The 57,671-nt window shown below is 62.8% G+C and carries 44 protein-coding genes, 1 tRNA gene and 1 rRNA gene (2 of these 46 only partly in view); 38 read left to right on the top strand and 8 right to left on the bottom strand.

What is annotated here, in order from left to right; translation table 11 throughout:
* Together HMPREF0762_RS02780 and HMPREF0762_RS02775 are read left to right on the top strand one after the other, a co-directional pair.
* Positions 1–1,015, top strand: the 3' portion of a protein-coding gene (locus HMPREF0762_RS02780) for a DUF438 domain-containing protein (RefSeq protein ID WP_006361879.1). 242 nt of this gene lie to the left of the window's left edge; the window shows 1,015 of its 1,257 coding nt (coding positions 243–1,257); its start codon lies beyond the left edge, outside the window; the stop codon is at positions 1,013–1,015.
* A gap of 98 nt (positions 1,016–1,113) precedes the next feature.
* Positions 1,114–2,325 carry an iron-containing alcohol dehydrogenase gene (locus tag HMPREF0762_RS02775; RefSeq protein WP_040618859.1) on the top strand — a complete coding sequence of 404 codons (1,212 nt, stop codon included), beginning with the start codon at positions 1,114–1,116 and terminating at the stop codon, positions 2,323–2,325.
* 177 nt (positions 2,326–2,502) lie between these two features.
* Here the strand turns inward: HMPREF0762_RS02775 and HMPREF0762_RS02770 are convergent, their stop codons facing one another.
* Positions 2,503–3,357: an FAD-binding protein gene (locus HMPREF0762_RS02770; RefSeq protein ID WP_006361877.1), complete on the bottom strand. Its 855-nt coding sequence runs from the start codon at positions 3,355–3,357 to the stop codon at positions 2,503–2,505.
* A 26-nt stretch (positions 3,358–3,383) separates the two neighbouring features.
* Between HMPREF0762_RS02770 and HMPREF0762_RS02765 the strand changes: the two genes are divergently transcribed.
* From HMPREF0762_RS02765 to HMPREF0762_RS02750, 4 genes are all read left to right on the top strand, one after another.
* Positions 3,384–3,911, top strand: a complete 528-nt coding sequence (locus HMPREF0762_RS02765) for a LysR family substrate-binding domain-containing protein (protein ID WP_084779345.1) — start codon at positions 3,384–3,386, stop codon at positions 3,909–3,911.
* Between the two features lie 547 nt (positions 3,912–4,458).
* On the top strand, positions 4,459–5,712 hold the full coding sequence (gene arcA, locus HMPREF0762_RS02760) for an arginine deiminase (protein ID WP_006361874.1): 1,254 nt from the start codon (positions 4,459–4,461) through the stop codon (positions 5,710–5,712).
* A gap of 168 nt (positions 5,713–5,880) precedes the next feature.
* Positions 5,881–7,362, top strand: coding sequence for an amino acid permease (locus HMPREF0762_RS02755; protein WP_040618856.1), 1,482 nt, complete (start codon positions 5,881–5,883; stop codon positions 7,360–7,362).
* A gap of 137 nt (positions 7,363–7,499) precedes the next feature.
* On the top strand, positions 7,500–8,624 hold the full coding sequence (locus HMPREF0762_RS02750) for an aminotransferase (RefSeq protein ID WP_006361871.1): 1,125 nt from the start codon (positions 7,500–7,502) through the stop codon (positions 8,622–8,624).
* 3 nt (positions 8,625–8,627) lie between these two features.
* Here HMPREF0762_RS02750 and HMPREF0762_RS02745 read toward each other — a convergent pair whose 3' ends face one another.
* A complete protein-coding gene (locus HMPREF0762_RS02745) occupies positions 8,628–10,109 on the bottom strand; it encodes a LuxR C-terminal-related transcriptional regulator (RefSeq protein WP_040618855.1) in 1,482 nt (493 codons plus the stop codon).
* A 256-nt stretch (positions 10,110–10,365) separates the two neighbouring features.
* Here HMPREF0762_RS02745 and HMPREF0762_RS02740 point away from each other — a divergent pair, with 256 nt between their 5' ends.
* The 7 genes from HMPREF0762_RS02740 (at position 10,366) to HMPREF0762_RS02710 (ending at position 21,213) form a co-directional block, all read left to right on the top strand.
* Complete coding sequence (locus tag HMPREF0762_RS02740; protein WP_006361868.1) at positions 10,366–12,291, top strand: FAD-binding protein; 1,926 nt, start codon at positions 10,366–10,368, stop codon at positions 12,289–12,291.
* A 116-nt stretch (positions 12,292–12,407) separates the two neighbouring features.
* Positions 12,408–13,547, top strand: coding sequence for a hypothetical protein (locus tag HMPREF0762_RS02735; protein WP_006361867.1), 1,140 nt, complete (start codon positions 12,408–12,410; stop codon positions 13,545–13,547).
* A 174-nt stretch (positions 13,548–13,721) separates the two neighbouring features.
* Complete coding sequence (locus HMPREF0762_RS02730; RefSeq protein ID WP_006361866.1) at positions 13,722–16,055, top strand: ABC transporter ATP-binding protein; 2,334 nt, start codon at positions 13,722–13,724, stop codon at positions 16,053–16,055.
* On the top strand, positions 16,055–17,932 hold the full coding sequence (locus tag HMPREF0762_RS02725; protein WP_006361865.1) for an ABC transporter ATP-binding protein: 1,878 nt from the start codon (positions 16,055–16,057) through the stop codon (positions 17,930–17,932). The genes HMPREF0762_RS02730 and HMPREF0762_RS02725 overlap by 1 nt, the downstream gene beginning before the upstream one ends.
* A 97-nt stretch (positions 17,933–18,029) precedes the next feature.
* Positions 18,030–18,839 carry an AIM24 family protein gene (locus HMPREF0762_RS02720; protein ID WP_006361864.1) on the top strand — a complete coding sequence of 270 codons (810 nt, stop codon included), beginning with the start codon at positions 18,030–18,032 and terminating at the stop codon, positions 18,837–18,839.
* Positions 18,840–19,038: 199 nt separating this feature from the next.
* A complete protein-coding gene (locus tag HMPREF0762_RS02715) occupies positions 19,039–20,457 on the top strand; it encodes an alanine/glycine:cation symporter family protein (RefSeq protein ID WP_006361863.1) in 1,419 nt (472 codons plus the stop codon).
* A 3-nt stretch (positions 20,458–20,460) separates the two neighbouring features.
* Positions 20,461–21,213: an HAD family hydrolase gene (locus HMPREF0762_RS02710; protein WP_006361862.1), complete on the top strand. Its 753-nt coding sequence runs from the start codon at positions 20,461–20,463 to the stop codon at positions 21,211–21,213.
* A gap of 19 nt (positions 21,214–21,232) precedes the next feature.
* On the opposite strand, the gene HMPREF0762_RS02705 is transcribed toward HMPREF0762_RS02710, so the two are convergent.
* Positions 21,233–21,838 carry a hypothetical protein gene (locus HMPREF0762_RS02705; protein WP_006361861.1) on the bottom strand — a complete coding sequence of 202 codons (606 nt, stop codon included), beginning with the start codon at positions 21,836–21,838 and terminating at the stop codon, positions 21,233–21,235.
* Positions 21,839–22,094: 256 nt separating this feature from the next.
* On the opposite strand from HMPREF0762_RS02705, the gene HMPREF0762_RS02700 reads away from it, so the two are divergent.
* From HMPREF0762_RS02700 to rplT, 22 genes are all read left to right on the top strand, one after another.
* Positions 22,095–23,831, top strand: coding sequence for a hypothetical protein (locus tag HMPREF0762_RS02700; RefSeq protein WP_009077705.1), 1,737 nt, complete (start codon positions 22,095–22,097; stop codon positions 23,829–23,831).
* Positions 23,832–23,955: 124 nt separating this feature from the next.
* A complete protein-coding gene (locus HMPREF0762_RS02695) occupies positions 23,956–24,372 on the top strand; it encodes an RrF2 family transcriptional regulator (protein ID WP_006361859.1) in 417 nt (138 codons plus the stop codon).
* Positions 24,369–25,250 carry an HhH-GPD family protein gene (locus HMPREF0762_RS02690; RefSeq protein WP_006361858.1) on the top strand — a complete coding sequence of 294 codons (882 nt, stop codon included), beginning with the start codon at positions 24,369–24,371 and terminating at the stop codon, positions 25,248–25,250. Before HMPREF0762_RS02695 ends, HMPREF0762_RS02690 begins: the two co-directional genes overlap by 4 nt.
* A 301-nt stretch (positions 25,251–25,551) precedes the next feature.
* Positions 25,552–26,781: a hydrogenase small subunit gene (locus HMPREF0762_RS02685; RefSeq protein WP_006361857.1), complete on the top strand. Its 1,230-nt coding sequence runs from the start codon at positions 25,552–25,554 to the stop codon at positions 26,779–26,781.
* 3 nt (positions 26,782–26,784) lie between these two features.
* On the top strand, positions 26,785–28,458 hold the full coding sequence (locus HMPREF0762_RS02680; RefSeq protein ID WP_006361856.1) for a nickel-dependent hydrogenase large subunit: 1,674 nt from the start codon (positions 26,785–26,787) through the stop codon (positions 28,456–28,458).
* Entirely contained in the window at positions 28,459–29,133 is a 675-nt protein-coding gene (locus HMPREF0762_RS02675; protein WP_006361855.1) for a cytochrome b/b6 domain-containing protein, read from the top strand.
* 182 nt (positions 29,134–29,315) lie between these two features.
* Positions 29,316–30,221 (top strand): GTPase Era, encoded by a 906-nt coding sequence (gene era, locus HMPREF0762_RS02670; protein ID WP_040619227.1) that lies wholly within the window; start codon positions 29,316–29,318, stop codon positions 30,219–30,221.
* Between the two features lie 51 nt (positions 30,222–30,272).
* On the top strand, positions 30,273–31,193 hold the full coding sequence (locus tag HMPREF0762_RS02665) for a zinc ribbon domain-containing protein (protein ID WP_115314198.1): 921 nt from the start codon (positions 30,273–30,275) through the stop codon (positions 31,191–31,193).
* A gap of 144 nt (positions 31,194–31,337) precedes the next feature.
* Complete coding sequence (gene polA / locus HMPREF0762_RS02660) at positions 31,338–34,055, top strand: DNA polymerase I (protein WP_006361852.1); 2,718 nt, start codon at positions 31,338–31,340, stop codon at positions 34,053–34,055.
* 295 nt (positions 34,056–34,350) lie between these two features.
* Positions 34,351–34,710, top strand: coding sequence for a 50S ribosomal protein L21 (gene rplU / locus HMPREF0762_RS02655; protein ID WP_009077716.1), 360 nt, complete (start codon positions 34,351–34,353; stop codon positions 34,708–34,710).
* Between the two features lie 18 nt (positions 34,711–34,728).
* The gene (gene rpmA, locus HMPREF0762_RS02650; protein ID WP_006361849.1) at positions 34,729–35,013 is read left to right on the top strand and encodes a 50S ribosomal protein L27; all 285 of its coding nucleotides are present in this window, start codon (positions 34,729–34,731) and stop codon (positions 35,011–35,013) included.
* Positions 35,014–35,121: 108 nt separating this feature from the next.
* Positions 35,122–36,516: a GTPase ObgE gene (gene obgE / locus HMPREF0762_RS02645; protein ID WP_006361847.1), complete on the top strand. Its 1,395-nt coding sequence runs from the start codon at positions 35,122–35,124 to the stop codon at positions 36,514–36,516.
* Positions 36,516–37,616 (top strand): glutamate 5-kinase, encoded by a 1,101-nt coding sequence (gene proB, locus HMPREF0762_RS02640; RefSeq protein WP_006361846.1) that lies wholly within the window; start codon positions 36,516–36,518, stop codon positions 37,614–37,616. The genes obgE and proB overlap by 1 nt, the downstream gene beginning before the upstream one ends.
* Positions 37,613–38,914: a glutamate-5-semialdehyde dehydrogenase gene (locus tag HMPREF0762_RS02635; RefSeq protein WP_006361845.1), complete on the top strand. Its 1,302-nt coding sequence runs from the start codon at positions 37,613–37,615 to the stop codon at positions 38,912–38,914. The genes proB and HMPREF0762_RS02635 overlap by 4 nt, the downstream gene beginning before the upstream one ends.
* 6 nt (positions 38,915–38,920) lie before the next feature.
* Positions 38,921–39,634 (top strand): nicotinate-nucleotide adenylyltransferase, encoded by a 714-nt coding sequence (nadD, locus tag HMPREF0762_RS02630; RefSeq protein WP_006361844.1) that lies wholly within the window; start codon positions 38,921–38,923, stop codon positions 39,632–39,634.
* An 18-nt stretch (positions 39,635–39,652) separates the two neighbouring features.
* Positions 39,653–40,249 carry a bis(5'-nucleosyl)-tetraphosphatase (symmetrical) YqeK gene (gene yqeK, locus HMPREF0762_RS02625; protein WP_006361843.1) on the top strand — a complete coding sequence of 199 codons (597 nt, stop codon included), beginning with the start codon at positions 39,653–39,655 and terminating at the stop codon, positions 40,247–40,249.
* Between the two features lie 204 nt (positions 40,250–40,453).
* The gene (gene rsfS, locus HMPREF0762_RS02620; RefSeq protein ID WP_040618850.1) at positions 40,454–40,873 is read left to right on the top strand and encodes a ribosome silencing factor; all 420 of its coding nucleotides are present in this window, start codon (positions 40,454–40,456) and stop codon (positions 40,871–40,873) included.
* A gap of 2 nt (positions 40,874–40,875) precedes the next feature.
* Positions 40,876–41,577 carry a 5'-methylthioadenosine/S-adenosylhomocysteine nucleosidase gene (mtnN, locus tag HMPREF0762_RS02615; protein ID WP_006361841.1) on the top strand — a complete coding sequence of 234 codons (702 nt, stop codon included), beginning with the start codon at positions 40,876–40,878 and terminating at the stop codon, positions 41,575–41,577.
* A 168-nt stretch (positions 41,578–41,745) separates the two neighbouring features.
* The gene (hisD, locus tag HMPREF0762_RS02610) at positions 41,746–43,116 is read left to right on the top strand and encodes a histidinol dehydrogenase (RefSeq protein WP_245935480.1); all 1,371 of its coding nucleotides are present in this window, start codon (positions 41,746–41,748) and stop codon (positions 43,114–43,116) included.
* A gap of 363 nt (positions 43,117–43,479) precedes the next feature.
* Positions 43,480–44,058 carry a translation initiation factor IF-3 gene (gene infC / locus HMPREF0762_RS02600; RefSeq protein WP_006361838.1) on the top strand — a complete coding sequence of 193 codons (579 nt, stop codon included), beginning with the start codon at positions 43,480–43,482 and terminating at the stop codon, positions 44,056–44,058.
* Between the two features lie 34 nt (positions 44,059–44,092).
* Complete coding sequence (gene rpmI / locus HMPREF0762_RS02595) at positions 44,093–44,287, top strand: 50S ribosomal protein L35 (protein WP_009077672.1); 195 nt, start codon at positions 44,093–44,095, stop codon at positions 44,285–44,287.
* Positions 44,288–44,308: 21 nt separating this feature from the next.
* Complete coding sequence (rplT, locus tag HMPREF0762_RS02590) at positions 44,309–44,662, top strand: 50S ribosomal protein L20 (RefSeq protein WP_006361836.1); 354 nt, start codon at positions 44,309–44,311, stop codon at positions 44,660–44,662.
* Between the two features lie 23 nt (positions 44,663–44,685).
* On the opposite strand, the gene HMPREF0762_RS02585 is transcribed toward rplT, so the two are convergent.
* From HMPREF0762_RS02585 to HMPREF0762_RS02565, 5 genes are all read right to left on the bottom strand, one after another.
* A complete protein-coding gene (locus HMPREF0762_RS02585; RefSeq protein ID WP_006361835.1) occupies positions 44,686–45,591 on the bottom strand; it encodes a class B sortase in 906 nt (301 codons plus the stop codon).
* A 25-nt stretch (positions 45,592–45,616) separates the two neighbouring features.
* Positions 45,617–48,061, bottom strand: a complete 2,445-nt coding sequence (locus HMPREF0762_RS02580) for a SpaA isopeptide-forming pilin-related protein (RefSeq protein WP_006361834.1) — start codon at positions 48,059–48,061, stop codon at positions 45,617–45,619.
* A 328-nt stretch (positions 48,062–48,389) separates the two neighbouring features.
* A tRNA-Ala gene (locus HMPREF0762_RS02575) sits at positions 48,390–48,465 on the bottom strand.
* Positions 48,466–48,648: 183 nt separating this feature from the next.
* Positions 48,649–49,494, bottom strand: coding sequence for an Mrp/NBP35 family ATP-binding protein (locus tag HMPREF0762_RS02570; RefSeq protein WP_006361832.1), 846 nt, complete (start codon positions 49,492–49,494; stop codon positions 48,649–48,651).
* Positions 49,495–49,719: 225 nt separating this feature from the next.
* Positions 49,720–51,918, bottom strand: a complete 2,199-nt coding sequence (locus HMPREF0762_RS02565) for a transglycosylase domain-containing protein (RefSeq protein ID WP_006361830.1) — start codon at positions 51,916–51,918, stop codon at positions 49,720–49,722.
* Between the two features lie 66 nt (positions 51,919–51,984).
* Between HMPREF0762_RS02565 and HMPREF0762_RS02560 the strand changes: the two genes are divergently transcribed.
* From HMPREF0762_RS02560 to HMPREF0762_RS09090, 3 genes are all read left to right on the top strand, one after another.
* Positions 51,985–54,450: a U32 family peptidase gene (locus HMPREF0762_RS02560; protein WP_006361829.1), complete on the top strand. Its 2,466-nt coding sequence runs from the start codon at positions 51,985–51,987 to the stop codon at positions 54,448–54,450.
* A 75-nt stretch (positions 54,451–54,525) separates the two neighbouring features.
* The gene (tyrS, locus tag HMPREF0762_RS02555) at positions 54,526–55,743 is read left to right on the top strand and encodes a tyrosine--tRNA ligase (protein ID WP_006361828.1); all 1,218 of its coding nucleotides are present in this window, start codon (positions 54,526–54,528) and stop codon (positions 55,741–55,743) included.
* A 620-nt stretch (positions 55,744–56,363) separates the two neighbouring features.
* Positions 56,364–57,671 (top strand): 16S ribosomal RNA (locus HMPREF0762_RS09090); it runs 138 nt beyond the window's last position.

Below are 57,671 nucleotides of genomic sequence, written 5' to 3'. Positions count from 1 at the left end.
AATCCTCCAGACCGGCATGGAGGGGCTGCCCGCCGATCATCCGCTTTCGCGGTATATGCAGGAAAACGAGGCATGCAAGAAGATTCTGCTCGAGATCGAGGATCTGGTTCAATACCCGCTCATCAAGAACCAGTGGATAGAGCTGTACGATCGACTCATGCAGGTCAAACGCCACCTTTCCCGTAAACAGATGCAGCTGTATCCCGTGCTCGAGCAGAAAGGGTTCACGCGCCCCACGACGACGATGTGGACGCTCGACGATTACGTGCGCGACGAGATCCGCGACGCGCGCGCCCTGCTGGATGCCGATGATGACGACGCCTTCATCGCACGGCAGCAGACCATCGTCGCCGATCTGCGCGACCTTATGGCCAAGGAGGAATCCATCCTCTTCCCGACATCCCTCAAGATGATCACACCCGAGGAATTCGAAGCGATGAAGTCGGGAGATGCGGAGATCGGGTACGCATGGCTCGACCTCGATGTGGACCATCGCGCTCTGGAGCGCGAGCAGAAGGCCGCCTCTTCGCCGGACGCGACGTTCGTCGACGAGCTCGCGGCGTTGCTCGGCAAGCACGGCATCGCCGCCGGTCCCGACGCCGAGCTTGACATGAAGACGGGCAAGCTCACGCTTTCCCAGGTGAATCTCATGCTTCAGAACCTTCCGCTGGATATCTCGTTCGTCGACGAGCACGAGATCGTGAAGTTCTACTCCGATACCGACCATCGCATCTTTCCTCGCAGCAAGAACGTCATCGGGCGCGATGTGAAGAACTGCCACCCGCGCGCGAGCGTGCATATCGTGCAGGAGATCGTCGAGAAGTTCCGCGCCGGGGAAGAGGACGAGGTCGATTTCTGGATCAACAAGCCCGGCGCCTTCATCTATATCTATTACAAGGCCGTGCGCGACGAGGACGGCACCTTCTGCGGCGTTCTCGAAATGATGCAGGACTGCACGCGCATCCGCTCGCTTGAAGATTCACGTACGCTTTTGACCTGGGGAAGCGAAAAGTAACGCAATCCTTTGCCTTATCGAGCGGTCGCAGCGGAACGGAGTATACTGTGCCTTTCGGTCCGATGCGGGCATGGACGCTCGGGGAAAGGGGCATGTCGATGAGAACGGGCAGGCGCATTCGCTGCCGCCTTCAGCAGACGGTCTTTCGCGCGGCCATGCCGCTTCTTCCGTATCGCGAGCCGGAAATCATGCAGACGATGGAAGGCGTCGCCGCCGCATGCGTGAGCGAGCATGTCGCGCGCGTGCTTATCGTGACCGGGCCCCGCATCGCGGCATCGGGCATGCTCGACAATCTGACGCATGCCCTTGAAAAGGCGCACGTTTCGTATCGTGTGTTCGATCGAGTGGTTCCCAACCCGACCGTGGCGAACGTCGAAGACGCGCGCGAGGAATACCTCCATCACGACGCGCATGGCATTATCGCCGTCGGGGGAGGTTCGCCCATGGATTGCGCGAAGGCGGCCGCCCGTTTGATCGCCGACCCGGATTCAACCCTGTCAGATGCGCGCGGAATCTCGTTTTCCCGCCGTCCCGTCCCGCTGCTCGTCTGCGTTCCGACCACGGCCGGGTCGGGCAGCGAAACGACTGTCGCCGCCGTCGTGACCGATGAGGCGAAGCGTCTCAAATACGCCATCAACGATTTCAGGCTCATACCGAAGTATGCGGTGCTCGATGCGAGGCTGACGGCTTCCTTGCCGCCGTCCGTCACCGCTCAGACGGGCATGGACGCCCTGACGCATGCGGTCGAGGCGTATATAGGCCGCAGCACCACGCGCCGCACGCGTGCGATGTCCAAGAAGGCCGTTTCCCTTATCCACGGCAACCTCCTGCGAGCATACCGCCATGGCGGCGACCTTGAGGCGCGCGATGCCATGTTGAAGGCATCCTACTGCGCCGGCGTCGCGTTCACGCGCTCGTACGTGGGGTACGTGCACGCCATGGCCCATGCGCTCGGCGGGCGCTACGGCATTGCGCACGGGCTTGCGAACGCGATCATCCTCCCGCACATGCTGCGCGCGTACGGCCATGCGATCGATTCCAAGCTCGCGCGCCTCGCCAGGGTTGCGGGAATCGCCTCTCGCGACATGTCGGCCGCCGACGCCGCCGCGGCGTTCATCGCCTGGATCGACGAGGCCAACGCTTCTATGGGAATGCCCCGGTACGTCGAAGGCGTGCAGGAGATCGACATCCCCCAGATGGCGCTTAATGCCGATGCGGAGGCCAACCCCTTGTACCCGGTGCCCGTGCTCATGGACGAGAAAGAGCTTCGTCGGATGTTCTACGTCATCGCCGGATCGCGGGTCGAGTAAGGGCGTATTCCGGATCGAGCAGGGCGCACTCATTCCGATAGCGCAGATGCTCCATGCGAAAACCCCCAAGCCGGAGGGATGGCATGGGGGTTTTCGTCTGCAGGCGGCCATCACGTGGGCCCCGTGCGGGAAGGGCTCCATGCGGTGGACCGGCTTGCCGCCGCGTCTCTCGTCGCGTCAGCTTCGGGCGGCGAACTTGCCGGCGACGCGTCCGCTCGTCATCGCGTTGCCCATGTTGTTTCCGGCGGAAGGGCAGTTGTACGCGTTGCCGTACCGCTCGCCCATGCAATTCCCGACAGCGAACAATCCGGGGATGACGGCGTTCTTCGACGCGGTGAGCACTTGGTAGTTGCCGTTGACGCACAGCCCGGCAAGGGTGTTGAGGCCTGGGCCGTACAGGTTCTGGGTGCCCTGCGTGGCGATGTAGAAGGGCGCTTCGTCGATGGGAATGAGCAGATCGGCCTTCTTGCCGAAATCGGCATCCACGCCGTCGGCGCACATCTGGTTGTAGCGTTCGACGCTGGCCTTGGCCGCTTCGAGGGCATCGCCCGTGAGGCCGGCGTTGGTCAGAACCTCTTCGACCGTCGAGCCGACGAAGATGTCGTTCATGAAGGGCATCGATCGGTTCGCGATCTCAAGGCCGCGGACCTTGACGGTGCCGGCTGCGGGATCGGCGGATTCCATCTCCTGCTGGAATTCTTCGATGCCTTCGGGGAAGCCCCAGTTCGGAGCTCCATGGTCGAGACCTGCCTTCTGGATGTACTGCATGTACTTCTTATCCATGATGGCGAAGTTGCCGACCATGCCTGCGTCCTTGTTAATGGGCTGGCGAAGCGACTGCGCGAGCACGAGGCCTGCGTAGGATTCATTCATGAATCGCGCGCCGTTGCAATTGAGGAACAGGCAGGGGGTGGAGCCCCAGGGGCCGAATGAGATCGAAGGGGCGTCGCCTGCGACGGGGCGCGGATGGCTTTCGATCGCGCCGCCGGCCCAGCAGCCGAGCTTGTGGCCCGAACCGTCGCAATCCGTCATGCCCTTGAGGCCATTCGGCTTCGAGCATACGTCTGACCATTGATACGTGGACGAATTTGCTTGGACAGGTCCGCACCGGAGATCTCGATATCGCATTCATGGAAATGTCGGAGGTGGAAGGCGATGACAGTCTCGGCAGGCTGGATTTGCTCACCGAAGGCATATCGGTGGTGATGCCGTCGGATCATCGGCTGGCCTGCCACGAACGGCTGAGCGTGGGCGATGTGCGTGGCGAACGGCTGTTCATGCCTGATCCCGAAATCTCTCCCCGATTCTTCGGCCGACTGCAAGGGATGCTTGAGCGTGCCGGCGTTAGAATAGAACGCGCCTGCGTGGGCAACCATTATGAGGCGACCGTGGCATTGGTGGCCGCCGGAAACGGCATGACCTGCATGCCGCCCAGCATGTGCCGTAATTTCGATTCCGTCGCGCAGGTGCCGTTGTCCGATTTGGGAACGCATATGCGTTATGGCATCGTCTGGAACCGCGCGACCATCGGCACCATTGCCTCGGAATTCGTCGCCGCCGCATCCGCTTGGGAGTGGTCGTGCTGAATTCCCGGCCCGCGTTCTGCGGCTCGCCCGATTCACCCATCTTCCGCATGCGGAACCGACGCTTCCGAAGCCTCTCGCGCGATCGAGCGCTCCCGCATGCATTCACCGATTGTCTCGACGCGTTCAAATGTGCCGAGCATATGCATGTAAGCCTTCGGAAACTTCTCAGGAATCGGATAAAACAGTCGCGTTATGCACGTTTTTGGAAGATGCTGTACGGATCTCTCTTTGTATGAACTAATCAGCGGATTGAATCAACCCATGTCATTCAATCGAAGGTTCGGATGCTGCCTATGCAGCGGAAGATGAGAGCATAATAAAAAATGCATATTTCATCCGAAATATGCATAAATGATACATTCTTAAGTGTATATGTACTGCTATTTTGACACGTAATCCAATATTTACAATACCTATCAGATGTATTTTTTTCATGATAATATCTTCGCGGCTGCAATGAAAAACGCGGAGCCTCACCGGGTTTTTCTCATGCACGCTACGTATCGGAATGTGCCGCGCAACGGCACGGAAAGAGTAGGAGGAACCCATGGCTAACGGGCTTTACGTCCATAGCGAAATAGGTCGCCTGAAGAAGGTCTTGCTCCATCGTCCGGGAGAGGAACTGCTGAACCTCACTCCCGATGATCTCGAGCGCCTGCTTTTCGACGATGTACCCTTCCTCGAAGTAGCACAAGCTGAGCATGACCGTTTCGCCGAAATCCTGCGCGAGCAGGGTACCGAGGTTCTCTACCTCGAGAAGCTGACCGCCGAGGCGCTTGATGCCGCGGGGTCGCGTGAGGAATTCACCAACCAGTGGCTCGACGAGTCCGGCCTCCATGGCAAGAAGGCTCGCGCCGCCGTCAAGGAGTTCATGGACTCCATCGAAGGCACCCAGGCCTTCGTCGAGAAGTGCATCGCGGGTATCCGCAAGAACGAGCTCGAGCTCCCCGCCGCGACTTCCTCGAACCTTCTTGCCGACCTTGTCGGCTTCGGTCAGGATTCTGCAACCGATCTCCTGATCAACCCCATGCCCAACACCTATTTCACGCGCGATCCCTTCGCGATCGTGGGCAAGGGCGTCACCCTGAACCGCATGTTCTCGGTCACGCGCAATCGCGAGACGATCTTCGGCAAGTACATCTTCCGCGATCATCCCGATTACAACGAAGCCCCTCTGTGGTATCGTCGCAACGCCACGTACCACATCGAGGGCGGCGACGTCCTGAACATCAATGCGCATACGCTTGCCATCGGCATTTCGCAGCGCACGCAGGCAGCCGCCATCGACACCCTTGCTCAGACCCTGTTCTGGGATAAGGAGCTTGAATCTGAAATCGACACGATTTACGCGTTCAACATCCCGGTCTCCCGTGCCTTCATGCATCTGGACACCGTCTTCACGCAGATCGACATTGATAAGTTCACCATCCACCCGGGCATCATGGGCACCCTCCAGGTCTTCAAGATGACCAAGGGCGCCTCCGAGGGCGATGTCAAGATCGAAGAGATGAACGACACCCTCGAGCATGTCCTGGCGAAGGCCATGGGCCTCGACGCCGTCAAGCTCATCCAGTGCGGCGGCGGCGATCCCGTCGCAGCTGCGCGCGAGCAGTGGAACGACGGCTCCAACACCCTGTGCGTCGCGCCTGGCACGATTTGCGTCTATCAGCGCAACTCCGTTACCAACGAGGTCCTCGACAAAGAAGGCCTCAACCTTCTGGTCGTTCCTTCGGCGGAGCTTTCCCGCGGCCGTGGCGGCCCGCGCTGCATGAGCATGCCTTTCGCTCGCGAAGATCTCTAGTCGAACGTCGGCATCGTTTCGGGCTCGTGAGCGCGCATGCGCTCCGAGCCCGGGTCCTCGCGTTCCCCGCGTCCGACTTCCGGGTCGGACGCGGTCCTCGCCGTTCTTCGCGGCTTCAACGTTCATTGTCCGGATGTACCGGACACGATCATCAGAAAGGATTATGCGATGGCTTCTCTTGAAAAGCAGGTCGATAATCCCAAGGGCATCGGCTTCATCGGCCTCGTGGGCTTCGTCGTCTCCTCCTGCATCGGTTCGGGCGTCTTCGCCCTCACCGGGCAGCTCGCAAACGTCGCATCCCCGGGCGCTGCGCTCATTGCATGGGTCGTCTGCGGGCTCGGCTTCTTGTTCCTCGCCCTTTCCCTTGCGAATCTCGGCACGAAGCGCCCTGAGCTCGACGGCGCCGTCGCCTACGCCGAGGCCGGCTTCGGCCCCGTGCACGGCTTCATCTCCGGCTGGGGCTACTGGCTGTCCGCCTGGCTCGGCAACGTCGGCTTCGGCACGATGCTCGCCCAGGTTCTCGGTTCCGACTACTGCCTCGGCGGGTTCATGCCGGGCGTCTTCTCGAGCGTCGAGACCGGCAACCCCACGCTCATCGGCGTGCTCGTCGTCTCCTTCTTCCTGTGGGGCCTGACCTATCTGGTCATCCGCGGCGTCGAAAGCGCTTCGGGCCTCAACGCGTTCGTCATGTTCGTGAAGATCGCTTCCATCCTGATCTTCATCGCGTTCGCCGCGTTCAGCTTCCAGGCCGGCGTCTTCACCGAAGACTTCTGGGGCACCCTGAGCCGTAACGCCACCGTCATGGCGACCACCGGCGTCGATCTCGGCGACGTTCCCACCCAGGTCACGAGCTGCATCCTGATCATGATGTGGGTCTTCATCGGCATCGAGGGCGCGTCGGTCATGTCGCGTCGCGCGAAGGTCAAGTCTGAAATCGGCTCTGCCACTATCGTCGGTCTGCTCGTCCTGCTCGTCCTCTACATCGGCGCTTCCGTGCTTCCCTACGGCGTTCTTCCGTACGAAGAGCTCGTCGCGGCTCCCAAGCCTGCCACGATTTCCGTCTTCGAAGCCATGGCTCCCGGTTGGGGCGGCACGTTCATCTCCGTCGCCATCATGATCTCGGTTCTCGGTTCTTGGCTGTCCTTCACGATGCTTCCTGCCGAGACCTCTTCGATGCTCGCCGGCCACGGCCTGCTCCCGAAGGCGTGGGATAAGCGCAACGCCAACAACTCCCCGCAGATGTCCTTGATCATCGTCGGCGCCTGCACGCAGATCTTCATCGTCATCGCGACGTTCGCGGCGGATGCGTACACGTTCGCCATCTCCATGTGCACCGTGACCATCGTCATCACGTGGGCTTACGCCGCTGCGTACCAGGTCAAGCATTCGATCGAGAATCATGACATCGGCCAGTGCATCATCGGCGCGCTCGCGCTCGCCTTCCAGGTGTTCGGCGTCATCTTCACCGGTCTGCCGTTCCTGATGCTCGCCTGCCTCGGGTACGTTCCCGGCTGGTTCTTCTATAAGAAGGCCCGCGGCGAGAATGATGCGACCATGAGCAAGGGTGAAATCACCATTGCCGTGATCCTGTCCGTCATCGGCATCATTTCCATCCCGCTGACCTTCACCGGCTTCATCCCGGTTTTCTAGGACGAAGCGAGCACGGCGGTTCTAAGGGCGGGGGAGCGGAGCGCTTCCCCGCCTTTTCCATATCTATCGGCGTGCCGCCGGTCGATAGGACATCCTGTCCCGGCGGTGCGCCCCGTTTGCGAATCGGAGGCTGAAGCATGGAATTCAAGACCATCGGCTGCGAGGACTGGCTCAACGTCAACGAGCATGATGCGGTGTGGGACATCGCGCAGTCCACGATCTCGTCCCTTACGATGGGAGAACTCCTTGCCCTGGACGGCAAGGACGGTGCGACGTTCTACGAGCGTTTGAACGACGAAAAGATGAACTACGGTTGGATCGAGGGTTCGGCGGAGTTCAAGGAAGAGGTCGCGAAGCTCTATAAGAAGGATCTGGACCCACGCAACATCCTGCAGACGAACGGATGCACGGGCGCGAACATGAACGCGCTGCTCGTGCTCGTGAAGCCGGGCGACCACGTCATTGCCGAGTGGCCGACCTATTCGCCTCTCTACGAGATTCCGCGCTCCCTCGGCGCCGAAGTCGAATACTGGGAACTCAAGGAAGAGCTCGACTGGGCGCCCGATATCGAGGACCTCAAGCGTCTCGTGCGTCCTGACACGAAGCTGATCTGCATCAACAACGCGTCGAATCCCATCGGCACGGTTCTTTCGTCCGACATGCTCCGTCAGATCGCCGACGTGGCGGCGTCCGTCGGCGCCTACGTTCTGTGCGACGAGGTCTATCTTCCGATGGAGGATACCGACGCCTATGAATCGATGATCGATATCTACGACAAGGCCGTCGTCACCAATTCCGTTTCGAAGACCTATTCGGTTCCTGCGGCGCGCATCGGTTGGGTCATCGGTCCCGACGAAGTGTCCGATGCCATCCGCGTCCTGCGTGATTACTCGATGATCTGCGGCGGCGTGTTCAACGATGCGCTTGCGACCTATGTCCTGCGCAATCGCGAGGCGATCCTCGAGCGCAACAGGAAGATCATCTTCGAGAACCGCGCCATCGCGCAGGCATGGGTCGATTCCCAGCCGCGCGTCTCCTGGGTGGCGCCCAAGGGCGTGTCAACGTCGTTCATCCGCCTCGACATTCCGATATCCGACGAAGAGTTCTGCTTGAAGCTTTTGCATGAGCGCGGCGTGCTGCTGATTCCCGGCAACCGCTTCGAGCTTCCCTGCGGCGCGCGTCTCGGCTATTGCGCCGATACAGAGGTTCTGAAGAAGGGCTTGGAGCTTCTTGGAGAGGCGCTTGCGGAATTCGACGCCTGATCGCTAGTACGCGGCGCGACGCGCATCGACGATGTTCACGAGCTCCTGCTTCGAATGGATGTGCAGCTTGTGATAGATGCTCTTGACGTGCGCGCGCACCGTGTTATCCGAAACGACGAGCTTGCGGGCGATGCCGTTGCGCGTATGTCCCTGCGCAAGCAGCACGAGCACCTCTTCCTCACGGGAGGTCAAATCGTGCGTACGAGCGATATCCGCACAGATGCCGAGCAGCGGATCTGCGACCGTGCCGGGCATGGCCGCATGCGGCGCATCGCCCTCGGCGCACCCGAGCTCGTCGGGCGCCTTGCTGAACGGAGTGGGCGCACCGACGAGCATCGCCGTCGCGATGACGACGAGCACGAGCGAGCATGCCGTGATGGCGTTCGCGGTCAGCGTGGCGGTTCCGAAGACGAACGACGTGACTTGGGCGGTTACCGCGCCTGCAGCGAGAGCGGTCTGCACAAGCGCCCAGCAGACCGCAAAGCCGAGCGTGCGTCCATCGGACGGCGTGCGCCATACCAGATCGACCATCGTGAGGAACAGGAAGGTCAAAACGATCCACCAGAGCGAGAAGGTGATGCTCGGAAGCCACGTCGAGAACAGCGTGTCGAAGAGCATATGCAGCAGGAAGAGCGCGGCAAGCAGCGGGCTTATGATCTGGCTCAGCGTGCCGAGCCCGAATTTCTCTTGCCGAACGGCGAAGGCGACGAGCAGCAGGCACCCGCCTATGACGCATGCCGGCCCGAATCCGGCGATGCAGGCCTGCTCCCCGAATCCGCCGGAGGCGTGATAAAACCCCGATACGCCGAAGGTGATGCCGAACACGAAGGCATAGACGAGGTAGGCTCCGACGAAGCGACGGAAGGGACGGACGGTGCTCCATGCGAGCCGTTCGGCCTTGACGGTCGGCGGTTCCTGGTCGGCGATCGCTTCCGTCTCGGCGCCGGACGCATGCAGCAGGACGATGCCTATCGCCGCGCACGCCAGGGCCATGACGCCCAGGCCGGCTTCGGGAACGAATTCCGCGGCCCAGTCGAGGCATCCGAACATCGGCAGCGCGGCGAGGGCCGTGCCGAAGCGACGGCGAGCATCCAGCCGGGAAAGCGCATGCGCCCATGCCAGAGCGGCCCATGCCAGGCCGCCGCCAGTCGCGCAGGCAAGCGCGGCGGAGATCGGGAGAGGGGCGGCCGCCTGCACGAGCGACAGGCATCCGGCGAACGTCGCGGCGGCATAGATGGCTGCGCTGCCGAGGATGCGTCGCGACGGGGGTCCGTCAAGGCGTGCAAGCTCGCGCAGCGGGCGCAGGATCGCGGGCAGCCACGCGGCGGCCAAGAGGATCGCAAGGGGCGAGAAGAGGCGTCCCGCCGAAGCGGGAAACGCGAAGACCGTCAGATAGTGTCCCCATGCGCATGTGCATGCGAAGCCGACGGCGGCGCGCGGATCTATGGACGGGAGGACATGCCCTCCTCGTGAACGGTTCGACACTTCGACCCTCCCTCGGTTCGATTGCCATTGTAGCGTCATCCGTCGCGCGCGGTCGCGCCTCTGCGGCCCCTTCCGATGCCTCTCTGCTTGCGAACTGGGAAAACGTATTGAATCAAGAAAAATAGAACATTTTGGAACCTCAGGGGAGGCCTCTGATGGGAAAGATTGCCCCTTTTGGATTCCATCCTGTGCCTACGATTCCCATGCGCCCTGCCCGATCAGGCGCATGGGACAAGAAGGATCAAGGAGAGGGGACATGATGTTGAAGCTATCTCGCAGGAACTTCCTCAAGGGTGCCGCGGTCGGAGCCGTGGGGGCGGGCGCCGCCGCCGCGCTTGCCGGGTGCAGCCCGAAGCAGGCGCAGGAGGTGCAGGGCCAGGGTTCCGCCCAGTCCGGCGCCGCCGATCGCACGACGGGATATTGCGGGCCGGGCGACTGGCTAGGGGAGGCTCCGGCCGTCGATGAATCGAAGATCGTGAACGAATACGAGTTCGACGTCGTGGTCCTGGGCGGCGGGCATTCCGGCCTCATGGCCGCATGCGGCGCGGTCGACGAGGGCGCCACCGTCGGCGTCGTCGAGATGCAGCCCTGGTCGAGCTATGTCGACCTGGACGGAACCGGAACGAACATGGCAGGATGGTACGGCGAGGATATCGGCCATGTGAATTCGGACATCCTCATCAAGCGCGGCTTCGGTCCGTTCAACACCGGAGAGATCGCCGCGGAGTTCTGCAAGCGTGCCGGAGGCCGCGTCAATCCCGACATCGTCCGCGCCTTCGTGCAGAATTCGGGCGCCATGGTGAACCGCTACAAGGAGATCTACGACAGCTACGAGGCCGACCGCAAGGCCGATGACAGCAACGTGTATCTGAAGGGCACGATGGTGCTCCTTCCTGATCAGGATGTGCCCGACGAGGGAACCTTCGACATGTCGAACATGTTCGACTACCCGCTCTGCAACACCCAAGCTGCCTGGAGCGGCGCCGATGTCAGCTATCCGATCGAGTGCGGCGGCTACAAGACCTGGCCGTGCAACATCCAGTTCTACGGCTATCAGGGCAACAACATCGAATTCGTGCATAAGTACATCGTCAGGCATACGCAGGAGAACGGCGCGCAGTGGTTCTTCGAGCACACGGGCATCGTGCTCGAGCAGAACGAGGCCGGCGACGTCACCGGGCTTATCGCGGAAGGATCCGACGGGCAGGTGCGCTTCAAGGCGCGCAAGGGCGTCATTCTCGCGGCCGGCGATTTCATCGGCGATCCCGCCATGTGCTGGGCGTTGCTCAACGAAGGCATGGAATGGGCCGAGAGGGCGGGTTCGACCAAAGACGACTGGACCCAGAGCGGCTTTCGCGCCGGCACCGGCCATAAGATGGGATGCTGGGCGGGCGGCATGATCGAGCCGACCCCGCGCGGCTGGATGAGCATCGGCGGCGGCGCCAGCGGTCCATGGGGCACGGCGCCCGTGTACATGGCCAACGCCGACGGCAAGCGCTTCTGCAACGAAGGGGCCATTCCTCAGCTCGGTCCGGTGGGGCTGCGCCAGCCGGCAGGCCTTGCCTGCTGGGTGTCCGATGCCAACTGGAAACAGACCGTCGGCAGAGCGCCCCTCGACCACGGCGCGCCCAACTTCGGCATGGACGACTACATGGATCGGCTTGAATCCGAGATGGCGGCCGTCGAGGTCGGCTCTACGCAAGGCACGGAGGTCGGACTCGCGGCTCTGGCGGAGCGCAAGATGATGAAGAGCGTCGTCTTCGCCGCGAACACGCTCGATGAGCTTGCGGGGCTTCTGGGGTACTCGGGCGATGCGGCCAAGACGTTCGTCGAAAGCATCGAACACTACAACGAGCTGTGCGCCTCCGCAGACGGCGATACCGACTACGGCAAGGACAAGGCCTACATGGTGCCCATCGATACGCCGCCTTTCTACGGCGGGACGGCCGAGCTGTCCCATACCGCCGCGCCGATGATGGTGACCATGTCCGGACTCGTCACCGATGAGACGCAGAACGTGCTGCGCCAGGCGGACTGGACGCCGATCAAGGGCCTCTACGCTGCCGGGAATTGCCTGGGCGGCCGCTACGGCTTCGGGTACAGCACGCCGTTCGCCGGCAACTCGATCGGTATGGCCATGACGCATGGGTGGCTTGCCGGAAAGACGGTGGCCCACCTCTAGGGTATCTTCGCATGGCACGCGCCGTTCGGCTCCCCTCCCTCCGATGCCGGACGGCGCGCTGCTCTCATGGCGCAGAGCGCCGAGCATGCATGCACGGTCGGCAAGGAGGAAGGGCGATGAACGATACGCGGCGGGCCCGAGCGACGCTTTCGCTCAATATCCCGTTCCAGATGAAGGAATCGGCGCGCGAGCTTGCAGGCTATCGCGCGTCGTATACAGGGGACGCGGCGGCGAGGAGCGCCTATCTCGATGCGCTCGAGGCGGAGATGGCCGCATCGGCGCGCCGCGGGGATTTCGACGGCGTGACGTTCGAGGCGCTGCGGGTCGTCGGGGGAAGCCCGAGCATCATGAACGGCGACCGCCTCGGCCGCATCGTGGCGGCGGCGCGCCGCGGGCTTCCCCTGGCGCATGGATGCGAAGCCTGCGTGGAGGCGCTGCCCCAGACCGTGTGCACCGCAAGCCTGACCGGATGGTCCCAGGGCAGTGTGGATGCGGTGTCGCTGCGCGTGGGAAGCGTGCACGAACGCGAGCTCGCCGCGATCGGCGCGACCTACGATGCGGATGCCGTGCGGAACGCCGTGCTCTTCCTCGACAGGTTCCATGTCGATACCCTTGAGGCCGTCATCGTCGTCGGCATTCCCGGGCAAACGCCTCAGAGCCTCCGTCGAACGCTGCGCGCGTGCGTGGGCTTCGAGTCGAAACGCATTCGCATCGAGCCGTATCGAGGCTCGATCATAGGATCGGGCGCTCTCGACGAAACGCTTGCGGCGCATGCCGCGGGCATCGACGACGCATCCCTGCTCTTCGATGCCGCGCGTGATTTTCTCGCAGGCCAAGGGTTCGCGCATCGGTCATGCGACCTGTTCGTGCGAACCGGAGCGCGAAGCGCGTTCGATGATGCACGGCTTCAAGGCTGCGACTTCTTCGAGTTCGGGCTGGATGCCAGGACCGTCGCCGACGGTTTTCTCTGCCATTCGACATCGGATTATGCGACGTATGTCGAATGCTCCGCGTCGCCGGACGCCGTATTCGATCGTATCGTCGAAGAAGACGACCGGGCGCGCCGTCTCCGGCTTGCCTGCTGTCGGCTCGGTGCGCTCGAGCGCGTGCCGCTCGATGCGCACGATCCCGATGCCGAGGCGTTCTTCGCGTCGCTCGAGTCTATGGGACTTGTAAAGCGCAAGGGCGGGGACGTATCGCTGACCTCCGCAGGCATGCTGCTCTGGCCTCTGATCCCTCAACCCATGCAGGGATAGGCTTCGCGTGTGCTTCGTGCGCACGATCCCCCTCGTGTCCCGCAAAAACATGGCGTACAATACAATTGTTTAAAACTATTAAAAGGGGGCATGCGCTGCCGCATCGATGCCGACGGCGCGCCTGCATGGCGCGTGCGCAGGGAACATGGCGTGCGCGCAGGGAAACGAGGTCATATGCGCGTATTCGGCTATCTGAGGCATTCGATTCCGGCCGTGCTCGCCATCGCCGCGCTGCTCATCGTGCAGGCGTTCGCCGATCTGTCCCTGCCTGCTCTGACGTCGGACATCATCGACGTCGGCATCCAGCAGTCCGGCATCGAGGACGCGAGCCCGACCGAGATGCGCGATTCGACCCGCAGTTTCGCCACGATGCTCGCAAGCGAGGACGATGAAGCCCTGATCGAATCCTCGTATGACGAAACCGATGCAGGAACCTGGGAACTTAACGCGTACGGCCGCGCGCACCGCGCCGATCTCGACGACGCCCTGAGCCTTCCTCTGCTCGTCGTCTCGATGGCCGAAGACGGCTCCGTCGCAGGACTCGACGCCGATCGGCTTGCCCGGATGCGCGAGGCCTACGATGCGGGCGCTTTGACGAAGGGGGACATCCAGGACGCCATGGAGCAGGCGGCCGATGCGGCCGGCGGCGATGCCCGCCTTTCGCAGCTCGCCGATCTGGATGACGATGCATTCACCCAGGTCGTCAGACAGCAGGGCATCCAGGCGGCCATCGCCGAGTATCGGGCGCTCGGGTACGATACCTATGCGATGCAGATGGACGCGCTCGTCTCGATCGGCGCGCGCATGCTCGGCATGACCGCCGTCATGGTGGTCGCCTCGGTATTCGTCGCCCTCATCGCATCGCGCACGGCCGCGAAGATCGCGCGCGATGTGCGCAGCGCGCTGTTCAAGAAGGTCGTTTCGTTCTCGGATGCCGAAATCGACCGTTTCTCCGCCGCGTCGCTCATCACGCGCGGCACGAACGACATCCAGCAAATCCAGATGGTGCTCGTCATCGTGCTGCGCATGGTGCTCTATGCGCCGATCCTCGCGGTCGGCGGCATCGTCATGGTTTCCCGCACGAATCTTGCCATGAGCTGGATCATCGTGCTTGCCGTCGTCGTCATCGCCGTGATGCTCTCCATCATCCTTGCGATCGCCATGCCCAAGTTCCGCCGCATGCAGAAGCTTATCGATCGCGTGAACCTCGTCGCACGCGAGATGCTTTCGGGCATTCTGGTCGTGAGGGCGTTCGGACGGCGCGCATACGAAGAGGAACGATTCGCTGCGGCATCGGGCGAGCTGCGCGATGCGCAGCTGTTCACGAATCGGACGATGGCGCTGCTTCAGCCGGCGATCATGCTCGTCATGAACGCCGTTTCGGTTTTGATCGTGTGGGTGGGAGGATCGTATATCGACGACGGCACCATCCAGACCGGCGACATGATCGCGTTCATCACGTATTCCATGGTCATCATCATGTCGTTCATGATGATCGGCATCGTCTTCATCTTCCTGCCGAGGGCCGATGTAGCGGCCCAGCGCGTCAACGAGGTGCTCGAGACGGTTCCGGCCATCGTCGATCCTGCGCAGCCGCATCGCCCGTTCGATGCGGGAGAGGCCGGGGAAGCGTCCTGCCGCTCGTCCGCGTCGGGACGGGTATCCGCGTCCTCCGATGGCGAGTCCCTCGCCGAGGTATCGTTTGAAGACGGGTTCCATGCGCATACATCCTCTATGCTCGATCGCCTCGGCGGTGCACGCATCGAATTCGACGATGTCTCCTTTTCCTATGGCGACGATGCCGAACCCGCGCTCGAGCATGTGTCGTTCGTTGCGGAGCCCGGCCGAACGCTTGCCATCATCGGCTCGACCGGATCGGGCAAGTCGACCGTCCTCAAGCTGATCGAGCGCTTCTACGATGCGACGTCCGGATCCATCCGGGTGGACGGCGTCGACGTGCGCGATATGGCGCAGGCCGATCTGCGCGCTCAGCTCGGATACGTTCCGCAGAAGGCGTTTCTCTTCGCGGGGACCATCGCGAGCAACGTGTCGTTCGCCGACGAATCCATATCGGCCGACAGGACGTCGTTGGCCCTGGACGTCGCTCAGGCGTCCGATTTCGTCGCGTCCAAGGAAGAGGGCGTCGATTCATCCGTGAGCCAAGGCGGCGCGAACGTGTCGGGCGGCCAGCGCCAGCGTCTCGCCATCGCCCGCGCGATCGCGGCGGATGCGCGCGCCTACCTGTTCGACGACAGCTTCTCCGCCCTTGACTACAAAACCGATGCCGCGGTGCGGCGCGCCCTCGGCGAAGCCCTCGGGAACGCGACGGTCATCATCGTCGCCCAGCGTATCGCCACCATCAGGGACGCCGATCGGATCGTCGTCCTTGACGAAGGCCGCGTCGTGGGGACGGGCACTCACCGAGAGCTCCTGAGGATCTGCCCCGCATATGGGGAAATCGCATCCTCCCAGCTTTCCGACGAGGAGCTCGGAAGGGAGCGTGCGTGATGGCGGACAGGCAGGATCCTTCGCGGAAGAACCGGAGGGGCTTTCGCCCGCGCGGTCCTGAAGCCGCCCTCATCCAAGGCGAGCGGGCCGTCGATTTCAAAGGCACGATGCGCAAGCTTGCGCGCTTCATGGGTCGTTTCAAGATCCAGATAGTCGTCCTCGTCGTTTTCGCCATAGGATCGACCGTCTTCAACATCGTCGGCCCGCGCGTCCTTTCCACGGCGACGACCGAGCTTTTCGAGGGCATCGCCGCCAAGATCGCCGGGACGGGCGGCATCGATTTCGAAGCGGTCGCGCGCATCCTGGCCACGACGCTTGCGCTCTATCTCGTGTCGGCCGCCTGCTCGTTCGTGCAGAGCTGGCTTATGGCCTATGTGTCGCAGCAGACGGCCTTCGAGATGCGCCGTCGCATCTCCGAGAAGATCGGCCGCATGACGCTTTCATCCATCGAGAAGCGCACCGCGGGCGACATCCTTTCGCGCATCACCAACGACGTCGACACGCTTGGACAGAGCCTCAACCAGGGCCTGACGCAGCTTATCACGTCGACGGTCACGGTCGTGGGCGTGCTTGCGATGATGCTGTCCATCAACGTTCCCATGACGCTCGTGGCGATGCTCGTCATCCCCGTATCGGGGCTGTTCGTCTCGCAGCTCGTGAAACGTTCGCAGAAGTACTTCAAGGCCCAGCAGGACAGCCTCGGCGATATCGACGCTCGGATCGAGGAGACGTTCTCGGGCCATGAGGTCGTGCGCGCCTTCAACCGTCAGGGCAAGGAGGTCGAGGAGTTCGATCGCACCAACGACGTGCTCTATGCCTCGGCATGGAAATCCCAGTTCATCTCTGGGCTCATGATGCCGGTCATGAACTTCGTCGCGAATCTCGGGTACGTCGTCGTCGCGGTGTTCGGCGCGTATCTCAAGATTCGCGGCGTCATCACGGTCGGCGACATCCAGGCGTTCATCCAGTACGTCAGGAACTTCACGCAGCCGATCACCCAGCTTGCGCAGGTCGCGAACGTGCTGCAGCAGATGGCGGCCGCAGCCGAGCGCGTTTTCGAGTTCCTTGAGGCCGACGAAGCCGCAAACGCCGTGCCGTGCGCCTCGTCGAGCGATATCGCGGGCGACGTGGCCTTCGATCACGTGCGCTTCGGCTATGACCCCGCCCGCCCCGTCATTGCCGACTTCTCGGCTCGGATCAAGGCCGGTCAGACCGTCGCCATCGTGGGGCCGACGGGCGCAGGGAAGACCACGATCGTGAAGCTGCTCATGCGCTTCTACGACGTCCAGGGGGGATCGATCCGCCTGAGCGGGCATGACGTGCGCGATTTCGATCGCGAGGACCTACGGTCGGCCTTCGGCATGGTGCTTCAGGACGCCTGGCTGTTCAACGGCACGATCCGCGAGAACATCCGTTACGGCCGCCTCGACGCGACCGACGAGGAGGTCGAGGCGGCGGCCCGAGCGGCGCATGCGGATCGTTTCGTCCGCACGTTGCCGCACGGCTACGACACCGTCATCAACGAGGCGGCGAGCAACATCTCGTCCGGCCAGCGCCAGCTGCTCACCATCGCGCGCGCGATCCTCGCGGACCGGTCGATCCTCGTGCTCGACGAGGCGACGAGCTCGGTCGATACGCGCACCGAAGAGCGCATCCAGAAGGCGATGGACAACCTCATGGCGGGCCGGACGGCGTTCGTCATCGCGCATCGCCTCTCCACGATCCGTTCGGCGGATCTGGTCCTCGTCATCGACCGCGGCGACGTCGTCGAGCAGGGCACGCACGGCTCCCTCCTGGCCGAAGGCGGGTTCTACGCCGATCTCTACAATGCGCAGTTCGAGGGATGCGACGACGCGATCGAATCCGGGGCACGATAGGGAACCCGTGCCTGCGATGGTAGAATGCGGGGGTCAGGACCCCCTGCGACGGGGTCGCACGCCTGCCCTTCACGGGCCGTAGCACGAAGGAGATCCTATGAGCTTCAACCTGTACGGACTCACCACGCAGACGCGTTCCGTCACCCAGAGCGTCGGGGGATTCGATGTCCTCGAATACGAGCGCGACCCCTCGGTCAGCCATTTCAACGCCCAGAACGAATATTTCATGGGCAAGATGCATGTGCGCAAGCGCCAGGTCGTCGCCAACCTCGCCGGCGACGGCCGCGACCTGATCACCCAGGCGGGCGCCATGCAGGTCATCCTCGGTTCCGTCGAGGCCACGACCGACATCAAGGGCGCAGGCGGGCTCCTTAAGAGCATGGCGCGCGGCATGGTCACCAGCGAAAGCGCCATCAAACCTCGCTATACGGGCACGGGCACCGTCATCTTGGAGCCGACGTACAAGTTCATCCTCCTCCACGACCTCAAGGCGAACTGGGGCGGCGGCGTGGTCGTCGAGGACGGCATGTTCCTCGCCTCCATGGGCAACGTCGAATCCAAGGCCGTCATGCGCTCCAACGTATCGTCTGCCGTGGCCGGCGGTGAGGGCCTGTTCAGCCTCGGTCTCTACGGCGACGGCGTCGTCGCCCTCGAAAGCCCCGTCCCGCAGGAAGAGCTCATCACGATCGATCTCGACAACGACGTTGTGAAGATCGACGGATCCATGGCCGTCGCCTGGTCGCCGAGCCTCCAGTTCACGGTCGAGCGCACGACCAAATCGCTCATCGGATCCGCGGCGAGCGGCGAAGGCCTCGTGAACGTCTATCGCGGCACCGGCCGCGTGCTCATGTGCCCGACGTCTCCCACGGGACCGATCGCGGCGGCGCTCCTGTCTTCCGGGGAATAGGAACGGTTCATGGTTCCCTTGCGGATCGCTTTGTCGGCGCACCGTTCTTGAACATGCATGAACATCCTGGCGAAAGCCTCTTTCGGGAGGCTTTCGCCCATACGGTGCGGTAAGCGTTCGGAAATATATTTCTTACAGATTCGAATAACGGCGGCATCTTGAACTTTTGAAAGTTCAACGTGCCTATAATCCATCGACTATGGATATCATACGTGTACTGAACTCAATCGATGCAACCGTGTGGGGCCCTGCGATGATCGTTCTGCTTCTTGGAACGCATCTGTTCATGACCGTCCGCACCGGTTTCATCCAGCGTAAGCTTCCTCTCGCCATCAAGATGTCGGTGACCGACGACGATGGGGCCGAAGGAGACGTCAGCCAATTCGGAGCCCTGGTCACGGCGCTTGCAGGCACCATCGGCACCGGATCGATCGTCGGCGTGGCGACCGCCGTCCTCGCAGGCGGCCCGGGTGCCGTCTTCTGGATGTGGCTCACCGGCGTCTTCGGCATGGCCACCAAGTACTCCGAGGTCTATGCCTCGGTCAAGTATCGCGTGAAGGATTCCGGCGGAGAGATGCTCGGCGGCGCCATGTACGCATGGGAGCGCGCGTTCAAGCGCGCCGACGGGACGACGCCTTGGTGGGCGAAGCTCGGAGCCGTCCTATTCTGCGTTTTCGCCGTCATCGCGACGCTCGGCACCGGTTCCGCCGTGCAGTCCGCGGCCATGACGGGCATCATCGAATCCAGCTTCCCCGATCTGCCCGCCTGGGGCATCGGGCTCGTCATCGCCGTCTCGGTCGCGCTCGTCATCTTCGGCGGCGTTCGGTCCATCTCCAAGGTGTGCGAGAAGCTCGTGCCCGTGATGGCCGTCGCCTACGTCGGCGGCTGCCTCGTCATGCTCGCGTGGAACGCGCCCTATATCGGCGATGCGTTCGCGACCATCATCGAATGCGCGTTCACGTCCAAAGCCGCGTTCGGCGGCGCCGTGGGGTCGGGCATCATGATCGCGCTGCAGTTCGGCTGCGCGCGCGGCCTGTTCTCCAACGAATCGGGCCTCGGCACCGCGCCGATCGTCGCCGCCGCCGCCGCGACCAAGAACCCTGCCCGCCAAGCGCTCATCGCCATGACCGGCACGTTCTGGTCGACGGTCGTCATCTGCCTCATCACGGGCGTCGTGGTCGTCTCGGCCCTGCTCGCGCATCCCGAGATCATGGCCGCGGGATCCATCTCCGAAGGCGCCGCGCTCGTGAGCGCCGCTTTCTCCACGCTGCCCTACGTCGGCACGCCGGTGCTGGTGCTCGGCATGGTGTCGTTCGCCTATTCGACGATCCTCGGCTGGAGCTACTACGGAAACCGCTGCATCACCTACCTCTTCGGCCGCAAGGCCATCCGTCCCTATCAGATCGTGTACGTGATCGTCGGGTTCCTGGGCGCCATCGGCGTCGGCGATGTCGTCTGGACCATCTCCGATATCGGCAATGCGTTCATGGCCGTTCCGAATATCATCATGGTGCTGGCCCTGTCCGCGCTCATCGCCAAGGAGACCAGGCACTACGTCTACGACGGCAATCTCGACGAGGCCTGCGAAGACGAGATTCCCCTTATAGAAAGCAAGTAGGCCATGCTCGACGATCAGGACAACGCCGTCATCGACCAGGTCGCGCGCGTCGCGATCGAACATCCCGGCCAGCACTTGATCGCCGCCTTCGATTTCGACGGCACCGCGATCCAGGGGAATTCCCCCGTGCTTCTCGTGCGCTACCTCCAGAAGCGCGGCATGCTCGGCAAACGCGTCATCGGCAAGATCCTTGCGTGGGCGGCGGCCTACAAGCTGCGCCTTCCTCAGAACGAGGCGTGGGTGCGCGGACTCGTGTTCACCGCGTTCGAGGGGCGTGCGCGCGAAGAGGTCGATGCGTTTTTGCGCGATTTCTACGACGAGGTCATCGAAGGGCAGAAGCGTTTCCGTCCGCAAGCCGCCGGCGTCATGGAGGAGCTGCGCGCGATCGGCGCGGAGGTCGTCATCGTCTCGGCGACGTTCGACCCGATCGTGCAGCGCGCGCGCGAGGAGCGCGGCTTCGACGCCTGCATCTGCACCCGCATGGAAGTCGATCGGCGGGGCCTGTACACGACGCGCGTCGACGGTCCGTGCATCGAAGGCATCCATAAGGTCCGTTCGCTGCGCGCCTACGCTCAGGCGCGCTATGGGGAGGGGAAGTGGCGTCTTGCCGCGGCGTTCGGAGACCATCATTCCGACATCTCTCTGCTCGCCGCCGCCGACAACGCCTTCGCCGTCTCTCCGGACAACCCGCTCGAACGGGAGGCGAAGCGCCGCGGATGGAACGTCCTCGACTGGACCTGTCCGGTGGAGAAATGACGTTTCGCGGCGCGCCTGCCTACGCTGCGTCTGCGGCGAAGCTCATGCCGATGCTCTCGAAATACACCGCATACGGATGCGAGAGGTCGTCGTAGGCGTACGCCGCGCACGCTTCGTCGTCTCGCGTATCGTCGTCGGTCGCGATGCCGTCGCCGATCTTTTCGCCGACAAGCGCCTCGTCGGCGACGACCGTCGTTCCGTTTTCCGATATCGCGAGCGTCAGCCTGGTGCCGTCCTCGAGTTCGATGGCGTCGAAGCGCGCCGGGCTGCCCGCGTCGGTCTCGACGCTCGGCTTCAAACGCGCGTCGGCCGGAGTGTTCGCGGTCTTCTGATCGGTGATCTGCGTGGGCGGTTCCGCTTCGGTCGCGCCGGTGAAGGTGTGCATGAAGGCGGCTACGAAGCAGACGACGACGATGATGGCGACGACGGGCGCTGCAAGCGCGATGAACGGGTGCGCTTCGCGCGCGTCGTAGGCGACGCTTCCGTCGGGAAGCGTGCGTCCCGAGGCGATGCGCTGCGGTTCCTCTGCGCATCGGGCATGGCCTGCGGCATCCTTTTCAGATGCGCGGCCGAGCGTATCGTTGCGCGTGGATGCCCCTTCGCCGTTCTGCGTGCCTTCGTTCATGGAGCCTCCTTCGCGCAGGATGCGGCCTCGTCGCGATCTGTCGCGCCGAGCGCCGATCGCTTCGTTCTCGCGCTTCAAGCATACCGTGCTTCGCTTCGATTCAAGGAATCATCATGTCGTTCGCCGGCTGCGCATGCCCGCGTCCGCCATGCGTGCGCAGTGCGTGTGCATGGGCGGGTTTTATTTGTGAGCGCTGCGGTAACCGTATAAAATGATCTGCCAAGCGAGTTACGACCATCGAAGGGGGCTGGTGAGAATGTTCGACAGGCATCATGACGATATGAACTTCGCGAATCATTCGAACGATCCCGCCGAAGCGCCGCGGACCGCCGCCGACTATCTCGCCCAGGCGCGCGCTGCGAAGGCCGTGAACCCCGAGCTTGCGATGCATTTATATCTGGGCGCCTACGAAGCGCTCGTCGCAGAATCCCCTCTCGTGCCCGACGACGCGCTCGAGGCGCTGCGCGAGGCGTGGAATCTCGCATGCAGCCTTAAGGAACGTTCCATCGCGGAATACGCCTACGACAAGCTCGAGCCGCACCTGAGCGATGCCGAGCTCGAAGATTGCAACGCCATGCTGCAAGAGCTCGCCTTCGATAAGGCGACGGAATTCGGCTTCTCGCGCGACGAGCTCGAGCGCATCTCCGACATCATCTCCGGCACCCTCGGGGAAGCGGTCGATCTCGAAAGCGTCTCCGCGCTTTCGCTGCCCGACGGGGCGGTGGAAGCCATGGCCGAGGGGCTCGCACGCCTTGCCGAGGCGGCGGACGAACATGCCATGCGCGGCGAAGACGGCTCTGCAACCGGGAATGCCCAGGCATCCGACCTGTCCGACTTGTCCTCGACGGCTGTCGGCCCAGACGGTCCGCGCATGCCGGCCGATGGCGCGCCGCAGCCGGAAGGATCGGCGTCCGATGAATCCGCAGCGGGGCCGTCGCGTCCCAAGGTGAAGATCATCGCCGCCAAGGCGGCCTCTTCCCGCAAAGGGTCTTCCCCGAAGGCGGAGGCAGCCGAACCCAGGCATCCCAATTTCTCCGACCTCGTCGGATACGACGGCATCATCGAAGACGTCCGGTCCCTCGGCATAGGCATCGAACACGACGAGGCGTATCAAGAGATCATGGGCATGCTGCGCGAATGCCACGGGCTCGACGGGCTTTCCGCGGTCGGCTCGATCGTCCTGCGGGCTTCCGCCCGCTCCGATGCGGCGGAATTCATGGAAGCCGCCGCCAACGAGGTCGGCCTTCCTGCCATGCGGATGCGCATCCAAAGCGGTTCGCAAGGTTTTCCTGTGCTTTCGTTCACGGTTTCGGCCGATCGCTCCCCGCGTTTCGCGCCCGGCCGGATGACCGTGGAATCGCCGAGCGTCCTCATACTCGAGGACATCGACCTATGGCTCGCCCCGATGGAAGAGGCCATGGCTTCCTCCGACGACGACGCTGAGCATTCTCTGCCTATGCCCATGCAGATCGCCTATCAGACGCTCATGTGGCTGCGCGCCGCGATCGAGAGCCCGGACGTTCACGTGTTCGCCTCCATCGGCGGCGAGACGAACGATTCCGGCTTTCTGTACGACCTTCTCGAGCCTATCGACGTCATCGATATCTATCTGCCCGACGAGTCGGAGCGGCGCCGTATCTGGCGCGCCATCGCGCAGCGCCACCCGTCCATCCGCGGGCTCGACTTCGGCAGCCTGACGCGGATGTCGCGCAACCTTGCGCGAACCGATATCGTCATGGCCGCGCGCGAAGCGCTCGAAGACGCGTATCGGCAGGGCATGCGCGCGCGCCGCTATATCCCGGTGACCCAGGCGATGATGTACGAGCATCTGGCGAGTTTCCAGCCGCTCGACTCCGTCGAATACCGTCAGATGGAATCGGCCGTCCTGCATGAATTCCGCGACGAGATCGCCGCATTGGAGCAGGAGGTCGGACGAACGTCCGAAGACGGCTTCGGATCCGATCAGGCAGGGGCTCCGACCGAGGGGCTCTAAGGGCCGGCGGCCGTACGCACCGACAGGCGCGCCGCCTCCGCGTGGGAAGACGGCGCGCACGATGGCGCGGCGAGAGGAAGGCGCCGCGTCGTCGCACATGGATTGAGACAGGGGAGAAACGTTCATGGATCTGAATCGTCGCACCGACTATGCCTGCCGCATGATCCGCGCGGCCTACAAGAACGACGGCAAGGTCATATCGGTCACTAAAGTGGCGGAGCAGGAGGGCATCCCGTACGCCTTCGCCCGCAGCATCCAGAACGACCTGGTGCATGCCGGCCTCCTGCGCGCCGAGCGCGGCGCGAGGGGCGGGCTGGCGCTTGCGTGCGATCCGTCCACGACCACGCTCCTTCATGTGCTCGAATGCGTGCAGGGCCCCATCTCCATGACCGCCTGCACCAATGACGAGCGCTTCTGCGACCGCCGCGACGGCTGCGAGTTCCACGCGGTCTGGAAGCATGCGGAATCCATGCTGAAGGCCTACTATGCGAGCATCACGCTCGACGACCTCTTCCGGCACGGAAGAAACCCCCGGCGATGAGGCGCCCCGCATCGACGGACGGCTCTCCCTGCATCGACGACGCATCCCTTCGCGCCTTCTGCGAGCAGGTGCGTGCAGAAGGCGCGCGTCTGTATCGCGATCTTCCCTGGCGCAACGTGACCGATCCGTATGCGATCTGGGTATCCGAGGTCATGCTGCAGCAGACCCAGGTCGCACGCGTGCTCACGCGGTGGGGGCGCTTCATGGCGCGGTTCCCGACCCTTGATGCGCTGTCGGCATCCGCCCGGATCGACCTGCTCGAGGAATGGCAGGGCATGGGATACAACCGCCGCGCGCTCGCGCTCAAGCAGGCCGCCGACATCTGCGTGCGCGACTTCGCGGGGCATCTTCCCGAAACCTACGAAGCGCTGGTCGCGCTGCCGGGCATCGGACCCTCGACGGCGGCCGGCATCATGGCGTTCTCGCATGACGCGCCATCCACGTATATCGAGACGAATGTGCGCGCCGTCTTCATCCATCATTTCTTCCCCGATGCCCAGGACGTGCCCGACAAGGATATCCGTCCCCTCGTCGAGGCGACATGTCCGGACGCCGACGTGCGCGGATGGTATTACGCGCTGCTCGACTACGGCGCCGAGCTCAAGCGGACGTGCAGCAATCCCGCCCGCGCAGCCAAGGCGTACGTGCGCCAGAGCGCGTTTCCGGGATCGCGCCGCCAGAAACGGGCCTGGCTCCTGCGCGAGGTCATGGGCGCCGGCCGGATGGACGGCGACACGCTTGCGCAGCGGCTTTCCGCATTCGAACGGTCGGAGGGGCGCGACGCCCCGTCGGAAGACGACGTGCGCTCGATCCTCGCCGACCTTGCGCGCGAGGGGTTCATCGAACGCGAAGGCGATGCATGGAAGGTGTGCGACTAGCGGTTCGATCGCCCGGAGACGAGTGTTACGCGCGTGAGGGTTGTGTGAATCATGCGCCGTCTGCGCAGGAATTTTTACAAATCCGTGCATCTGTTCCCATGCAAGAACGCGTATATCGGGTAGCATCTGTGCCGCAAGGGGGAACGTCGAATCAGTGTGAAGTTATGTTTGCAGGGTAACACCTTCTCGCCTTTTGACGATAGGGCGTCATCGATCCGTTGATTTCACGCATCGTACGCATTCCTTTCACGCACAATAGCGGTATCGGTTTGTCAGCAGTTAGGAAAGAGGAGGTGTACGTATGGACAATCAGGCCACTGCCACGAAATTCCAGGATATCCTTGAATCTCGCGGCGTCAGCCGCCGCAGCTTCATGAAGATGTGCGGTACGGTTGCGGTCATGGTCGGCTTGAGCAAAGCCGCTGCTCCACGCGTAGCTGAAGCTGTCGAGAAATCGGTGATCGGCGCTGCAGAAGGGGGACTCTATCCGGCGATTTGGATCGAGGGAGCTTCTTGCACCGGCTGCACCGAGGCGTTCGCGGGATCGGCCGACCCCGACCCTGCGTCCGTCGTGCTTGAGATGATCTCATGCAACTACAACGAGACGCTGTCCGCCGCCGCGGGCTACAGCATGGAGGAGGCGCGCCGTCAGACCATGGAGGCGGGCAACTTCGTGCTCGTCTACGAAGGGGCCGTCCTGCGCGGCTTCGACGACTGGGCCCTCCGCGTCGCGGAGGAGAAGGGCACCGACATCCTGGCGGAAACGGCCGAGAAGGCCAATGCCGTCATCGCGATCGGTTCGTGCGCGGTCAACGGCGGCTGGATGGCCGCCGATCCCAATCCGGCAGGCGCCATGGGCGTTCAGCAGCTCCTTGAAGAGCGCGGCATCGAAACGCCCGTCATCAACATCCCCGGATGCCCGGGCAACCCCGAGTGGCTCGTCGCCTGCCTCGTGAGCGTCGTCATGCTCGGCAAGCTTCCCGAGCTCGACGCCTTCGGCAAGCCCAAGGAAGTGTTCTCGCAGACCGTCCACGACAACTGCGAACGCCGCGGCCACTTCGAGAACGGCGAGTTCGTCTACGAATACGGTTCTCCCGAGGAAGCCATGGGCTACTGCCTCTACCCGCTCGGCTGCCGCGGGCCTCAGACCAAGGCGAACTGCGGCGTCGCGATGTACAACCGCGGCCGCAGCTGGTGCATCCGTTCCGGCGGACCCTGCATCGGATGCTGCGAGGCCGATCCGCACAATCCCAAAGACAACTGGGTCCAGGTCAATGCTCCGTTCAACAAGCGTCATCGCGATCTGCGCATCGGCGACTTCATCTTCCAGCCGACGACGCTCGCGCTGGGCATCATCGGCATCGAAGCTGTCGCCCTCGTTGCGCACGGCTTCGGCATGAAGGCCGCCGGGCGCGTCCCGAACGGCGCCGATTTCGAACCCGTGCGCGCATGGGATGCCAAGCACCCCGACAAGTCGATCGGCGTGTATGACGACAAGGTTCTGGAAGACATCAAGAAGGGAGGGCGATAGGATATGGCACGCACCACGATTGACCCGATTACCCGTATCGAGGGCCATCTGCGCGTCGAGATGGAAGTCAACGACGGCATCGTCACCGATGCATGGGTCTCCGGCGGATGCTTCCGCGGCATGGAGCTCGTCGTCCGCGATCGCACCCCCCAGGATGCGGCCCAGATCGTCCAGCGCATCTGCGGCGTCTGCCCGGTGTCCCACGCCCATGCGGCGTCCATCGCCGCCGAGAAGGCGTACGGCATCGCGATTCCGAACAGCGCGCGCATCATCCGCAACATGCTCGAGGGCGCCCAGTTCCTGCACAGCCATATCCTCTGGCTGTACAACCTCGCCGCGCTCGACTACGTCAACCCGCTCAACGCGCTGAATGCGGACACGGGCCTCGCGTATGACGTTGCCGAAGAATACGGCCTGAAGAACGCCGACTTCGTCTCGCTGCAGGACCGTCTCGCCCGCTTCGCCGACAACGGCCAGCTGTCCATCTTCAGCGGCAACTGGTTCCCGACGGCCGAGCAGTACGCCGACGGCACCAATGAATACAACCTCACGCCTGAAGCCGACCTCATCATGACGGCCCACTATCTCGAGGCGCTCGAGATGCAGGGCACCGCCTCCGAGATCGCCGCGGTGCTCGGCGGCAAGATGCCGCACGTCATGACGCTCATTCCCGGCGGCACGATGTTCGTTCCCACCGACCAGAAGCTCGACGACCTCAAGGGCCTGATCGATCGTCTGTACAACTGGGTTGCCGCGGTCGCCGTGCCCGATTCGATCGCGCTCGGCAAGTTCTACCCCGAGGCGTTCAACTTCGGTGCCGGCTGCCGTCGTTACGGCGCCTGGGGCGTCTTCGAGCGCGAGTCCTTCAAGATGGCCGATCGTTACATGCCCTCCGGCGTCATCGAACTGGGTCCCGACGGCAACTACCAGCTCTCCGAGGTGGAAGAATCCAAGATCACCGAGTACGTGGGCCATTCCTGGTATTCGGGTTCCGAGGACCTGCCCCCCTTCGAGCAGGGCGTCAATCCGGAATACACGGAATACAATACCGACGATCGCTACACCTGGAACAAGTGCGCCCGCTACGACGGCAAGCCGCTCGAGATGGGCGGCGCGTCCCGCGTGCTCGTCGCCTACGTGCGCGGCGACAAGTTCATCAAGGAGCACGTCGACGCGCTCCTCGTCGCGCTGGGCGGCACACCGGGCGATCTCTCCCCGTTCTCCTCGACGATCGGCCGCACGGCTCTTCGTCAGGTCGAGACGCTCTATGTCGCGACGCTCATGAAGGAATGGCTCGCCGAGCTCGTCGAAGCCATCAAGGGCGGCGACAGCACCTACTTCACGAAGTCCGACGCCGTCGAAGGCGAAGGCACGGGCTTCTGGGAGGCTCCGCGCGGCGCGCTCTACCATTCGGAGAAGGTCAAGAACGGCAAGATCCAGGACTATCAGATCATCATTCCGACGACATGGAACATCGCGCCGCTCGATCCCGACGGGGTCCACGGCCCCATGGAGCAGGCCCTTATCGGCGTTCCCGTGACCGATATGGAAAAGCCGATCCACGCCCTGCGCACCGTCCACAGCTTCGACCCCTGCACCGCCTGCGCCGTGCATGTGGTCGAACCGAAGACGGGCAAGAAGTTCGAAACCGTCACCAGCCCTTGGGGGGTGAAGTAAATGGCCCATCTCGCGCATTACGACGAGGCTCATCCGCTGCCGTTCCGCATTACGCACTGGATCAACCTCGTGGCCATGGTCTTTCTGATCATTTCCGGCTGCATCATACATTTTCCGTTCGTCCCAGGAGTGATGGGCATCGCACGCGGCGCGCATATCTTCTTCGGCTTCGTGCTGACGATCAACTGCCTCGTTCGCGTCATCATGGCGTTCGTCGTGAAGTCCGCCCCTACCGGCGGCACCCGCGCGGTCGTCAAGGACTACAAGACTTGGCTGCCGCAGGCCGACAACCGTCACCAGCTTGGTGCCTGGATCAAGTACTACCTGTTCATGAAGAAAGATCATCCGCAGTCCGCGAAGCTCGGCGTTCCCCAGAAGATCTCCTATCTGCTGATTCCCGTGCTCATCCTCATCATGTTCGTCACGGGTCTGTGCATCTGGGGTCCCACGATGGGCGCGACGGCCGGCCTGACCGCGGCGCTCGGTGGAACGATGGCGGTGCGCATCATCCACTACTTCATGATGTTCGTCTTCGTCATCTTCATCTTCATCCATGTCTACCTGGCGAACATCGAAGGCTTCGCGCCTTCCAAGCTGATGTTCTTCGGCAAGGAGCATGAAGGTCTGCACTACGACGTGGAGCGCCACGTCGTCCTCGCCGAGGAGCAGAAGTAGCATCTGCGCTAGATGCCTGCTCGTTCGCTTGGATGCAAGAAGGCTCGCTTCGGCGGGCCTTCTTCTTATATATAATCGTGTCGTTCATCCCGCACCTCGCGCGTCGTTCGCGCCGTCCGAGGAGCGGATCCATCGATGCGGTCGATGTCGGTTCGGCCGGGGAAGCGAGCGAGGGGACCTTCATGTCGAATCAGTTCAAGAGCGGCTTCGTGACGCTGGTCGGACGCCCTAACGTAGGGAAGTCATCGCTGATCAATGCCGTGGTCGGACATAAGGTCGCCATTACGTCGAGCACCGCTCAGACCACACGCCATCGCTTCCGCGCCATTCTCACGACCGATGACGCGCAGGTCGTCATGGTCGACACGCCGGGCCTGCACAAACCGCACGACGCCCTGGGCGAAGAGCTCAACACCTCCGCCATCATGGCGCTCGAAGACGTCGATGTCGTCGCATTCGTGGTGGATGCGAGCCAGCCTTTCGGCCGCGGCGACGAATGGGTCGCGAACCAGGTGCGCGCGGCGAAGGCCCCGCGCAAGATCCTCGTGCTCAGCAAGGCCGACCTAGTGGATGCGCAGATCGTGGAGGACCAGCTCAATGCTGCCCGTGCCCTCGATTCCTGGGACGATGAGATCGTCCTGTCCGCGAAAACCGGTTTCAACGTCGACGGATTCGTCCAGGCGGTCATCGCAGCCCTGCCCGCAGGGCCCAAGTGGTTTCCCGACGACATGGATACCGACCAGCCGTTCGAGGTCATCGTCGCAGAGTTCATCCGCGAAAAGATCCTGCGCAGCTATCGCGACGAAGTGCCTCACAGCATCGGCGTCGTCGCCGACGACCTCGAATACGACCGCGCCAAAGACATGTATCGTATCTATGCCACCGTCTTCGTCGAGCGCGACAGCCAGAAAGGCATCATCATCGGCAAGGGCGGCGCGGCCATCAAGCGCGTCGGCATCGAGGCGCGCCTCGACCTCGAGCAGATGCTCGGCTGCAAGGTGTTTCTCGATCTGCAGGTCAAGGTCAAGAAGAACTGGCGTCGCGATCTGAACCAGATCCGCCGTTTCGGATACGGCGAAGGCATCTAGAACCGGACTCCCGCCGCCGCGCGGGATGACATGCTTGAAAGGAGGGCTTCCATGGCCGGATATTGCACATGGTGCGGTGCGCGCCTCGACGAGAACGCGCGGTACTGCCCGTCATGCGGCGCGCGCACGACCCAGGTCGTGACCTTGGACGGCTCTCCCGATGCGGTCGATCCCCTGCGCGGCCTCGATATCGTGGAGGGGGAGCGCCTTCCTGTCGAGGACACGCAGCGCATGAAGATCACCGAGATGTCCGACAAGGTCGTCGTCTCCTCGGGAAAGGCGCGTCGCTTCACGCAGGACACCGCCGTTCCCAAGCGGCGTGCGGCGATCCTCGTGCCGATCGCGCTCATCGTCATCGTCTGCGCGCTCGTCGCGGGCTACCTCCTGTCCACGACGAAGGTTTCCGATGCGCCTTCAGCGCCCCCGGCTGCATCGGGCGGTTCCGCGAACGATGCCGCAGATTCGCCCGAGAGCGATGCGCCTTCGGCGGAGCCTGCGGCCATCGTGAACGACACGGCGTCGACGGCTCTGTCCGAAGACGAGGCCTATACGGCGCTGACCGGCTATTACGATAAACTCGACGGGTTCCGCTCGCGCCTGCTTTCCTGCGTCGACGATTACAACGGCACCTTCGAGTCCTCGTCCATGAGCGACCGCCAGGCGGCCTACGAGAAGGCCAAGGCCCTCGAGGACGATGTCTCGTCCACATGCGATGAGATGCGCGGTCTCGTGTTCGCGCCCAACAGCGCTTACGAAACGGACAGGGCGACCCTCATCGAGCTGTACGGCTACATGCTCGGACGCATCTCTCCTCTGGTCGATTCCTGGGAGCTCGATCTGACCTTCGACGATCCTTCGGCCCATGCCGACGAGATCCTCGCGAAGCTGAGCGAGCATTACGTCAACGGAGCGAACCCGAACGTCGAGCGCTACGACAGGCTTCACGCGACGGCGCGTCCCCAGAAGCGCTGACATCCATCGCGCCCGCCCGCTCGGCGAGCCCCTGCTTTTTCCATTCGCTCGATGTTCCGACGTCCTGCCGGCGCCATGCCGCGCCGTATACTGGCAGGCATGACACGATCCTGATGGGGCGCCGTCCCCGCGAAAGGAACCCGAATGCCGAGGACCATCGCCGTTATCGACGGAAACTCCCTGATGCACCGTGCGTATCATGCAGTGCCGCCCACCATGAACGCCGTCGACGGCACGCCGACCAACGCTGCGTTCGGGTTCATGTCGATGCTGCTCAAATTCTATGAGGACGCGCGTCCCGACGCCATCGTCTGCGCCTTCGACGCCGGCAAGCCTACGCACCGCATCGAGGCGATGAAGGCGTACAAGGCCCAGCGCCCTCCGATGGACGACGAGCTGCGCGTGCAGTTTCCCGTCATCGAAGGCCTGCTCGATGCCATGGGCATTCCCGTCGTGAAGGTCAAGGGCTGGGAAGGAGACGATATCCTCGGCACTATCGCGGCGCGCGACGAGGCGCTCGGCTGGAACACGCTGCTCGTCACCGGCGATAAAGACGCCTATCAGCTCGTTTCCGACCATACGCGCGTCGTGACGACCAGGAAGGGCATCACCGATGTCGTGATCTACGGTCCCGACGAGGTGCTCGAACGGTATGGCGTGACCGCGGCGCAGTTCCCCGACTTCCTCGGGTTGCAGGGCGATACGGCCGACAACATTCCCGGCGTGCCGGGCATCGGGCCGAAGACCGCCACCAAGCTGCTGCAGGCCTATGGGAGCATGGACGGCATCTACAAGAACCTCGACAAGCTCAAGGGAAAGCAGCTCCAGAACCTCGCCGACAATCGCGATCAGGCCTATTTGAGCCGCGATCTCGCGGTCATCGTGCAGGATCTCGACTTCGAGCTCGATCTCGAATCCGCAGCGTTTCCCTCCTTCGCGGCCTCCGCGGTCGCAGAGGCCTTCGGCGCGGTTCAGTTCTCGTCCCATCTGGCGCGCGTGCTCGCGCTTATCGGCGGGGAAGGGGATCTTCCCTCGGCCGCGTCGATCGAGCTGCCCGACATCGATCCCGCGACGGGCGATGCGGCTCGGGCGTTGCTCGAGGCATGGCTCGCGCCGCGCGCCGATGCGGTCCCCTCCATGCTCGCGGACGAAGGTGCGCTCGTGCTCGGCGTCGAGGTCGTGGAGCCTGCGCAGGCATCTCTCTTCGAAAGCGCGTGCATCGCCTTCGTGTCCGACGGGCATGACGTCGTCCGTTTCGAGAACGAGGATGCGATCGCCGCCGTGGCCCGCATCGTGCGCGACGGGTGCTTCTGCACGCTCGATGCGAAGGCGACGATGCAGCGCGCGTATCCTCCCGATTCTTCGCGCGAGGCCTTCGTCGCTCCTGCCGAGCTTCTGTCGGCGCGCGCCTTCGACATCGGGCTTTCGGCCTATCTGCTCCAGTCGAACGCGTCTTCGTACGATTACGCCACGCTGTGCGAGGAATACCTGGCGGCGTCCCTGCCTGCCTTCGACGACGCGTGCGACGAGGCCTGCGCGCACGCTTTCGTGGCGCCCCGCCTGGCCCGCGCCCTCGATGGCGCCATGGCGTGCGATGCCGAAGAGGCCTCGCCCGACGGGACGTCCGGCCGCTCCGTCGGCACGCGCTCCTGCTACTACGACATCGACCTTCCCCTGGTGCCGGTCCTCGCCGTCATGGAGCGCGTCGGCGCGCGCATCGACGTCGACGCCCTCGCCGAGATGGGCCGTTCCGTCGCCGAGGAGATCGACGGCATCCGCACGCGCGTCTTCGAGCTCGCAGGAGAGGAATTCAACCTGGATTCCCCTAAGCAGCTTTCCGTCGTCCTCTTCGAAAAGCTGGGGCTTCCGCACGGCAAGAAGACCCAGCGCGGATATTCGACGGATGCGAAGACCCTTTCGAAGCTCGAGGACGTGCATCCCATCGCGCGCGAGATCCTGCGCTACCGCGAGCTCGCGAAGATGGAATCGACCTATATCGAGGCGCTGCCGCGCATGCGCGCGGGCGACGGTCTCGTGCATACCCATTTCAACCAGACGGTCACGACCACAGGACGTCTGTCCTCATCCGATCCGAACCTGCAGAACATTCCCGTGCGCACCGAGTTCGGCCGCCGCATCAGAGGGTGCTTCGTGCCTCTGCGCACAGGCGATCTCTTCATGTCGGCGGATTATTCCCAGATCGAGCTTCGGCTTCTCGCGCACTTGTCGCGAGACGAGCATCTCGTGCATGCCTTCTGCTCCGGCGCCGACTTCCACGCCTCGACCGCCGCGCGCGTCTTCGGCGTGCCCCTCGAAGAGGTCACGCCGTCCATGCGCAGCCGCGCGAAGGCCGTCAACTTCGGCATCGTGTACGGTCAGCAGGCTTTCGGCCTGGCTCAGAACCTGGGTATCGGCTTCAAGGAAGCCCAGGAGATGATCGATCGCTACTTCGAAGCCTATCCCGGCGTGCGCGCATTCCTCGACGGCACGGTGGAGGAGGTGCGCGCGTGCGGATATGCGACGACCATGTTCGGGCGGCGCCGGCATATTCCCGAACTCAAGGCGAAGAACCCGGCCCAGCGCGGCTTCGGCGAGCGCACGGCGATGAACCATCCGATGCAGGGCAGCGCGGCCGACATCGTCAAGATGGCCATGAACGAGGTCCAGCGCAGGCTCGTCGACGGCGGCTTCGCCGCACAGGTCATGATTCAGGTCCACGACGAGCTCGACCTGAGCGTCCCGGTCTCCGAGCTCGATGCGGTCGGCGCGCTCGTGCGCGATGCGATGACGAACGTCGTCACGCTCGAGGTTCCCTTGATCGTCGATGTACAGAGCGCGAAGACCTGGGCCGAGGCGCATTAGCGCCCGCGCGGCGCCTTGTCGGCGTTTTGCGATGAAACGGCGAATTCATCAGGTGATAGTGCGCTTGCCGGGCAACTAGCGTACAATTGGACGGCTGCTTGAAGGTCGCCGGAAAGTCTCCTGCGTCCCTTTCCCCTTGGACGTTCGTCTGCTTCGAACCGTCGTCCCGATGGCGCGCATTCGCAGAAGCCCATATCTTGCGAAAAATATGGCCACGGTCGCAATAGTCGTTGACGCGATTTGGTGGCGTATGTACAATATCGGCTTGCGTTTTGACTCATTCAAGGAGATTTACATGTACGCAATCGTTAAAACCGGTGGTAAGCAGTATAAGGTGGCTCCTGGCGATAAGATCAACATCGAGAAGATCGATGTCGAGCCGGGCCAGCACATCGAGCTTGAAGCCATCTGCGTCGTCGACGGTGCTTCCGTCGAGCTTACCGATGCCGCGAAGACCAAGGTCGTCGCGACCGTCCTCGAGCAGTTCAAAGGCGAGAAGCAGCTCGTCTTCAAGTTCAAGAAGCGCAAGAACTACAAGAGGCTCCGCGGTCATCGCCAGAGGCTGACCCGCATCCAGATCACCCAGATCGGCGACGTTACGTACGAAGCTCCCGTCAAGGCCGCGCCTGCTGAAGCCGCGCAGACCGAAGAATAACGAAGGGCAGGTAGTATCATGGCACATAAGAAGGGTCTCGGCTCCTCCCGCAACGGGCGCGATTCTCACGCGCAGCGACTCGGCGTCAAGCGTTTCGGCGGCGAGCACGTCATCCCCGGCAACATCATCGTCCGTCAGCGCGGCACCCATTTCCATCCCGGCGCGAATGTCGGCCGCGGCAAAGACGACACCCTGTTCGCTCTGGTCGAGGGTCAGGTCGTGTTCAGGAAGCAGACGCGTCGCACCAAGAAGCCCCGTCGCATCGTGAGCGTCGTTCCCGTTTCCGAGGAAGCCGCTGAATAGCTTCCTCGCATTTTCAGCGATACCGCATGAGAGCTCGCCTAGGCGGGCTCTTTGCATATACAATGGCATGTCAATCGATCGAAGTCGCGCGCGGATAAGGGTGAGCGAATGTTTACGGACAAGGTCCATATCTACGTCAGGGGCGGCGACGGCGGGGCCGGCTGCATGAGCTTCCGTCGGGAAGCCCATGTCCCGAAGGGCGGACCCGACGGCGGCGACGGCGGGCACGGCGGCAACGTCGTCGTACAAGCCGACGCAGCGCTTTCCTCGCTCATACAATATCGGTACAAGCACCACTTCAAAGCTGAGCGGGGCACGCACGGCAAGGGAAGCCGCATGCATGGCGCACGCGGCGATGATCTGATCCTCAAGGTGCCGCTCGGCACGATCGTGCGCGAATGGAACGATGATTCCAAGGAGACCGGCGCGCTCATCGCGGATCTGACGCACGACGGCGAGCGCGTCACGGTTGCCAACGGCGGCATGGGCGGCCGTGGCAACATCCACTTCGTCACGTCGACCCGTCGCGCGCCTTCGTTCGCCGAGCTTGGCGAACCGGCATCCGAATCTTGGATCGAGCTCGAGATGAAGCTCATGGCCGACGCTGCGCTCGTCGGCATGCCGTCGGTCGGCAAGAGCTCGCTTATCGCCCGCATCAGCGCGGCGCGCCCCAAGATCGCCGATTATCCGTTCACGACGCTCGTTCCGAATCTCGGCGTGGTCAAGGGCGACGAATACGATTTCGTCGTCGCTGATGTCCCGGGCCTGATCGAAGGCGCATCCGAGGGTAGGGGGCTTGGGCATGAATTCCTGCGCCATATCGAACGGACCGCGCTTATCGTCCATGTGGTCGATATGACCGGCGGATACGAAGGCCGCGATCCGGTGGAGGATTACCGCATCATCAACCGCGAGCTCGAGATGTACGCTTCCGACCTCGCGTCTCGGCCTCGCATCGTCGTGGCGAACAAATGCGATGCTCCCGGGGTGGAAGATGCCGTCCGTCGACTCGAAGCCGAGGTACGCTCCGATGCCGTTGCGGCCGCCGACGGGAACGAGTATGCCGACAGCGTCGCGGAGGCCAAGGTCTACCGCATAAGCGCGCTTACGGGCGAAGGCATCGACCCTCTCGTCCATGCGCTCGGAGAAAAGGTCCACGAGCTGCGCGAGGCCGCCCGCGTCCAGGAGTCCGAGAGGGTCGCATACGAGCAGGTCTGGGAACATGAGCGCGAAGCGCGCGACAAGCGCTTCTCGGTCCATCGGCTCTCCGAAGGAATCTTCCGCGTGGAAGGCCCGCAGATCGAGCGCTGGGTCGTGCAGACCGACTGGGGAAACGAGGAGGCGCTCTCGTTTCTGCAGCACCGCTTCGGGCGCATCGGTCTCGAAAAGCGTCTCGTCGCCGCAGGTGCGCGCAATGGAGACGAGATCCGCATTCTCGGCCGCGCCTTCGAATTCGAAACGGCCGACGATGCGGACGATGCGTTCAGGGAGCTCGATCTGTGATGGCTCGTGCGCCACGCGAAAGAGCCGGCGGCACCGCCCGCATCGCGATCATCAAGGTCGGATCCTCGACGCTCACGGGCGATTCCGGGCGCATAGAGGAGCCGTATCTCGTCGACCTTGCACGCCAAATCCATGCGGCGCGTGCGGCGGGATGGCGGGTCGTGCTTGTGAGCTCGGGATCCATCCCCGCAGGGCTTGAGACCCTGGGGCTTCCCGTGGAACGTCCTCGCGACATGCCGACGGTGCAGGCCGCGGCCTCCGTCGGCCAGCGTGCGCTGCTCTCCGCGTACGACAAGGTCTTCTCGCTGTACGGCATCACGATCTCGCTCGTGCTGCTCACGCGCCGCGACACGGCCGATCGCCACGCGTATCTGCACGCGCGCGACACGTTTCGGCGTCTGCTCGAACTCGGCGTCGTCCCTATCGTCAACGAGAACGACACCGTATCGGTCGAGCAGATCAGATTCGGCGACAACGATACGCTCGCAGCCCTGGTCGCGTGCATGATAGATGCCGACCGGGTCGTCATCCTCTCCGACATCGACGGCCTATACACGGCGAATCCCCAGACCGATCCCGATGCGCGGCTGCTTTCCCGCGTCACGCACGTCACGTCGCGGATCATGGAAGGCGCGTCGGGGCCGGGCAGCACGGTCGGTTCGGGCGGCATGGTCACGAAACTCACGTCGGCCCGCGTGCTCGAAGCCGCCGGCATCCCGCTCGTGATCTGTCAGGGGCGCGCCACCGACGCCGTTGCGTCGGCGCTTGCGGACGAACCTTCGATCGGCACCTTCTTCGAAGCGCGCGAGAAACGTCATGAAATGACGCCGCGCAAGCTCTGGATCGCGCTGGGCAATTCGGTCAAAGGCCGTCTGATCATCGACGAAGGCGCGGCGTGCGCCCTCGTCGAAGGCGGATCGTCTCTGCTCGGCGTCGGCGTCGTCGACGTCGTCGGGGAATTCGCCGCAGGCGACGTCATCGACGTCGCGACGCCTGCCGGCGGCGTTCTGGCTCGAGGTCTCGCGAAGGTCTCGTCCGAAGCGGCGCGCATCGAGAAGGGGACCGTCGTGCATCGAGATGAATTGGTGGTGTTCGAATGACGAGGGAATCCGAATCTTCCGGCATCCGGGCGCTCGCCCTCGTGGCCAAGGAGGCGTCGCGCGCCGTCGCATCGAGTTCGGTCGAGGTGCGCGATCAGGCCCTTAGGCTCATGGCAGGATGCCTGCGCGCGCACAAGGACGGCATCTGCGCCCAGAACGCGCGCGATATCGAGGCCGGACGTGCGGCCGGCATGGCGCCGTCGCTCATCGATCGCTTGCTCTTGACGCCCGAGCGCGTCGAATCCATGGCATGCGCCCTGGAGGATCTCGTCGCGCTTCCCGATCCGATCGGGCGCGTCCTTGAAGAACGCACGATCGACGAAGGCCTCCGTCTCGCGAAGGTCAGCGTGCCGCTCGGGCTCGTCGCCGTCATCTACGAGGCGCGTCCGAACGTCACGGCCGACGCGGCCGGCATCTGCTTGAAGGCGGGCAACGCCTGCGTGCTGCGCGGCGGCTCGCAGGCGCGGCTCAGCAACGTCGCCATCGCGGATGCGCTGCGCGAAGGCGTCGTGTCCGCCGGACTTCCCGCCGACGCGGTCAGCCTCGTTGCGGACGCGGGCCATGCGTCCGCCGACGAGCTCATGGGGCTTCGCGGCACGGTCGACGTGCTCATTCCTCGCGGAAGCGCGGCTCTTATCAGCCATTGCGTTGAACATGCGAAGGTCCCGGTCATCGAAACCGGGGTGGGCAACTGCCATGTCTACGTGCACGGATCGGCCGACCCGTCCATGGCGCGCGATATCCTCGTCAACGCCAAGACCCAGCGCATCGGCGTGTGCAATGCCTGCGAATCCCTGCTCTACGACGCATCGCTTGCCGATGCGCCGGGAGCCCCCCTTGCGGTGATCCTGCGTGCGTTGACGGATGCCGGCGTCACGCTCCATGTCGACGATCGTACGGCGGCCCTGCTCGACAAGGAGGGCATTCCCTTCCGCGCCGCCGAGCAGAGCGATTGGGGGCGCGAGTACCTCTCCATGGACATAAGCGTGAAGTCCGTGCACGATGTCCGCGAGGCCATCGCGCACGTCAACCGCTATGGAACGGGGCATTCCGAATGCATCGTCGCCGACGAGGACGACCCTCGGGGCCATGATGCCGTGCAGGCTTTCCTTCGCGATGTGGATGCGGCCGTCGTATACGCGAATGCCTCGACGCGCTTTTCCGACGGAGGATGCTTCGGTCTCGGTGCCGAGATCGGCATATCGACCCAGAAGCTTCACGTGCGCGGGCCGTTCGCGACCGATGCGCTGACGTCGACCAAGTATATCGTGCATGGCTCAGGCCAGGTCAGAAAGTAGCGAGGCATGATGAACGCCGGTCTTTCCGCATACGCATCCCGTCCGGGGGATCCCGTGCGTGTATCGCCCCGGTTCGATCGATTGGGCTTCGGCGATCCAGACGTGTCGTTTCGCCTCGGCATCATGGGCGGTACGTTCGACCCGATCCATGTGGGGCATCTTGCCTGCGCCGAACAGGTTGCCGATCGATTCGGGCTCGACGGCGTCGTCTTCATGCCGACGGGCGATCCATGGATGAAGCACGGTTCGCCTGTGACTGCGGCGGAGTTTCGGTACGAAATGGTACGTCTCGCCATCGAAGGGAACGCACGGTTCGATGCAAGCCGGATCGAGATCGATCGACCAGGTCGGACATACACGGTTGACACCCTGCGCGAGCTGCGCGCTCACTTTCCCGAGAACGTCGAGCTGTTCTTCGTGTCCGGGGCTGATGCGCTGTTCCGCATCCTCGAATGGCGCCATGCCGACGAGCTGGGGCGCCTGGCGCATCTAGTGGGCGTGACCAGGCCTGGATTCGAAGTGACCGACTCGCGGCGCCGCTACATGCGTACGCACGCGGGTATCTTCCGCGTGTCCGAGGTCGAGGTCACGGCACTGTCCATTTCTTCGACCGATCTGCGCCGCATGGTGTCCGAAGGCCGCTCCGTCCGTTATCTCGTGCCGCGCGAGGTGTTCGATTTCATCCGCGACCGCGGCCTTTACCGGACGGTTTCCCAATAGCCTGAGGAGGTTTCGTTCATGGACGCCGAACGATTCGAAGAGATGCGCATGCGGCTCGAGGAACGTCTGAAACCGTCGCGCTATCGCCATAGCCTGGGCGTGTCCCAAACCGCCGTCCGTCTCGCCCGCATCTACGGCATCGATGAGGATGCTGCGGCCGTAGCGGGGCTTCTGCATGACTGGGACAAGGCGCTTTCCACCGATGAGCTGCGTCGCAAGGCGAAAAAGCTCGGTTGCGCCCCGAAATACGTGCGCAAGAACGCGCCGGGGGTGCTGCATTCGTTCACGGCTGCGGCGACGTTGCGCGACGAATTCCCGGAGCTTTCCGACGCCGTCCTGCAGGCCGTCGCGCGCCATACCTGCGGCGCAGAGGACATGAGCGGACTCGACATGGTGGTCTTCATCGCGGACATGATAGAGCCGGGGCGTACGTATCCGCACGTCCAGGCTTTGCGCGATGCGGTGGGAACGGTAAACCTCGACGAGCTTTTCTTCCAGGCCTACGCATCCACGCTGCGTTATCTCATCGGCGCCGGCATGGTCGTCTATCCTGATTCGCTTTCCGTATACAACGCGCTTGCGCTCAAGCGCGCCTGCGCAGGAAAGTCCGCATAGGGAGGATTCGCTCCTCGGGTCGTTCGCCATCGCTTCCGAGGATGCGGCATTCGCTGCGATGCGGCGGTGCGTGCGACGCAACGGCACGGCATGCGTTTAGCGCGAACGTCATGTGCGCATCGTGCGAGATGCACGTCCAGCTGGTATCCTATTCGTTCGAATGCAATGCGGCCGACAGGGTCGCTTCGACGGAAGGAAATCAACGTGGCTCAGGATAAAGGCCTCTCATCGTTGGATAAGGCGCTTATCGCCGCCCGCGCGGCGGACGGCAAGAAAGCGACCGACATCATCATCCAGGACGTGCGCGACCTCGTCGACGTGACCGATTATTTCGTCATCGTCACGGCGCAGAATAATCGCCAGATCAGCGCGGTTCTCAATGCGATCGAGGAAGAGGAGCTCAAACAGGCGGGCGTGAAGCCGTTCGGCGTCGAGGGCGCTCGGGAAGGCTTCTGGGCGCTGCTCGATTTCGGCGACTTCATCGTGCATATCTTCCAGCCCGAAGGACGCGATTACTATCGCCTCGAAGAGGTTTGGACGGATGCCCCGCGCGTCGACTTCGAGCTCGAAGGCTCCCAGGACGAGGCGGCCGCTCCCGCCGCCGACGCGCCGACCGAGGAGTAGGCATGGAGAAGCCCGCGATCGGCATCGTCTGCGCCACCGAGACCGAGCGCGACCCGTTCCTTGCGCGCATGTCCGACGTGCGCGAGCATGCGCACGGCATGCTCGTCGCCTACGAAGGCCGCCTCTCGGGTGCCGACGTCCTCCTTGTATTCAGCGGAATCGGCAAAGTCAACGCCGCGATCGCGACGCAGACGCTCATCGATTCGTTCGGCGCGGGCGTCGTCGTGAATGCGGGGACGGCGGGCGCCCTGGTCGAGGGGCTCGACGTCTGCGATATCGTCGTGGCCGACCGAAGCGCCTATCACGATCTGGACGCCTCGTTCATGTCCGATTCCCACATGACCGTCTCTCCCGAAGAATGGTTCGCCTCGGACGAATCCCTGCTCGAAACGGCGCGCGAGGTCGCCGCGTCGTTCGGACGCACCGTCGGATTCGGCTGCATGGTGACGGGGGAGCGATTCATCGGCGAGGGCGACCATGAGAAGCTCGCGCGCTCTTTGGCGCCTCTGTCCGCCGACATGGAAACGGCCGCGATGGCGCACGTCTGCAAGGTCTTGGGAGCCGGCTTCATATCGGTCAGGGGTGTGACCGACACGCCTGCCGATCCGGGATTCGATGTCTATCTGCGCAATCGCGAAGCCGCTGCCGCCGTCGCCGAACGATTCGTCGAAGCGATGGTGGCTCGTCTGTCCGCTTCCTGCTGATCGCCTGCCGTCTTCCCGTCCGATATGCACGCATGCAGAGGTGTGTGCTTTTCTAGCCATCGTTTTTCTCGAGTACTTTATTAGAATAGAGTGATAAAGTGCTCTTACGTACATGGAGCATCTCTTCATCGGTGCTTCATGCAGAATCCGACGGAGGGGATGGCGGACATGAGGAATATCACGCTTGCGGAAGGCGAATATCTGCAGCCCGGGCAACTGCCTCGCCAAGGGTCGCTTCCTGCTGCGGTGCTCGAGAGCGCTGCAGGCATCGTGGCGGAGGTGCGAAAGCGCGGAGATGCCGCGCTGAAGGATTTCTGCCTCGCATTCGACGGCATCGAGGTCGAGGATTTCCGCGTCGATCCCGCGCTCGTCGACGCCGCCTTCGAGCGCGTGGATGCGCGTTTCGTCGAAGCGCTTGAGAAAGCCGCACGTCAGATCAAGGAATTTCACGAGAGGGAAGTGACGCAGTCTTGGATTTCCACAAGACCTGACGGCACGATCCTCGGTGTCAAGGTGACGCCCGTCGCCGCAAGCGGCGTCTACGTTCCCGGCGGGCGCGCGCAGTATCCCTCGACGGTGCTTATGGACGTGATACCTGCCAAGGTCGCCGGCGTGGAGAAGGTCGTCATGGTCACGCCTCCTCAGAAGGAAGGCGGCATCTCCCCCTATACGTTGGCCGCCGCCAAGATCGCCGGCGTGAGCGAGATCTACGCGGTAGGCGGCGCGCAGGCCATCGCCGCGCTCGCCTACGGAACCGAATCGATTCCCAAAGTCGATACGATCGTCGGGCCGGGCAACGCCTATGTCGCCGCAGCCAAGCGCCTGGTGTCGGGCGATGTCGGGATCGATATGGTCGCCGGCCCCTCCGAGGTCTGCGTCCTCGCCGATTCCACGGCGCTTCCTGCGGTCGTGGCCGCCGATCTCATGGCTCAGGCCGAACACGACCCGCTCGCCGCCTGCTACCTTGTGACCTGCGATGCTGCACTTGCTGCTCAGGTGCAGGAGCTTCTGCCTTCGATGGTCGAGGCGAGTCCGCGCGCGGGCATCACCGCCGCATCCCTTGCAGACGAAGGGGTCGTCATCGTCGCTCCGACGCTCGATCAGGCGGTCGATGCCGTGAATGTGATCGCTCCCGAGCACCTCGAGCTTCACTGCGTCGATGCCATGAGTCTGCTCGGTCGCATCCGTAACGCCGGCGCCATCTTCATCGGTCCCTGGTCGAGCGAGCCTTTAGGAGACTACGTCGCCGGGCCGAACCACACGCTTCCGACGGGCGGCACGGCAGCTTTCTCCAATCCGCTGTCCGTGGATGATTTCGTGAAGCGCTCGTCCATTATCTGCTACACCCCTGAAGGGCTTGCTGCCGACGGTCCTGCCGTCCAGGTCATGGCGCAGGCCGAAGGCCTGTGGTCGCATGCGCTTTCCGTCGGCCTGCGACGCAGGATCCTCGAAGAGGGCGAAGCCTCGCTCGCTTCGATCGATCCCGCCGATCTGCATCGCATCGCCTGGCCGTTCGATCTCGACCGACCGAAGGCGTAGCGTCGCCGTCCCTATGAGAGGGCGCGACGGGCGTGCACGGTTTTCCGTCGCGGGCCATGATCCTCTGCTCGCCGGCCGTTTCCGCCGACATGCCGCTCTGCGTTCGAGCACCGAGCGAGCATCGAGCGCGATCCGGCGAAGGGGATGCTTGTGGAGCGTCTATGCCTTTGCGCGGCGCGACGGGCTTCTTCGCGCTCGCGCGAGCGCTGTCATGTGGTATCATGCCACCCGTCACAAGAGGGGACGTAGGTCCTCCACCTGGTTCGGCCATGCCGATGGGTTCTTCGAATAGATCCACGTTTCGAATTCCCTGTCGCATGCCGCGCAGGGAATTTTTTCTAGCGGCCGGAAACGGCCAAGGAGGTGAGCGCAATAGCAGCTCAAGAGCCTAGGCTCAATGGCGAGATCAGGGTGAGCGAGTGTCGTCTCATCGGCTATGACGGTGTTCAGATGGGCATCTTCAGCACGCGCGAGGCGCTTCGCATCGCCGAGACGGAAGGTCTCGACCTCGTCGAGATCGCGCCTAACGCCAATCCTCCCGTGTGCCGCATCATGGATTACGGGAAGTTCAAATACGATCAGGCCATCAGGGCGAAGCAGGCGCGTAAGAACCAGACCAAGGTCGAAATCAAGGAAATGAAGTTCCGCCCGAAGATCGATATCGGGGATTACACGACCAAGAAGAAGCATGTCCTGCGCTTCCTCGCCGATGGCGCCAAAGTCAAGATCACTATTATGTTCCGTGGACGCGAGATGGCGCATCCCGAACAAGGTCTTTCCATTTTGGAACGCCTCGCGGACGACCTGAAGGACGTTGCGGTCATCGAAAGCGCTCCTAAGATGGAGGGACGCAATATGCATATGATGATCGCGCCGCTTCCATCGGCGGCGAAGAAGGCTCCCAAGGGCCAGGCGAAGGAAAGCGACAAGGTCGAAGAATAATCGGCGTTAAGGTATGAATGAGAAAGGAACCCTCATGCCTAAGATGAAGACTCACAGCGGCAGCAAGAAGCGCTTCCGCGTTACGGGCACCGGCAAGATCGTCCGTGGCAAGGCCTACAAGAGCCACATCAAGACCAAGAAGAGCCCCAAGCGCATCCGTGGTTTCCGCCACGACGGCCTGGTCTCCAGCGCCGACAAGAAGGTCGTCCGCGCCCGTCTCTGCAAATAATAGAGTAGGAAGTGAATTTCAATGCCTCGTGTAAAGCGTGCAGTCAACGCTCATAAGAAGCGTCGCGTCGTTCTGAGCCGTGCCAAGGGCTACTATGGCGCCAAGTCCCGTTCGTATCGTGCGGCTAAAGAGCAGGTCCAGCATTCACTGCAGTACGTCTATCGCGATCGTCGCAATAAGAAGCGCGAAATCCGCCGCCTTTGGATCACCCGCATCAACGCGGCCGCCCGCATCAGCGGCCTGTCCTACTCCAAGTTCATGAACGGGCTCAAAAAGGCCGGGATCACCCTCGACCGCAAGGTCCTCTCCGACATGGCGATCACCGATCCCGATGCATTCGCCCAGCTGGTCGAGGTTGCCAAGAAAGCCCTCTAGGCCGAGCATACGGTTCTTGCCTGTTAGGAAGAAGCCCCGTCAGGGGCTTCTTTCATGTGCCCTCGCGCGTAGACGAGCGTTCGTTCGTTGCTCCAGGTCGTGTACGAACAGGTGCAGAACACGAAGAGGCTGTCTTCAGCGCGCGGTTCGCCCGCATGCCCGTCTGCGCATGCCGTCGGTCCTCCTTCGATTCCGCATGCATCATCCGCGGCCTGGCTGCCGACGTACGTCGGCAGCGTCGCGTTCTGCTTCGACTTCTGCAGTTCCTTGAATCCGCAGCGATTCGCTATGGCGGCCATGGATCCTTCGAGGTCGTTCATGCTGATGCCGAGGTCTTCGATTCCTGTCCGGGATGCGTCCACGGTTTCCGCGGCGAAGAATTCGAGGACGATGTCGCCTGCAGGCGTCCGCAAGGTCCCGCGCAATCGATCGCTTCTCCAGTCCTCATCTCGGTAGTTCTCGAAATCGCCGAACATGCCGCCGTCGATCGGCCCGAGGTTGTGTCCGTAGACGATGAAGCATCCCGGCGTATCGCTTAGAGAATTCCCGCAGGCTGCGTCCAGATAGGGGCATCCCACGAAACTTCTCCGTCCTTGGAAGTCGTGGGAAAGATACCAGTCCGGATACCCGGGCGGGCTTGCGACGACGACGTGGTCGATGCGTGTTCCCGGCACATCGATCCATCCGATCGCATCGGGATTCACCATAGCGAGGCGTTGCCAAGGGTCGCTTCCATCGTCGCCGGCGGCCGCGCCTGCCGGCGGCTCGTTGCTTCGAGCTGCCGGCATATCTCCGCGATCGTTCGACGCATTCCCGTCGAAGGGGGATCTAGCTCCTTGGTCTGCAGGCGCGCGGGCGATGAAGATGGCTCCTCCGAGGGCCAGCAGGATGCATGCTGCGCCTACGGTATAGAGGAATCGTGCTCTCATATGCAATGTCGCTCCCTGTCGATGCCTACCAGCGATAGCGCGACGCGCTTTTGGATGCGGATATCCTTTTTCTCAGGACGGCCGATCCTGCAACGATGAGAAGCCCTGCGCCGATCGTCGCTGCGATCTCTTTCCCATGCTCAAGAACGAACAGCCCGGTCTTCGGGAGCGGTCCCCGAGGAGATTCCCTCGGCGCGACGGAGACGGTTTGGCTTGCTGCGTCCATGTCTTCGTGCGTTGCCACGACGTCGTCTTTTTCGAGAAGCCGTTCATATACGACGATCTTCTTTCCGCCTAGATCGCCTGCATCGATGTCGAAGGAGACATCGCACGTACCCTTCGACTCCTGAGGTGTGAATTCCACCTGCGCTGTTGCTTGGGTATCGTTCACGACGAGCTCTTTGCCGCTCTCCTTGTCCATGAGCCGTCCCTCGATGCGATAGGTCGTGCCGGGCTCGAGGTCTTCGTAGGCGACCGTATCGATTATGCGTTGGCCGGCGGTCGGGTCTATGATCGCATCGCCGTCGCCGGCATCCTTCGCGACGGTGCCGATGCGGGGCGTCTTCACGACCATGTCGTCGTCCTCGATGGTTCCCAGATCGATGGTCTTTGCATGGGAAGTGATCGTGATGTGCTTCTGCGTCACGAGTTCCTTGCCTTCGTTGGCGGCGCATCGCAGCTCCTCGAGCGTGTAGGAGTCATAGGGCAGGGCGCCGAGATCGTCATGGGGCTCTTGTCCGTCGGCGCGGTTCTTCACGCCATAGAACCAGACGCCTCGTTTCGGAAGCGAAGATCTACCGGCATCTTCATCCAATGCCGAATCGTTCTCATTCGTCTCGAGCGTATGGAGGGTATGCTCCGCCGACGTCGATGCGATTCCGTTCTCGTCGGTCACGATGACATGCTTTTCGCCCGTCGTTTCGGACGTGATCGCGAACACGACGTTCGGCATCGTTTCCTGCCCGGAGCTCGCGCGCTTCACAAAGGAGATGTCTCCACGTTTGATCTGTTCTTTTGCGCGCGGCGCCTCCACGACGGCATGATGGTCGGATACATCCACGCGAGCTTCGAACGCATCATCGATCAGGTACCCTTCAGGCGCGACCGTCTCGCGAACCACGTAGCGACCGTAGGGGAGCGCATCGTCTTTCGTCGTCGCGAAGCCGTTCGCATCGGTCGTCAGCGATAGGGCGACCTCTCCCTTCTTGACGATTGCGCCGTTGACGATGATGGGCTCCGGATTATCCGACGTTATGTCATAGGTCGCGCGCTCGAGCGCTGCTTTGCCCGAGGGTTCGGGCCTATCCGTTTCCTTGTCGAGCTTTTGCAGGGATATTCCTCCGCGTTTGACGCGTTCGGAAACGGTTGCAGGGTTCACGACGAGGCGAGGGTTCTGGGATGCATCGGATAGATCGAGACGTATCGTATCGTCGACGGGCAGGTATCCTTGGGGCGCCTCGACCTCTCGCATCTCGATTCGGCCGAGGGGTATCGCAGGCTTTCCATCATGGAAGAACAGCGCGTCTCCTTCGGTCTTGTGCGCTTCGTCGAGTCGGATGATGCCGTGCGTATCGGTCTTGAATCTCCAGGTGCGCATCGCGCAGTCGCCCGTTCCCGGATAGAACGTCGCTTCGAAGACGGCGCCTGCGAGCGTTGCCGATCCTTGCGCCGCCCCGTTTTCCTCCGATCCTGTCTCGGCAAGCTCGTGGTCGATCTTCTTCACGATGATGTCCGCATCGTAGCAGCGAGGCGTTTCCTGGGCCTTGGCGCTTGTCTCTTTGCCGGCATGTATCGCGACCTCGATGACCTCTTCGCTTATCTCGTATCCCTTCGAAGGCGCGATTTCCTTCACGTAGTAGCGACCTGGGGCAAGCTCGGCGGTCGCGGTGCCGTCCGACGACGTTTTCAGCCGCGTGACGAAGCTGGAGCACGCTTCGTCGGCGTAGATGCCGTATTCGGCTCCGGCGAGGTCGTAGAGGTCGTTTCCTTCGGTGAAATCAGGGAGAGAAGAGGATTTGACGAGCCGGATCGATCCCTTGCCTCCGTCCCATCGGAAATCGCCGACGCGTTGCGTCGTGTAAGGTGGATCGGCTTCGATGGCAGGGATGCTCCATTCATGGACTTCATGGATATCCATGGTCGTGTATTGGGTTTTGACATCGACATCGTAGGTTCCTTCGTCGTTTCGCGTAGCCACGAATTCATAGTCGCCGTCTTTCGGCGCAGGAAGCTCAGGGTCGAGGCACGATCCGACAAGCACCTGGCCGTCGGGCATGGTGACGTTGAAAAGCGTCGGATCCTTGCTCCCCATGATCCTTTCGACATGCGCGGTTCCTGAAATCGTCCCTTCCGCAGCCTCGGCGTCATGCGGTTGCATCGCGTAGCTTGCGATCGACGCCGCGATCGCCATGGCGACCAGCGTGAGAAATGCGATGACGTTTCGGCGTTGCAGGCAGTATGGCCAGTGCATAGATCCTCCTATAGTCTCCCTCTGTCTCAGATGCAAGGGAGGCTATCAAGGGCATCTTGCCGGGGTTTTGCACAGATCTTGCGGTCATGCGGAGCGAATGCTCTTGATATCTTCGGGAAAGACGGACGGAATGACGATGCGTTCTTGCCGTTCGTTCGTGCGCATTCGCAATGCGATGCGCACGCCTTCCGAACGGATCCCGACGATAGGCCCCATGAAGACTGCAGATGCGTCTTCATGCGCGAGGATCCATCATGGCGTTGATGCGAGGAAGAGGATGATGCAAAAACTAAGGGCCGAAGCGAGGCTTCGGCCCTTAGACGGAATATGGTGGAGCCTAGGGGGATCGAACCCCTGACCTCATGGCTGCCAGCCATGCGCTCTCCCAGCTGAGCTAAGGCCCCGAACAGATGCCCTTGAAAGGCAACTCCGTAATAATACTCATAGCATTCGGCTAAGGCAAGGAGAAATTCGCGCACGTCGAGTTTTCTTCATAGCCGCAATCGATATTGGATGAGGCGACGGCGAACCGGAGCGAGATCGGGAAAATCCGGCCTTGCTCCGGTTCGAATCTATCGATCGCTGAGCTAGATCGCTTCGATGATCGAATCGAGCGCGCCGTCGAGCTCGTAGGAAACGATATCCCCCGCATCGACGAGCTGCGCGAACCGCGTATCGATCGGCAGGGTTGCCCACGTGGGAATGTCGTAGCGTCGAGCGACTTCCTCGGCTTTCGAGTCTCCGTAGATGCCGAGCCTCTCGCCGCAATGCGGGCAGAGGTAGTAGGACATGTTCTCGATGAGCCCGACGACCGGGATATTCATCTCGCCTGCGAGGTTGACGGCCTTGCCGACGATCATGGCGACGAGTTCCTGCGGGGTGGAAACGGTTATGATCTTCTCGACCGGCAGGGATTGGAAGACGGTCAGGAATGCGTCGCTCGTTCCCGGAGGCATGTCGACGAGCAGGTAATCGAGATGCCCCCAGTTCACTTCGCTGAAGAACTGGTTGATGATGCCCGAAAGGACCGGACCGCGCCATGCAACCGCCATGTCCTCCTCGGGAAGCATGAGGTTGGTGGAAACGATCTCGATGCCCTCTTTGCTCATGCCCGGATTGATGCCGGTCTCGGTTCCGCGCAGAGGGCCTTTCACGCCGAACGACTTTGGGATGGAAGGCCCGGTCACGTCTGCATCCAGAATGCCGACGGACATTCCCTTCTTATGCAGCTCTGAAGCGAGAAGGCAGGTGGCGAGCGTTTTGCCGACGCCTCCTTTGCCGCTTACGATGCCGACGACGTGATCGATGGAAGAAACGGCGTTCGGCTTGAGCTTTTCGGGCGCGCGCGATGAGCAGCTGCTGGCGCTCGCGCATCCGCTGCATTCGTGGCCGCAGGTTTCCGGATTCGGCGTTTCGTTCGATTCTTCGCTCATATCATCCCCCTTGATGAAAGTCAGAACGGAGCAGTGTGTCTAGGCGATGATACCACTGCGGAAGATGAAGATCGCCGATGCCCGGCAATGCTCGTCCAAAGCCCCGTCTGCATCCGGCTCCGGAACATACGCCTGCGTCTTCGTGCGCTGCGCCGCGATGTCGCGGGATATGCGAAAACCCCGGCCGCATGGTCGGGGTTTTCGCATGGCGGTGCATAGGATGCGCTAGGGCGTGGCCGGCGTCTCGCCGCCGCCGGGTTCGGTGCCACCACCTCCGCCGCCGGGATCGGGGTTGGGCGTCTCGCCGCCACCGGGGTTGGGGGTCGGCGAGGGCTGATCGTTGCCCGGGTTCGGGTTCGGGGTCGGGGTGGTATTCGTATTCGAATTATCGGTGCCGGGATTGTCCGTGGCCGCGGGAGTTTGCGTCTCAGTCGTATCTTTCGATGAGTCGTCGGCCGCCTTCTCCTCGGCGGTCTTCGTATCGTCGCTCTTCTTGTCGGAAGACGAACCTGCGAATTTGGAGCTGTATGCGGGCGGATCGTATTTCTTGAAGTCTTCGATGGGATAGTCTGAAAGCGCATCGGTCATGAAGTGGCGCCAGACATCCTGAGCCCAGGTGCTCGAGTATTGGATAAGGGTGTTGTCGCGCGAGCCGACCCAGACGGAGCAGGAGAGCTGCGGCGTGTAACCGCACCACCACAGGTCGCGCCAATAGTCGGTCGTGCCGGTCTTGCCGGCGACGACCTGGCCGCTCGGGAGGGCGGCGGCATGCGCGGTGCCGTTGCTCTTGTATACGACGCCTTTGAGCACCTGCGTCACCGCATAGGCGACATTGCCCGAGATGACCTGCTTGCCATCGGTTCCGTTGGTGTTGTCCACGAGAACGTTGCCGTTCCTGTCGACCACCTTCACGATGCCGGTCGCCTCATGATGGACGCCGTTGGCTGCCAGCGTTCCATAGGCGCTCGCCATCTCGGTGGTGTTCGCCTCGCCCGTGCCGAGCGTGATGGAAGGATAGGGCTTCAGGGTGGCGCCGGACAGCCCCATGGAGGTCGCCATGTCGATGATGGACTGGGGCGCGACGCCGCCTTTCCCGGTGACCAGCCTGATATAGCCGGTGTTCGACGAGCATGCGGTCATGTCGGCGATGCTGAGCGTGCCGTAGTTGTGGTGTCCGAAGTTGTAGATGGTCGCTCCGCTGACCGTGACGGGGCCGTTGCAGTCGATGAAGGTCTTGTTCGGGTCGATTCCCTGGTTGATGGCGGTCGCCAGGGTGAACATCTTGAAGGACGATCCCGTCTGCCTTCCTTTGGAACTCGTGGCGATATTGAACTGGTCTTCGGAATAATCGCGGCCGCCGATCATGGCCTTGATGAATCCCGTATGGGGATCGACGCAGGTGAGCGCGATCTCCTGTCCATCAAGCATCGTGCCGGAGTTGTATTCGTTCTCGACGGCCTCCTCGGCGTATTCCTGCATCTGGGGGTCGATGGTCGTGGTGACCGTCAGGCCGCCCTTGAACACCACGTCGGTGCTGTACTGCTGCTCAAGGGTGTCGCGGACGTAGCTTGTGAACCAGGGGTACTTGTAGATGCCGTCGCTGCTGCTGGGCTCTTCGACGTCGAGATCGAGGTCCTCGGCGGCGGCGTCGTTGTATTCATCCTGCGTTATATACCCGTTGGTCAGCATGCGCGAAAGCACGAGGTTGCGGCGTTGCAGCGCGTTGTCGGGATTCTGGACGGGGTTGTAGAGCGTCGGGGAGTTCGGAATGCCGACAAGGGTCGCGGCCTGCGCGAGCGTCAGGTCGGAGGCATCGACGGAATAATAATGCTGCGCGGCCGACTGGATGCCGTAGCACCCGTCGCCGTAGTTGATGGTGTTGAGATACATCATCAGGATCTCGTCTTTGCCGTAGATCTTCTCGAGCTGTATGGCCAGCTCCATCTCGCGCACCTTGCGCTTGACCGTGATGTCGTTCATCTCTGAGGAAAGGAGCGTGTTGCGCACGAATTGCTGCGTGATCGTGGATGCGCCTTCCTGTCCGCCGGTCAGATTCACGGCGACGGCACGCGCTATGCCTTGGAGGTCGACGCCTTTATGCTGATAGAAGCGTTCGTCCTCCGTCGCGACGGTGCCGTTGAGAACATATTGGCTTACTTTGTCGATTGTGATCGGCTCGCGGTTTTCGAGGTACAATTCCGCAAGTACGGTGGAGCCGTCGTTTGCGAGGATCGTGGTCTTTTCCGCGAGCTGGAACGCGTCGGCATCGTTGACGTCGGGGAGATCGTCCGTCCATGAATCGAACAGGGCGAGGACGCCGCGATATCCGCCGTATCCAACGACGCAGAGGCTGACAAGAATGATGATAAGAACCCACGAGATTCCGTGGGTACGCGCATCGCGCGTTTTTCTCCGTGTTCTCATGCGAGACACGATACCTGAAACGCATGGCTCGCGCAAAACCACGTTACCTTCTTTAAGGAAAACACCATGCTCAACCCATACCGAACGATCGAGCTTTTAGCCCCAGCTGGAGACGCTGAATGCCTTCGCGCGGCCGTGGCGGCCGGAGCCGATGCGGCCTATCTCGGCCTCGACGATTTCAACGCGCGCAGGAACGCGGGGAATTTCACGCTCGAAACCCTTCGGGAGGCATGCGATTTCGCGCACCTGCGCGGGGTCCGGATCTATCTCGCCATCAACGTGGAGATCCTTCCGGGCGAAGAGGAGCGGGCGCTTGAGCTCGTATGCCAGGCGTGGCGTCGCGGCATCGACGGGGCCATCGTCCAGGATATCGGGCTTGCGAGCGAGGTGGCTCGCGTGCTTCCCGACCTGGAGATGCATATATCGACCCAGATGAACATCCATAACGTCGACGGCGTCCGCGCCGTGGCCGCCCTCGGGGCGAGCCGGGTGACGTTCGCGCGCGAACTTGCGTTCGACGAGCTGGCCCGCCTTACCGAAGAGGCCCATGCGCTCGGCATGACGACCGAAACATTCGGTCATGGCGCGCTGTGCGTCTGCTATTCGGGGCAGTGCTTCATGAGCTCGATGGTCGGTTCGCGCTCGGCGAATCGAGGCATGTGCGCCCAGGCCTGCCGGCTTCCCTACGAGCTGCGGAGCGCGTCGGTCGACGGCGCGCTTCCTTCCGAAGGCGAGCACCTGCTGTCTCCCAAAGACCTTTCCGTCGTCGACGCCATTCCCGAAATCGTCGCGACGGGCGTGGACAGCCTGAAGATAGAAGGCCGGATGAAATCCGCCGACTACGTTCATACGGTTGTGGGGATCTATCGCCGTGCGCTCGATCGGCTCGCCGACGCCTTCGACGCCGAATGCTCCGGCATGGGTGACGCCATGGATGCGGCAGAGACGGCGCGTGCCGTTCCCGAAGAAGACAGACGCGCTTTGTCCGAAGCTTTCAGCAGGGGATTCACGACTGCGTATCTGTCTGGCAGGCGCGGAAACGACATCATGGGCTACGGGCGGCCGAACAATCGCGGCGTCTTCGTCGGCCGCATCGCCGACTCGACCGAAGGCGGCGTCGGCTTCGTGACCGATGTCGATCTGCATGCAGGCGATCTGCTCGAATTCTGGACGAGCAGGGGCAATTTCGTCTCCGAGGTTCCCGAAGGCGCATCCGAGGGCGGGTTCGTGACGCTTTCCGTGCCTAAGCGCGCGTTCAAGGGCGATCGCGTGTTCCGCGTGCGGAACGCTTCGCTTGCGTTCGACCCTCGCGCCTCCGTCTCGAAGATACTCGTCCGCGCTCAGGTGGCCATGAACATAGGGAAGCCTCTTGCCATCCGCCTTTCATCGGGCTCGGCGAGCGTGGATTGGACGGGAGCCGTCATCGAAGCGGCCCGCACCAAGCCGGTGACGCTCGATGAGGCGTGCGAGCACATCGACCGCCTGGGCGCCACCCCGTTCGAATTCTCCGTTCTCGAGGTCGATCTCGACGAAGGGGTCGGCATCGGATTCTCGGCCCTGCATAAGGCGCGGACCCAGGCGCTCAATGCCCTTGAGGACGAGATGCTTGCCGCATATCGGGGACGCATCCTTGCGAAGCGGACGAAGAGACGCTCTCTTCCGCCTGCGAGAACGGGCGACATCCGTATCGTTGCGATGGCATCGAATCCCGCATGCGCACGAGCCGCGCGCAAGGCCGGGGCCGACGATGTCTACGTTCCCGCGCTTAACTACAAGCGCGGCACGGCGACGGTTGCCGGATGCCTGGTCGATGCCGTCGATCAGGCGGGATATCCGGGGCGCAAGATCGTGGCGATGCCTGTCGTGGATAAGCCTGCCATGAACAAGGACGGGGGAGACTTCGATCCCTGGCAGTACGTCAAATCCGGCAAACCCCTCCTCGCTGAATCGTTCGGCGAGGTCGTTCGGGGGATCGAAGAAGGAGCTGCGGTCGAAGTGGGCCCGCACGTTCCCTTGACGAACCGTTGGTCGCTCGATGCCGTCCGCATGCTCGGCGCGCGAACGGCGTGGCTTTCGCCCGAGCTCACGCTTCGCCAGATCAAGGATCTCGCGCCCGATGCACCGATCGGTCTCGGCCTGACCGTTTCCGGCTTCCAAGAGCTCATGGTCGCCGAGCATTGCATGCTCATGAGCGAAGGCCCCTGCGATCAGCGCTGCGGAGAATGCGTGCGCAGACGCAGCGCGCATTACTACAAGGACCGCAAGGGCTACCGCTTTCCGATCATCACGGATGTCTGCGGGCGCAGCCATCTCTATAACGGCATCGCGCTCGATATCGTCCATCTGCTTCCCGAGCTTATCGAAGCGGGCGTTTCCTCGTTCATGGTCGATGCGACGCTGCTGAGCGTCGAAGAGGCCTCCGAGGCCGTTTCGCGGGCGGTTCGCGCCCGCTCGCTCGCGCTCAACGGCGGATCGGCGGTCGACAAGCTCAAAGGCAGGACGACCGGGCATATGTTCCGTCCGGTCGAATGATCCGCCATCGTCCTGCGGCGCAGGACCGTTGTGCTAGGATGCACGAATCGCCGTACTGAACCTTATATAGAGGAGATGAGTCCGATAACTCCCGAAGAACAGCTTCATATCATCTCTTCCGGTGCCGACAAGGTGGTTCCGGAACCGCTTCTTCTCGAGAAGCTGAAAAAGGGCGTTTCCCTCAACATCAAGCTCGGCGTCGATCCTACGGCGCCGGACATCCATCTCGGGCATGCCGTCCCGCTGCGCAAGCTTCGCCAGTTCCAAGATCTCGGCCATCGCGTCACGCTCATCATCGGCGACGGAACGGCGTTGATCGGCGATCCGTCGGGACGCAACGCCACGCGTCCGCAGCTTTCTCCCGAGAAGATCGCGGAAAACGCCAGGACATATGTCGACCAGGCATTCAAGATCCTCGATCCCGACCGCACGGCGCTGCGCTACAACTCCGAATGGATTCTGAGCCTTGAGATGGCCGACCTGCTCAAGCTCTTGAGCAACTTCACCGTGGCGCGCATTCTCGAGCGTGACGACTTCCATAAGCGCTACACCGAAGGTCGCCCCATAGCCCTGCACGAATTCATGTATCCCGTCATGCAGGCGTACGATTCCGTCGTCATCGGGGCGGATGTCGAAATCGGCGGTTCCGATCAGCTGTTCAACCTGCTCGCGGGCCGTGAACTGATGGAAAAGATGGGAATGGAACCCCAGGTCGCCCTCACGCTCCCTCTTCTCGAAGGAACCGACGGCGTCCAGAAGATGTCCAAGAGCTACGGCAACTACATCGGCCTCACCGACGAGCCGAACGATATGTTCGGCAAGGTCATGAGCATTCCCGACGAGCTCATGGTCAAATACTACCAGCTCGCGTCGACCGAGGACGTCGACGCCATCGACGGCATCGAACGGGGCCTTGCTGCAGGCGAGCTGCACCCCAATGCGGTGAAGCGCGCGCTCGGGCGCAATATCGTCGCGGCGTATTACGACGCCGAAGCGGCTCGGGCCGCCGAGGCCGACTTCGACCTCAAATTCAAAAAGCACGGGTTCCCCGAGGATGCGCCCGTCGTGGAGGTATCCCTCGAGCCGAATGAGGAAGGGACGGTCTATTTCGCCAAGCTCCTCGTCGAGGCGAAGGCGGCCGGAAGCGTTTCCGAAGCGCGCCGTCTCATCGACGGCGGCGGCGTCAAGATCGGAGGCGTTGCGCTCGCGCCGAAATCCTACAGCCTCGATCCTTCCCTGCTTGCGCATGCGGAAATACAGGTGGGGAAGAAGAAGTTCTTCCGCTTGCCGTAACGGAGCTCGCCGGCGGAGGCACGCCCGCTGCAGGATTGGGGCGCCATCGATGCATTCGAACAGTCCTCGCTCCCCTGCGCGGGAGCGAGGACTGCTGCGTTGCGCCCGCGCGTCTCCCTTGCTTGCGCCGTTTCCCCGCAGAGGAACGAGGGCTGCTTTGCATGGTCGATCGGTCGTGTCGGCAAAGCTGCGTTTCCCACGCGCTCTCGTTCCATCTGGATTTACGTATGATGCGTGCAGAGGCTTGCTTTGGGTGGACTTGGATTCCGTTATAGATGAACTTCCAGTTCAAAGACAGGAATGTCGCATCGATCCTCGGCGGGTACAAGGCGGTGCAAGAAAAAGTTAATTTCATCCGTTGACAGACGCACGGAAGATGCCTAGTATATTTCTTCGCGCCGAGGGCGATCCCTAAGGCGCGGGGAACCTTGAAAGCCGGATACTGTGACGCAAGCGAATTCATGGAATCCTAGACATTCGGACCACATTTCCGAAAACGAGACGGACCCGTCTCACGGGGACCCGGCCCCCCTCGCGGGGGGCCGGCCCCGAAGATGAGAAGGGCCGGGTCGACGGGACGTCACGGAAGCGTCTTACCCGGGCCTGCGGGCCCGGGCTTCCGAACGGAGAGTTTGATCCTGGCTCAGGATGAACGCTGGCGGCGCGCCTAACACATGCAAGTCGAACGGTTAAGGCCCCCTTTAGGGGGCGCATAGAGTGGCGAACGGGTGAGTAACACGTGACCAACCCGCCCCCCCACCGGGACAACCTCGGGAAACCGAGGCTAATACCGGATACGCCGGGGCCCCCGCATGGGGGCCCCGGGAAAGCCTTGGCGGGAGGGGACGGGGTCGCGGCCCATCAGGTAGACGGCGGGGCGAAGGCCCGCCGTGCCGACGACGGGTAGCCGGGCTGAGAGGCCGATCGGCCACATTGGGACTGAGACACGGCCCAGACTCCTACGGGAGGCAGCAGTGGGGAATATTGCGCAATGGGCGAAAGCCTGACGCAGCGACGCCGCGTGCGGGAAGGAGGCCTTCGGGTCGTAAACCGCTTTCAGCAGGGAAGAAGCCTGACGGTACCTGCAGAAGAAGCCCCGGCTAACTACGTGCCAGCAGCCGCGGTAATACGTAGGGGGCGAGCGTTATCCGGATTCATTGGGCGTAAAGCGCGCGCAGGCGGCCCGCCAAGCGGCCTCGTCGAAGCCGGGGGCTCAACCCCCGGAAGCGACCCGAACTGGCGGGCTCGAGTGGGGCAGGGGAGGATGGAATTCCCGGTGTAGCGGTGAAATGCGCAGATATCGGGAGGAACACCGACGGCGAAGGCAGCCCTCTGGGCCTTCACTGACGCTGAGGCGCGAAAGCTGGGGGAGCGAACAGGATTAGATACCCTGGTAGTCCCAGCCGTAAACGATGGGCGCTAGGTGCGGGGGGACGACCCTCCGTGCCGCAGCCAACGCATTAAGCGCCCCGCCTGGGGAGTACGGCCGCAAGGCTAAAACTCAAAGGAATTGACGGGGGCCCGCACAAGCAGCGGAGCATGTGGCTTAATTCGAAGCAACGCGAAGAACCTTACCAGGGCTTGACATGCGGGTGAAGCGGCGGAGACGCCGTGGCCGGAAGGAGCCCGCGCAGGTGGTGCATGGCTGTCGTCAGCTCGTGTCGTGAGATGTTGGGTTAAGTCCCGCAACGAGCGCAACCCCCGCCGCATGTTGCCAGCATTCAGTTGGGCACTCATGCGGGACCGCCGGCGCCAAGCCGGAGGAAGGCGGGGACGACGTCAAGTCATCATGCCCCCCATGCCCTGGGCCGCACACGTGCTACAATGGCCGGCACAGCGGGCAGCGGACCCGCGAGGGCGAGCGAATCCCTTAAAGCCGGCCCAGTTCGGATCGGAGGCTGCAACCCGCCTCCGTGAAGCCGGAGTTG

The sequence above is a fragment of the Slackia exigua ATCC 700122 genome, assembly GCF_000162875.1.
Taxonomy (GTDB): Bacteria; Actinomycetota; Coriobacteriia; order Coriobacteriales; family Eggerthellaceae; genus Slackia; species Slackia exigua.
This window is presented reverse-complemented; position numbering and strand designations above follow the sequence as displayed.

Excerpts from the sequence above, each read along its gene's own strand:
- HMPREF0762_RS02685 (WP_006361857.1), top strand. The coding sequence starts at position 25,552 with ATGGACAATCAGGCCACTGCCACGAAATTCCAGGATATCCTTGAATCT.
- HMPREF0762_RS02720 (WP_006361864.1), top strand. The coding sequence starts at position 18,030 with ATGAGCTTCAACCTGTACGGACTCACCACGCAGACGCGTTCCGTCACC.
- HMPREF0762_RS02750 (WP_006361871.1), top strand. The coding sequence starts at position 7,500 with ATGGAATTCAAGACCATCGGCTGCGAGGACTGGCTCAACGTCAACGAG.
- HMPREF0762_RS02705 (WP_006361861.1), bottom strand. The coding sequence starts at position 21,838 with ATGAACGAAGGCACGCAGAACGGCGAAGGGGCATCCACGCGCAACGAT.
- HMPREF0762_RS02740 (WP_006361868.1), top strand. The coding sequence starts at position 10,366 with ATGATGTTGAAGCTATCTCGCAGGAACTTCCTCAAGGGTGCCGCGGTC.
- HMPREF0762_RS02735 (WP_006361867.1), top strand. The coding sequence starts at position 12,408 with ATGAACGATACGCGGCGGGCCCGAGCGACGCTTTCGCTCAATATCCCG.
- HMPREF0762_RS02675 (WP_006361855.1), top strand. The coding sequence starts at position 28,459 with ATGGCCCATCTCGCGCATTACGACGAGGCTCATCCGCTGCCGTTCCGC.
- HMPREF0762_RS02565 (WP_006361830.1), bottom strand. The coding sequence starts at position 51,918 with ATGAGAACACGGAGAAAAACGCGCGATGCGCGTACCCACGGAATCTCG.
- yqeK (WP_006361843.1), top strand. The coding sequence starts at position 39,653 with ATGGACGCCGAACGATTCGAAGAGATGCGCATGCGGCTCGAGGAACGT.
- HMPREF0762_RS02710 (WP_006361862.1), top strand. The coding sequence starts at position 20,461 with ATGCTCGACGATCAGGACAACGCCGTCATCGACCAGGTCGCGCGCGTC.
- polA (WP_006361852.1), top strand. The coding sequence starts at position 31,338 with ATGCCGAGGACCATCGCCGTTATCGACGGAAACTCCCTGATGCACCGT.
- rpmA (WP_006361849.1), top strand. The coding sequence starts at position 34,729 with ATGGCACATAAGAAGGGTCTCGGCTCCTCCCGCAACGGGCGCGATTCT.
- HMPREF0762_RS02700 (WP_009077705.1), top strand. The coding sequence starts at position 22,095 with ATGTTCGACAGGCATCATGACGATATGAACTTCGCGAATCATTCGAAC.
- tyrS (WP_006361828.1), top strand. The coding sequence starts at position 54,526 with ATGAGTCCGATAACTCCCGAAGAACAGCTTCATATCATCTCTTCCGGT.
- HMPREF0762_RS02770 (WP_006361877.1), bottom strand. The coding sequence starts at position 3,357 with ATGACGGATTGCGACGGTTCGGGCCACAAGCTCGGCTGCTGGGCCGGC.
- HMPREF0762_RS02570 (WP_006361832.1), bottom strand. The coding sequence starts at position 49,494 with ATGAGCGAAGAATCGAACGAAACGCCGAATCCGGAAACCTGCGGCCAC.
- arcA (WP_006361874.1), top strand. The coding sequence starts at position 4,459 with ATGGCTAACGGGCTTTACGTCCATAGCGAAATAGGTCGCCTGAAGAAG.
- era (WP_040619227.1), top strand. The coding sequence starts at position 29,316 with ATGTCGAATCAGTTCAAGAGCGGCTTCGTGACGCTGGTCGGACGCCCT.
- rplU (WP_009077716.1), top strand. The coding sequence starts at position 34,351 with ATGTACGCAATCGTTAAAACCGGTGGTAAGCAGTATAAGGTGGCTCCT.
- proB (WP_006361846.1), top strand. The coding sequence starts at position 36,516 with ATGGCTCGTGCGCCACGCGAAAGAGCCGGCGGCACCGCCCGCATCGCG.
- rplT (WP_006361836.1), top strand. The coding sequence starts at position 44,309 with ATGCCTCGTGTAAAGCGTGCAGTCAACGCTCATAAGAAGCGTCGCGTC.
- HMPREF0762_RS02690 (WP_006361858.1), top strand. The coding sequence starts at position 24,369 with ATGAGGCGCCCCGCATCGACGGACGGCTCTCCCTGCATCGACGACGCA.
- HMPREF0762_RS02680 (WP_006361856.1), top strand. The coding sequence starts at position 26,785 with ATGGCACGCACCACGATTGACCCGATTACCCGTATCGAGGGCCATCTG.
- HMPREF0762_RS02715 (WP_006361863.1), top strand. The coding sequence starts at position 19,039 with ATGGATATCATACGTGTACTGAACTCAATCGATGCAACCGTGTGGGGC.
- HMPREF0762_RS02730 (WP_006361866.1), top strand. The coding sequence starts at position 13,722 with ATGCGCGTATTCGGCTATCTGAGGCATTCGATTCCGGCCGTGCTCGCC.
- obgE (WP_006361847.1), top strand. The coding sequence starts at position 35,122 with ATGTTTACGGACAAGGTCCATATCTACGTCAGGGGCGGCGACGGCGGG.
- HMPREF0762_RS02635 (WP_006361845.1), top strand. The coding sequence starts at position 37,613 with ATGACGAGGGAATCCGAATCTTCCGGCATCCGGGCGCTCGCCCTCGTG.
- HMPREF0762_RS02695 (WP_006361859.1), top strand. The coding sequence starts at position 23,956 with ATGGATCTGAATCGTCGCACCGACTATGCCTGCCGCATGATCCGCGCG.
- hisD (WP_245935480.1), top strand. The coding sequence starts at position 41,746 with ATGAGGAATATCACGCTTGCGGAAGGCGAATATCTGCAGCCCGGGCAA.
- HMPREF0762_RS02755 (WP_040618856.1), top strand. The coding sequence starts at position 5,881 with ATGGCTTCTCTTGAAAAGCAGGTCGATAATCCCAAGGGCATCGGCTTC.
- rpmI (WP_009077672.1), top strand. The coding sequence starts at position 44,093 with ATGCCTAAGATGAAGACTCACAGCGGCAGCAAGAAGCGCTTCCGCGTT.
- HMPREF0762_RS02585 (WP_006361835.1), bottom strand. The coding sequence starts at position 45,591 with ATGAGAGCACGATTCCTCTATACCGTAGGCGCAGCATGCATCCTGCTG.
- HMPREF0762_RS02560 (WP_006361829.1), top strand. The coding sequence starts at position 51,985 with ATGCTCAACCCATACCGAACGATCGAGCTTTTAGCCCCAGCTGGAGAC.
- HMPREF0762_RS02665 (WP_115314198.1), top strand. The coding sequence starts at position 30,273 with ATGGCCGGATATTGCACATGGTGCGGTGCGCGCCTCGACGAGAACGCG.
- mtnN (WP_006361841.1), top strand. The coding sequence starts at position 40,876 with ATGGAGAAGCCCGCGATCGGCATCGTCTGCGCCACCGAGACCGAGCGC.
- HMPREF0762_RS02725 (WP_006361865.1), top strand. The coding sequence starts at position 16,055 with ATGGCGGACAGGCAGGATCCTTCGCGGAAGAACCGGAGGGGCTTTCGC.
- HMPREF0762_RS02775 (WP_040618859.1), top strand. The coding sequence starts at position 1,114 with ATGAGAACGGGCAGGCGCATTCGCTGCCGCCTTCAGCAGACGGTCTTT.
- HMPREF0762_RS02580 (WP_006361834.1), bottom strand. The coding sequence starts at position 48,061 with ATGCACTGGCCATACTGCCTGCAACGCCGAAACGTCATCGCATTTCTC.
- nadD (WP_006361844.1), top strand. The coding sequence starts at position 38,921 with ATGATGAACGCCGGTCTTTCCGCATACGCATCCCGTCCGGGGGATCCC.